The organism is Enterobacter sp. Bisph1 (assembly GCF_000814905.1).
GTDB lineage: Bacteria > Pseudomonadota > Gammaproteobacteria > Enterobacterales > Enterobacteriaceae > Kosakonia.
This window is the reverse complement of sequence record NZ_JXAG01000037.1, coordinates 1-56,831: the sequence shown is the minus strand read 5'-3', so window position 1 is coordinate 56,831 and position 56,831 is coordinate 1. Positions and strand designations below refer to the sequence as shown.

The following is a 56,831-nucleotide window of genomic DNA, read 5'->3' as shown; positions in this document are numbered from 1 at the left end:
AATGGTGGTGTCTTTTTTACCCTCGGTCAGCGTATTCAACGCACTAATCATCGTCTCATCGGTGACCTGATCGTTGCCGATATACATCGAGTTATCCGCTTTTACCGACAGGTAAACCGGTTTTTCCGGGCGCGGCTGCGGCTGGCTGGTCGATGCCGGCAGGTTAACTTTGACATCAACCGTGGCAAGCGGCGCGGCGACCATAAAGATAATCAGCAGCACTAACATAACGTCGATAAAGGGCGTGACGTTGATTTCGTGCATTTCGCCGTTATCGTCGAGGTTTTCATTAAGACGTAAAGCCATAACCCATCAACCTACACGTAATTTTTGCGTGGTGCGAACCGGCTGTGCGTTGCTGGCAGCGAGGTCCAGATCGCGGCTTTGCAGCAGCAGAACCTGCGCGGCGACATCGCCAAGCGTCGCTTTATAGCTGCCAATCATGCGGGCGAAGAGGTTATAAATAACCACCGCCGGGATAGCCGCTACCAGGCCGATTGCCGTTGCCAGCAGCGCTTCCGCGATACCCGGTGCTACTACCGCGAGGTTGGTGGTTTGCGTTTGTGCAATACCGATAAAGCTGTTCATGATGCCCCAAACGGTACCAAACAGACCGATAAAAGGAGAGATGGCACCAATCGTCGCAAGATAACCATTGCCGCGGCCCATATAGCGGCCAGTCGCAGCAACGCGCCGTTCCAGACGAAAACCAGTACGCTCTTTAATACCTTCGTTATCTTCGCTACCTGCGGAGAGTTCCAGCTCGTTCTGGGCTTCGTTGATTAACTGGGTGCTTACGCTGCGCGCCGGGAAAGCGGAGGCAATCTCACTCGCCTGATTAAGGGAACGGGCTTCAGCCAGCAGCTTCTGCTCACGTTTGAGGCGGCGTTTGTGCGAAATCATCTCAACGCTCTTACTAAAGAATAGCGCCCAGGTGACGACAGAAGCCAGAATCAGGCCAATCATTACCACTTTCACCACGATGTCGGCATGGTGATACATGCCCCACACGGAAAGATCCGTCTGCATCAAATTATTACCCACACTGTATCTCCGAGACGCAAATCACAAAATCTGTGCGTCATGATATCAAAAAGTCGTCGAATTGATAGTGGTTCTCATTAGTATTCGCATAGTGCCTGAGTAAAAAGTCATTTTCTTTGCGCTTACGCAGTAAACAAACGCCAATGTCCATTTTCTGGAAAAATTTATCCGCCGCGTTAACTCTGTGAGGCAACCGTCGACAATCATGGTAGTCTGGACATCCAGACGTATAAAAACAGGTTGAGCAATAATGACGGCAAAGCATCTTGATACCGCTCTGGTTAACGCAGGGCGCAGCAAAAAGTATACGCAAGGTTCGGTGAATAGCGTTATTCAGCGCGCCTCTTCGCTGGTTTTCGACACCGTTGAAGCCAAAAAACACGCCACCCGTAACCGGGCAAACGGCGAGCTGTTTTACGGGCGGCGCGGTACGCTCACGCACTTTTCATTGCAGGAGGCGATGTGTGAGCTGGAAGGCGGCGCGGGTTGCGCCCTCTTTCCCTGCGGCGCGGCGGCGGTGGCGAATACCATTCTGGCCTTCGTTGAACAAGGCGATCACGTGTTGATGACCAATACCGCCTATGAACCGAGTCAGGATTTCAGCACGAAAATTCTTGCCAAACTGGGGGTTACTACCAGTTGGTTCGACCCCATGATTGGCGCAAGCATTGTGCGGCTGATTCAGCCTAATACCAAAGTGGTGTTCCTTGAATCTCCCGGCTCGATCACTATGGAAGTTCACGATGTCCCGGCGATTGTGCAGGCGGTGAGAAGCGTCGCCCCGGAGGCGATTATCATGATTGATAATACCTGGGCAGCGGGCATTCTGTTTAAGGCGCTGGAGTTTGATATTGATATCTCGATTCAGGCGGCAACCAAATATCTGATTGGCCACTCCGACGGTATGATCGGTACGGCGGTCGCCAATGCCCGCTGCTGGGAGCAACTGCGTGAAAATGCCTATTTAATGGGGCAGATGGTCGATGCCGATACGGCGTATATGACCAGCCGCGGCTTACGTACGCTGGGTGTACGACTGCGCCAGCATCATGAAAGCAGCCTTAAAATCGCCGAATGGCTGGCGACCCATCCGCAGGTGGCACGCGTCAATCATCCGGCGCTGCCCGGCAGTAAAGGCCATGAGTTCTGGCAGCGGGATTTTACCGGCAGCAGCGGCCTGTTCTCGTTTGTGCTGAATAAGCGGCTAAACAACGACGAGTTGGCAAACTATCTCGATCACTTTTCGCTGTTCAGCATGGCTTACTCGTGGGGCGGCTATGAATCGTTGATCCTGGCTAACCAACCGGAACAGCTGGCGGCGATTCGCCCCGATGGCGAGATTGATTTTGCTGGCACATTAATCCGGCTGCACATTGGTTTAGAGAATGTTGACGATCTGATTGAGGATTTAGTGGCAGGCTTCCAGCGCATCGTCTAAACCAGGTTTACGGGCGTAAGAATTAGGAAAATTCTATGTTTCTTGCGCCCCCGATCAAGGTGTTTCAGGCTAACTGGAGTACAATAGCTTCCTCTACGCTGTTCCACGGGAAAGTCCATGGCTGTTATTCAAGATATTATTGCTGCGCTCTGGCATCACGACTTTGCTGCGCTGGCAAATCCGCATGTTGTCGGTGTTGTTTATTTAGTGATGTTTGCCACACTCTTTTTAGAAAACGGCCTGCTTCCTGCTTCGTTTTTGCCCGGTGACAGCCTGCTGCTGCTGGCCGGTGCGCTGATTGCGCGCGGCTGCATGGATTTTGTCGCGACCTTAGCCATTCTGACTTCCGCCGCCAGCCTCGGCTGCTGGCTGAGCTATCTGCAGGGAAGATGGCTTGGCAATACGCGCGTGGTGAAAAGCTGGTTGTCGCAGCTGCCGGTGAAATACCATGAGCGGGCGACCTGTATGTTCGATCGCCACGGTCTGCTGGCGCTGCTGGCGGGACGTTTTCTCGCTTTTGTGCGCACCTTGTTACCGACAATGGCGGGGATTTCCGGCCTTTCTAACCGCCGCTTTCAGATTTTCAACTGGCTGAGCGCGCTGCTGTGGGTAGGCGCCGTCACTTCCCTGGGTTACGCCATTAGCATGATCCCGTTTGTGAAACGCCATGAAGATCAGGTGATGACCTTCCTGATGGTGCTGCCACTATTCCTGCTGGTGGTCGGCCTGATTGGTGCGGTCACGGTAGTGCTGAAGAAAAAATACAGTAACGCGTAACATTCCCCCTCTTCCTGTGAAGAGGGGACGGTTAGTTCCCCTGAATGGTGCGAATTCTCGCCACATCTTCTCCCGGCGTCAGGCCAAAATAACGCTTAAACTCACGGCTAAACTGCGACGGGCTTTCGTAGCCCACGCGAATGGCCGCCGCGCTGGCTTTCATGCCGTCGTGCACCATTAACATCCGCGCCTTATGCAGCCGGTAGGTTTTCAGGTATTGCAACGGCGAGGTGCTGGTCACCGACTTAAAGTTGTGGTGAAACGCCGAAACGCTCATATTGGCCTCCGCCGCCAGCTGATCGACGCTGAGGTTTTCCGTGTACTGGCTTTCAATGCGTTTGAGCACGCGGCTTATCAGGCTAAAGTGCGTCTGGCGGCTGACCAGTGCCAGCAGCGCGCCGCCGCACGGCCCCGTCAGCACGTGATAGAGCATTTCACGGATAATCTGTTTGCCAAGAATACGCGCATCCAGCGGGCGCTCCATCACATCAAGCAGCCGCTCAGCGGCGCAGAGGATCTCCTCCGAGAGCACCGCCGAGTTGATGCCGCTGGCCGCCACATCGGGACGGAAGTGTTCATCTTCGCCAATGTCCATCAGCAGTTCCTGCAGCTGTAAAATATCGACATTTAGGCGGATCCCTGCCAGCGGCACTTCCGGCGTAGCAAAGGTTTCGCACTCAAAAGGCAGCGGCACGGTGAGCAGCAAATATTCATTGGTGTCATAACGAAAGACTCTTTCATTGATATAACCAATTTTGTGCCCGGAAAAGAGAAACACGATCCCCGGCTGATACATTACCGGCGTGCGGGTTCCCGGCTGCGTGCCGTACAGCAAACGGATATCCGGCAGCAGAGCGCTTAGCTTGTTTTCATTTATTTTCAAATGCTTAATTTTATCCGTCAGCTGCAGACAAATCTTTTCACGCTTCATTTTTCGCCACTCCGGCAAACAATTTTGACCCGCACAGTGTGCAAAGTTTTGCACATTTTCTCCAGTGACATGGAGAAACAGGCAAGACATAGGCAGGAATGTGCATTGAGGGCGCGCGGGCCCGCGCCCACAATAAACCCCATCAGGCAAAACATCGCCACCGCTCTTTAACCTCAATCAGAAGGGAACGCACAATGAACAGTTTTAATTTACATACCCCGACCCGCATCCTGTTTGGCAAAGGCGCTATCGCCAATCTGCGTGAACAAATTCCGGCTAACGCGCGCGTGTTGATCACCTACGGCGGCGGCAGCGTAAAGAAAAACGGCGTGCTCGACCAGGTTTACAGCGCCCTTTCAGGGCTGGACGTGCTTGAATTTGGCGGTATCGAACCGAACCCGACCTATGAAACGCTGATGAAAGCGGTACAGGTGGTGAAAGCGGAAAATATCACCTTCCTGCTGGCGGTGGGCGGCGGCTCGGTGCTGGATGGCACTAAATTTATTGCCGCAGCGGCACACTATGCCGACGGCATCGATCCCTGGCATATCCTGCAGACCCGCGGGAGCGAAATCAAAAGCGCTATCTCGATGGGCTCCGTGCTGACGCTGCCGGCAACGGGTTCTGAATCCAATGCTGGCGCGGTGGTATCGCGTAAAGCGACCGGCGATAAACAGGCTTTCCACTCTGCCTTCGTACAGCCGGTGTTCGCGGTGCTGGATCCGGTTTACACCTTTACCCTGCCGCCGCGCCAGGTGGCGAACGGCGTGGTCGACGCCTTTGTTCATACCGTTGAGCAGTACGTCACTTACCCGGTCGCGGGTAAAATTCAGGATCGCTTTGCAGAAGGCATTCTGCTGACGCTGATCGAAGAGGGCCCGAAAGCGTTGCAGGAACCGGAAAACTACGATGTGCGCGCCAACGTTATGTGGGCGGCGACGCAAGCGTTGAACGGCCTTATCGGCGCGGGCGTGCCGCAGGACTGGGCAACCCATATGCTGGGCCATGAGCTGACCGCAATGCACGGGCTGGATCATGCCCAGACGCTGGCGGTGGTGCTGCCTGCCCTATGGAATGAAAAACGCGATACCAAACGTGAAAAACTGCTGCAGTACGCAGAGCGCGTCTGGAACATCACTGAAGGTTCAGAAAGCGAGCGCATCGATGCGGCTATCGAAGCAACACGCAACTTCTTCGAGCGTATGGGCGTACCAACCCGTCTGTCGGGTTATGGCCTCGACGGCAGCTCCATTCCGGCGCTGCTGGCTAAACTGGAAGAGCATGGGATGACGAAACTTGGCGAACATCAGGATATTACTCTTGAGGTGAGCCGCCGTATTTACGAAGCGGCGCGCTAAGGTCTCACCTCTTCGCCTTCCGTTTTTGGGTTTTTCGACCACAATTAATGCACCCCACCTTACCGGGCTCGTCCCGGTAAGCTTACAAAGGAGAAATGCATGACACATCCAACCGTGATTAAGCTGTCTGACGGCAATGTGATGCCACAACTGGGACTTGGCGTGTGGAAAGCGAGCAACGAGGAAGTGGTAACCGCCATCCATAAGGCGCTGGAAGTCGGGTATCGCTCAATTGATACCGCCGCCGCCTATAAGAACGAAGAGGGTGTTGGCAACGCGTTAGCCAGCGCAGGCGTACCGCGTGATGAACTGTTTATCACTACCAAACTGTGGAATGACGATCAGCAACGCCCCGCCGAAGCGCTGAAAACCAGCCTGCAGAAACTGCAGCTGGATTATGTCGATCTCTACCTGATGCACTGGCCGGTTCCGGCAATCGATCATTACGTTGAGGCCTGGCAGGGCATGATCGAGCTGCAAAAGCAGGGGCTGGTTAAAAGTATCGGCGTATGTAACTTCGAGATTCACCATCTGCAAAAGATCATCGATGAAACCAGCGTGATCCCGGTGGTTAACCAGATTGAGCTGCATCCGCTGATGCAGCAGCGCCAACTGCATGCGTGGAATGCGACGCATAAAATTCAAACGGAATCCTGGAGCCCGCTGGCGCAGGGCGGCGAAGGGGTATTCGATCAGAAAGTTATCCGCGATCTGGCGGATAAGTACGGCAAAACACCTGCCCAGATTGTTATCCGCTGGCATCTCGACAGCGGCCTGGTGGTGATCCCGAAATCCGTTACGCCTGCGCGTATCGCTGAAAACTTCAGCGTCTGGGATTTCCGCCTTGATAAAGATGAACTGAGTGAGATTGCGAAGCTGGATCAGGGGAAACGGCTGGGGCCGGACCCGGATCAGTTTGGTGGCTGAGTGCTGGCGTTAAAGCCCCTGGCGGGCTAACGGCACAGACAATAAAAATCCCGGCGAAAGGCCGGGATTTTTTTGCGCTTAACGTACGCGCGGGGTGCGTTTTTTGGCCGGTGCCGCCGCGTTTTTACCGTTGCTGCGCTGATGAACAATCGGCGTATGCTTGGTTAACGCCGGCTGCGTATGCCGGTTCTGACGGCGCGCTTCGCGTATCTCATCCAGCGTTGGCGCAGGCACCAGGCACTCACGGCGCGAGCCAATCAGGTGCTTTTTACCCATCGCTTCCAGCGCCTGGCGCAGCAGCGGCCAGTTGGCGGGATCGTGATAACGCAGCAGCGCTTTATGCAGGCGGCGCTGTTTATCGCCTTTCGGCACCACCACTTCTTCACTCTTATAGTCGATCTTCGACAGCGGGTTTTTGCCGGTGTAATACATGGTCGTCGAATTGGCCAGCGGCGACGGATAGAAGTTCTGCACCTGATCCAGGCGGAAGCGGTGACGCTTCAGCCACAGCGCAAGGTTGACCATATCTTCATCGCGCGTACCAGGATGCGCAGAGATAAAATAGGGAATTAAATACTGCTCTTTCCCCGCCTCTTTCGAATAGGTATCGAACAGCTGTTTAAAGCGATCGTAGCTGCCCATGCCCGGTTTCATCATCTTCGACAGTGGCCCCTCTTCGGTATGCTCCGGGGCAATTTTCAGATACCCGCCGACGTGGTGCGTCGCCAGCTCTTTGACGTAACGCGGATCTTCCACCGCCAGATCGTAACGCACACCGGAAGCGATAAGGATCTTCTTGATGCCTTTCAGATCGCGGGCGCGGCGATAAAGATTGATCGTGGGCTGATGGTTGGTATCCATGTGCGGGCAGATATCCGGGTAGACGCAGGAGAGACGGCGGCAGGTCTGCTCGGCGCGCGGCGATTTGCAACGCAGCATATACATGTTGGCCGTCGGCCCACCCAGATCGGAGATAACGCCGGTAAAACCCGGTACCGAGTCGCGAATCGCTTCGATCTCATTAATGATCGAATCTTCTGAACGGCTCTGAATAATGCGCCCTTCATGCTCGGTAATGGAGCAGAACGAGCAGCCGCCAAAGCAGCCGCGCATGATGTTGATGGAGAAACGGATCATATCATAAGCCGGGATGCGACTCTTGCCGTAAGCGGGATGCGGCACACGCTGGTACGGCAGAGCAAACACGCTGTCCATCTCTTCGGTGGACAGCGGGATCGCCGGCGGGTTGATCCAGATATAGCGATCGCCATGCTTTTGCAGCAGCGCGCGGGCGCAGCCGGGGTTGGTTTCATGATGCAAAATGCGTGATGCGTGCGCATACAGCACTTTATCGCCCTTCACTTTTTCAAAGGAGGGCAGCAGAACGTAGGTTTTCTCCCACGGTTTTGGCCGCGGCGGCTGCACGGTAACCGTTTTAACTTCTTGCGCTTTCGGCTCGACGGGTTTGTTATCAGCGCAGGGTAAATCTTCGCCGTAAGGATGGGGAATAGGGTCGATTTTACCCGGCGTATCAAGGCGCGTAGAGTCAACGCCGCTCCAGCCCGGCAGCGCTTCTTTGACGATAATCGCGGTATTGCGCACATCGCGGATCTGCGCAATAGGTTCACCCGCCGCCAGACGGTGCGCCACTTCTACCAACGGGCGCTCGCCGTTGCCGAACATCAGCATGTCGGCTTTTGCGTCGATCAGCACCGAGCGGCGCACGGTATCGGACCAGTAATCATAATGAGCGGTACGGCGCAGACTGGCTTCAATACCGCCGAGGATCACCGGTACCTCTTTCCACGCCTCTTTACAGCGCTGGGTATAGACCAACGTGGCGCGATCCGGGCGCTTACCCGCAACGTTATCGGGCGTGTAAGCATCGTCATGACGTAGCTTACGATCGGCGGTGTAGCGGTTGATCATCGAATCCATATTTCCGGCGGTGACGCCAAAAAACAGGTTCGGTTTACCCAGACGCATAAAGTCGTCTTTGCTGTTCCAGTCCGGCTGGGCAATGATGCCGACGCGGAAACCTTGCGCCTCCAGCATGCGTCCGCAAATCGCCATCCCGAAGCTCGGGTGATCAACGTAAGCATCGCCCGTTACCAGAATGATGTCGCAGCTATCCCAGCCAAGTTGATCCATCTCTTCGCGCGTCATCGGCAAAAAAGGTGCCGGGCCAAAGCAGGCCGCCCAATACTGGGGCCATGAGAAAAGGTCGCGATCCGGTTGGATCAGGGATATTGCGCTCATCTTACTTCCAAAAGTGGTAAAAAAATCATCAAAGGGCGGCGATTATACGCCGTAAACTGGCATGAAATGAAGGGCGATTTTGTCAAAGCCTGCGAAGTGCGGCTTGCAGGCCTGGCGCGTTATGGCGCGGGGTTGACCAACAGTTGTCCCACCGAACCGCGATCGGTCATCTCCAGCGTCTGGCTTTGATAGAGGAACGGGAAATGTGGCCATGAAGGCTGACCAAACCACACCAGTAACTCCACCTGCCCGTCTATCCATACCGTATCTTTCCAGCCGCGATCTTCCGGGAACGGCAGCGCGCCGTTGACGTTACGCACCTGGAACATCACCCCTTCAATGTGGAACGACTGCGGCATTTCCGCACGTACCGTCCAGCGCTCCCAGGTGCCCTGCTGTGCGGTGATGTCGATACGCTGCGTATCCCATAGCTGACCGTTAATGCCCGGATCGCTGCCCAGGGTGATATCGCGGCTACGGGTTGGCGTACCGGGCTGAATATCGGACGGCAGCAGGCGCATCGGCAGCGTGTCGGTGACCAGCGGCAACAGGCCGGTCGGGCGCAGCGTCAACACCAGCGTTGAAATAAGAATGCTCGACGGTTCGAAGAAACCGCGTAGCCGGTCCATAATGCTCGCTGCTTCACCGCAGGTGATCGACACTTCATCACCGTTGGTCATATCCACCAGCACTTCCCGGCGCTCGCCTGCGGCCAGCGACAGCTGCTTGACGGAAACCGGCGCGGATAAGAATCCCTGATCGCCCGAAATAACATGCAGCGCGCGGCCATCGCTCATTTGCAGATGATAACGGCGCGAGTTGGAGGCATTCAGCAAACGCAAGCGCACCCAGCCGCGTGACACTTCAACATACGGGCTTTGCGCGCCGTTAACCATCAGCGTATCGCCAACGAAACCGCCGCTGCCCGGCTCGCTGTACTGCGGCGTGCCAAAGTTATCCAGCCGTTTGTCCTGAATAATAATCGGGAAATCATCTACACCGTAGTGGTTGGGAATCGGCAGGGATTTGCTGATCTCATCTTCGACCAGCCACATCCCGGCAAGCCCGCTGTAAACCTGCTGGGCGGTGCGGTTCGGCGTATTGGCGTGATACCAGAGCGTGGCGGCGCTCTGGCGGATGGGCAGCACCGGCGCCCAGTCGTTATTAGCGGTCATCATACGCGGTGCGCCGCCCATAAGGGGGCCTGGCACCTGCAAGCCGCTGACGGTCATCGCCACGTTTTCCGCCAGCCTGTTGCTGTAAATCAGTTTAACGTCATCACCGTTCCAGACGCGGATGGTGGGCCCCAGATAGCGGCCATTGATACCGGCAACCTGCGCCCGCGTTCCGGCCACAAAGGACCAGTGCGCGCGTTGTAGCGTCATAAACAGCGGCTGGCCGCGCCGGGATTCCAGCAGCGGAGGCACAGGTAGCGGCGGCTGCTTTCCGGCAGCATTAGCCCTCAGCGGCACCGCGCCGGCACAAAGCGCAACCCCGGATGCCTGAAGAAAGTGACGCCGACTGAGTGACATATTTGCTCCGTGTAAAACTGACTTAATGCGCCGAAGGCGGAATCGCCTCCGGTGATGCGAAATAGTATTAAACCCTGCCGGTGGCTTCGCGTTCTGCCACTTCTTGATCGAGTTCGGCAATTTTCGCCGCCATCAGTTCGTGGCAGTGGGTCGCCAGCTGGCGCACCTGATCTTTACCAAACTGGGAGATATCGATGGGGGGCAACATCTCAACAATCGCCAGCCCGTTGCGCAGGCGATTCAGTTTGATTTTATTCGAGGTGGTGGAAACGCATACCGGAATGATCGGCACACCGGCGGCAATCGCCGCATGGAACGCCCCGGTTTTAAACGGCAGCAGGCCACGGCCGCGGCTGCGGGTCCCTTCAGGAAACATCCACACGGAAATATTACGTTTCTGGATATGCTTCACCACTTCGGCAATGGTGCCGTGGGCTTTCGCGCGGTTATTGCGATCGATAAGCAAGTTACCGGTCAGCCAGTAAAGCAGGCCAAAAAAAGGCACCCAGAGGAGGCTCTTTTTACCGACGGTGACGGTTGGCGGCTGCACAATGCTGGACGCCGTCACCATATCGTAATTGTTCTGGTGGTTGGCAATATAAATCGCATTGCCAAACTGGGCGGCATTGGGCGGTAAACGGGTTTCCACTTTCAGGCCAAACACCGGTGCCAGGCGGCCAAACAGGTGGCCGAAGGTGGCGACATGTTTAGGATTACGCGGGCTGAACAGACAATAGAGAGATCCGAAGATACACAGCAGAATGGAATAAATAACAACAATAATCATGCGAACAATTAATAGCATAGTAACCTCGAAAGCCCATACCTTTGAGCATTATATACATACCAGGAACATTACGCTGAAGCTGGCTGTACCGCCGTCGACCATTATTGGGCCTGGGCTATTTTAAAGGCCGCCGAAAAGCAGGCGGCCATTAAAAAAACGTAATGTTAAACGCAATATACGAATAAACAACGCCTTTACGGGAAATTTACTGAGAAAAAGCTCCCCACCGGAAAGAGGGGAGCCCGTCGGCGAAGATTACTCTTCGCTGTCGCCCGCGCCCGGGCGGGAAGGCGCGTCAATGTCAACGCGGTCGATTTTTTGCAGGCCGCGCATCAGCGTACCGCGACGCCCGCGTTCGCCCTGCACTTTTTGCAGCTCTTCCGGGCGCAGCTTGATTTTGCGTTTGCCGACATGAATCGTCAGCGTACTCTGCGGCGGCAGCAGGTAAAGATGAGCAAGGTTATCGACGCCGTTCGCCGCATCGGCGGAAGGGATCCCGATAATCTTGTTCCCTTTCCCTTTCGACAACTGCGGCAGATCGCTGACCGGGAACATCAACATGCGGCCCGCGGCGGTGATCGCCAGCAGCATATCGCTGTCGTCCTCAATCTCCAGCGGCGGCATCACTTTGGCGTTATCAGGCAGGCTGATCAGCGTCTTACCGGCGCGGTTACGGGCGATTAAATCGTTGAAGGTACAGACGAAACCATAACCCGCATCGGAAGCCATCAGCAGTTTTTGGTTCTCATTGCTCATCATCATATGCTCAACGGTGGCACCCGGCGGTAACGTCAGTTTACCGGTTAACGGCTCGCCCTGGCCACGGGCGGAAGGCAGCGTAATCGGGTCGATGGCATAGCTACGCCCGGTGGTATCAATAAACACCACCGGCTGGTTGCTCTTCCCTTTCGCCGCCGCTTTAAAGCTGTCGCCCGCTTTGTAGCTCAGGCCTTGCGCGTCGATATCATGGCCTTTGGCGCTGCGCACCCAGCCCATTTGCGACAGCACAATCGTCACCGGTTCGGACGGCTGCATATCGTGCTCGTTCATCGCTTTCGCTTCTTCACGCTCATGCAGCGGCGAACGGCGATCGTCGCCGAATGCATCGGCGTCGGCCTGCAGCTCTTTCTTCAGCAGGGTGTTCATTTTGCGCTCGGAAGCGAGGATCGCCTGCAGCTGATCGCGCTCTTTCGCCAGATCGTCCTGCTCACCGCGGATCTTCATCTCTTCCAGCTTAGCGAGATGGCGCAGTTTTAATTCAAGGATCGCTTCCGCCTGCGTTTCGCTAATGCCAAAGCGCGACATCAGCGCCGGTTTCGGCTCATCTTCCGTACGGATGATTTCGATCACTTCGTCGATATTGAGAAACGCCACCAGCAAACCTTCAAGGATATGCAGGCGCTTGAGCACTTTCTCCAGACGATGATTAAGGCGGCGGCGTACCGTATCGCGACGGAACGTCAGCCATTCGGTAAGGATCTCCAGCAAGTTTTTCACCGCCGGACGACCATCTAAGCCGATCATATTCAGGTTGATACGGTAGCTTTTTTCCAGATCGGTGGTGGCGAACAGGTGGTTCATCACCTGCTCCATATCCACGCGGTTGGAGCGCGGCACGATCACCAGCCGCGTCGGGTTCTCATGATCGGATTCGTCACGCAGATCGTCGACCATCGGCAGCTTTTTATTGCGCATCTGGCTGGCGATTTGCTCCAGCACGCGCGCGCCGGAAACCTGGTGCGGCAGCGCGGTGATCACCACCGCGCCATCCTCTTTTTTCCACACCGCGCGCATGCGTACTGAACCGCGCCCGTTCTGGTAAATTTTACGAATTTCCGCGCGCGGGGTGATGATTTCCGCTTCCGTCGGGTAGTCCGGCCCCTGCACGATATCCAGCAGCTCATCGAGGGTGGTTTTCGGCTGTTCAATCAGCGTAATCGCCGCGTTAGCGACTTCGCGCAGGTTATGGGGCGGAATATCCGTCGCCATGCCCACCGCGATGCCGGTGGTGCCGTTCAGCAGAATATTCGGCAGACGCGCAGGCAGCATTCTTGGCTCCTGCAGCGTACCGTCGAAGTTTGGCAGCCAGTCAACGGTCCCCTGCCCCAGTTCGTTCAGCAGCAGCTCGGCATATTTGGAGAGGCGGGATTCGGTATAACGCATCGCCGCGAAGGACTTCGGATCGTCCGGCGCGCCCCAGTTACCCTGGCCGTCGACCAGCGGATAACGGTAGGAGAACGGCTGCGCCATCAGCACCATGGCTTCGTAACAGGCGCTATCGCCGTGGGGATGGTATTTACCCAGCACGTCACCCACGGTACGGGCGGATTTTTTGAATTTTGCGCTGGCGTTCAGCCCCAGCTCGGACATTGCGTAAACGATGCGACGCTGAACAGGTTTCAGGCCATCACCGATAAACGGCAACGCACGATCCATGATGACGTACATGGAGTAGTTCAGGTATGCGTTTTCCGTGAATTCATGCAGCGCAAGGCGCTCTGCCATATCGCTCATTAATCGTGATTCCTCAACGTATGCGCCCGCCTGTGCGGCGGCAATATTGCCGCAGATACTACCTTATCTGCGGCGAGGAGTCATAGCGATGCGCGATTTTTTCACACGCGTTGAGGGCTTACTGAGCGACTTTGCTGATCTCTTTGACGTCGATTTCCACCGAGTTCCAGTCTTTATCCACTTCGCCGACGATCTCTACCGAATCCTGCGGCCCAACGGTAACGCCATTCCAGCGCTTACTGTTGATATCAATATTGATGGTGCCGGTCGCATCTTTAAACAGATAAGTGTCATCCGAGATGCGCTCGATGATGTTGCCGCGTAGAGTGACCCAGGTATCGTCGCGCAGAGATTTAGCGCTTTGTACGGTGGTGAGGCTCCCGGTGGGTCCGGTAAAGCCGCCGTTTTGCTGATGGGTATTTGGTCCGGTAAAACCGCCGGTATTAGCCGCAAAAACAGATGTGCAACCAAGGGCTAACAGGGCGATGAGTGTAGCTCTCTTTTTCATGTAACTCTCCTTTACTGTGGTTAACGTCCGTTTAACCCGTCATTCCTTATCAACTTCATTAACGGGTAAGCATCTTTCTCCTCGTTACATTATCTGTGGTGCGCCGCTTTATTGCCAGTTTGTGCGGCATAAAGGGCAGCATTATTGCTTCAAGAGCAAAAGTCTTTGCATTTTTTGCCAATTATCCCGCACCGTTGTTCCGGTTAAAATCGCCGCCAACGTTTTTAATCGAGGTTTCCCATGAGCAATATTTTAATCATCAATGGCGCAAAAAAATTCGCCCACTCCAACGGACAGTTGAACGACACCCTGACCGAGGTCGCGGAAGCGTTTCTGCGCGACGCCGGGCATGACGTCAAAACCGTGCGTCCCGACAATGGCTATGACATCAAAACGGAAGTCGAGAATTTCCTGTGGGCCGATACGCTGATCTGGCAGATGCCGGGCTGGTGGATGGGCGCGCCGTGGACGGTGAAAAAGTATATCGATGATGTGTTTACCGAAGGCCATGGTTCGCTGTACGCCAGCGATGGCCGCAGCCGTGCCGATGCGTCGAAAAAATACGGTTCCGGCGGTCTGCTGCAGGGGAAAACCTATATGCTGTCGCTAACCTGGAACGCACCGATGGAGGCTTTTACCGATAAAGAGCAGTTCTTCCACGGCGTGGGCGTTGACGGCGTTTATCTGCCATTCCATAAAGCGAACCAGTTCCTCGGACTGGAAGCCCTGCCGACCTTTATTGCCAACGACGTGATGAAAATGCCGGACGTGCCGCGCTTTAGCGCAGAATATCGCAAGCATCTGGCGGAGATTTTTGCTTAACTGTGAGACAGGACTTAAAGGGAGTAAGTTAATCATGTTGACAGTAATTGCAGAAATCCGTACTCGTCCCGGGCAGCATCATCGCCAGGCGGTACTTGATGAATTCGCGAAAATTGTACCGGTGGTATTGCAGGAAGAGGGCTGCCACGGTTACGCGCCGATGATCGATCACGCAGCCAATGTAAGCTTTCAGGCCACCGCGCCGGATTCCATTATCATGGTAGAACAGTGGGAAAGCGTCGCGCATCTGGAAGCCCATTTGCAGACGCCCCATATGAAAGCGTGGGGCGAAGCCGTCAAAGGTAACGTGCTGGAGACCCATATCCGTATTCTGGAATCGGGTCTCTAAAGGTGGGTCCCTCTCTGTTAACGGAGAGGGACACTATGATTTACCAGTACAGTTTCCAGCTCTGCGAAAAGCGCATCAGCGCTTCCACATAGAAGTAATCCCCCCAGCTACTGCACTCATCAACGCCTTTATTACTCGACAGGTGATACACGGAGTGTTTTAGCAGCCCGTTGGTGGCCTCGTTTTTACCCGCCAGATAGTGCTTATTCAGCGATGACATAATACGCACGGCCCACTGCTGATAGCGTTCACGATCCGGATCGGTGACCGGCAGATGTTTAACCAGTTCCAGCAGACCACACACCGCAATCGCCGCCGATGATGAATCACGCAGCGCATCGGTACCGACCAGCGCCAGATCCCAGTGGCACACCGCATCTTCCGGTAGACGATTCAGGAAGTAGTTCGCCAGCCGTTTCGACAGCGCAACCATCTGCGTATCGCCGGTGTAGATAAAGCTCAGCAGAAAACCGTAAATTCCCCACGCCTGTCCGCGCGACCAGCAGGAGTCATCGGCATAGCCCTGCTGCGTGTTGCCGTAACGCGGCGCGCCGGTTGCAATATCCATATAGTAAGTGTGAAACGTTGATGCATCTTCACGAATCAGGTATTTCGCCGCCTGGCCCACATGAGACTGCGCCGCTTCAGCAAAGCGCCGATCGCCGGTCTGCTCAGACGCCCAGTAGAGCAGCGGCAGATTCATATTGCAGTCGATGATCATTCGTCCGGCCTGTTCCGGATCCTTGAGATCGCCCCACGCCTGAATGATCTGCGCTTTTTGATGAAAGCGCTCCAGCAACGCTTCCGCCGCCTGCAGGGCGAAGCCGCGGGCATCGCGGTTACCCGTCAGACGCCAACTCGCCACGCAGGAGAGCGTATATAAAAAACCGAGATCGTGGGTGTTGGTGTCGTTGCGCCCGGCGATGCGCAAGCCGAACGAGCGTACATGGCGTTCCGCCAGTGCGCGGAACTGCTCGTCACCACTCATCTCCCACGCCAGCCACAGCTGCCCGGTCCAGAAGCTGGTGGTCCACTCAACGTTATCCGTAAGCGGATAGTAGCCTTTGACGCAGGTTTCGGCAGGAAAGCGTTCACCGAATTCCGTTAAATGACGACGAATCAGTTCAAGGGTCTGGCTACGCGCGGCGTCGAGTTCATCTTTAAACTGCTGCGCATCAAGGGGCGCGCCGGGGTAATCGCGTAACTGTTCCTCAACGATTTTACTTAACATATTTCGGTTCCTTCTTTGTACAGTATTTAAATAGCCTTCAACGCGTTAGTTATTTTGCGCAACGCCCAGCGCGTCTTTCTGACGCCATTTGCTTTGGCAGGCCGATAAGGTGAATAGCGAAATCAGGGTGAACGTCAGTGCGATACAGCCCATAATGATGTAGGTCTTTTCAAAGCCGATGCGGTCATACAAAATACCGGCCGGTGAAGAAATAACGACGTTGCCGACATACAGCATGGCCTGGTAGCCTAATAAATACATGGTTGCGTTAACGCGTTTATCGAAGTGTTCAGCAATATATTTAAAGACCGACACCAGCAGCAGACAAATTTCAAGACCGTAGAGCGGTTTCAGCACTGAAATAAGCAGGTGGGAATCGCACAGCCCGGAAATAATCAACCGTGCGCCAACGATAAGGCCAACAATTAATAGCCCGCGTTTCGCACCGATAAAGTTAACGAACAGTGGAATGACCATATACATGACAAATTCCATGCCGGACTGCACCGTTCCCAGGTAGCCAAACACCGCATTGCCCTGATGGGTATCTTCAAAGAAGGTGACAAAGTAGCGGGAGAATTGCTGCTCGGCGATAAACATCATCCACGCCACGCCGGCGACATACAGGCAGAAAGCCCAGAATTTACGGTTACGCAGCAGCGCATACACATCCGACGGCGCGATTTTCTCTTTGGTGAGGACATCGCTGGCATTGGCGGCATGAACGTTGACTTTCAGACTCAGCAGTACCGCCAGCATGATAAGCGATGCCACCGATCCCATAATAAAGTTATAGGCCGGAGAGAGGTTAAACAGCAGGCCGGAGAATGAAGAGGCAACCGCCCAACCCAGCGATCCCCACATCCTGATTTGACCAAATTCCATGCCGTTTAAGCGGCTGTAGCGATCGGTGTAGGATTCGCAGGCCGCAACGCCCGCATACCAGGCGAAGCTTAAATAGATGGCACCAACAATAATCCCCATTAAGGTATTGGAAATTAACAGCGGTTGGTAAATGTAGATAAAAAAGGGCGCCATTAATGCCGACATCAGCACCACGAAATAGAGCAAATATTTGCTCATGCCGATTTTATCCAGAATATAGCCGTAGATCGGTTTTAAGATAACGGAAAAGATGCCGTTAATGGCAAACACCGTGCCTATAACCGTACCGCTAAGGTTAGCTTTTTGCCCTAACCAGATTGCCAGCAAGCCAATACTTGCCGACCAGGTAAAAAAGTAGAGAAAGATAAAGGTACTTATTTTGTAATATTCGGATTTATTATTTATAGCGATCTTTTCCATACTATCCTCGACGAAAGCATGTAGGTTTCAGAGATAAGTACCCGGCTGCGGCCGGGAATTAAATAGCAATAACAATATCGTTTTGCAGCCCTGGTTTTTTAATCACCAGCGCCTGGGCTTCTATCTGCAATTGCGGTAAAACAAAATCAAATGCCTCTTCCGTGATGGCCGCCTGCACGGCACACGCCAGCCACTGCGTGCCGGGCGCAATCTCGCCGCGCAGTACCGGAATGGATGCGCAGGGGGAGAACATAATGCTGCTGTTAGGCGGCGTGACAACGCTGTCAACCTCGCGCGGCGCGTGGGGCAATAATTCAAAAATGCCGCTGAGGCCATTTTCCGCTCTCACCAGGCTGCCGCCCTGCTCACGGCTATGTGGCGCTTTACGCACCGCAAAACCTCCTTCGACACTTTGCAAATGCCGTGCTGAATCAATGCGATGCACGCGAATGTGCCAGTCGCCGCAGGGAATCAGCCAGCTGGCGATATGAACATCTGACCAGGGCGACCAGCGGCTAAATATCGCCTCTTCACTCACCACCACCTCTGCACACTCGCGGCGGCCACGAAAGTAGTTATCCCCGTCGCTGAGCAGCAGCATCGAATCGCAGGCCGCGTGTTTAATGCCGTAGCGCCCACGCTCAATGGTGAAACCAAAGCGGCTGGAGTAGGCAAATTTGGTGTATTTCGCCTCGGTATTAACGTAGTTATTCAGTTCCAACTGCCCGGCGGTAAGCAACCATGCATGCTTTGAATTATCGCTGTGGACAATGATCTGACCGGCGGGCGCAATGGTACGCTGCGCGTTGAGGGCCGGAAGCGGCAGTTCTTCCGCCTGCCAGAAGGGGTGTGATGACGGCAGCGCCAGCATCAGGAAAACTTTTAATGCCCAGTAGGGCGAGCCAGGTGAGTTGTAGTCTTCACACATGGCCAGGTTCGGGTAGGCGAAACCGAGGGTTAAGATGCCGTCGCGATCGAAAATTGGCTGCTCGAGCCACCAGCGTAAATGGCGCAGGATAATCCCTTTCACCACGCCCGCAGAGAAGACTTCCAGACCGGAGAAAGCCACCGCGCTCCAGAAAGCGACCATGGCGAAACGGTAAGTCAGGCTGCGGCCGAAGGGAATAGACTCGCCTTCTGCGGCGGACATATAGATAAAGTCCGCAGCGAAAAGCGTGGCCCGCTCGCGGATGGTCGCCGCGCGCACCGCGTCATCATCGCCATTGAGCGTGGCATAAATCAGGCCGTAAAAATGGAACGCCATCGAAATATAGTAATCTTTTGGTCGACCGGGGCCGTCGGAATACCAGCCGTCGCCCAGATAGTAGGCGTCCATCATGGTAAAACGTTGTTCAATGGCGGCGGCATCCCAGGGTAAACCGGCGCGTTTAAAACCGAGCTGCACCATGATGGCGAAAAAGTTCCAGTTGCTGTCGGGCATCTGCGCATCGGTAATTTGATTGAGCCACTGATGCAGATTATCGATATCCTGTTGGCTAAATGTCGCCGTCAGTTTCTCGCCTAATAGCGAAAGCCCCAGCCCGTAAGCCGCCATCTCTACCAGCCGCTGATCGTAGGGCTCCGTGACGCCCCAGTAGCCCGCGCTTTGCGGATCGATGCCGCGCTTAATGGCCGTCAAATATTTGCCGCTGAAAGGCTCCGCATCGCCGCCCGCCATGAGCGGAAACAGCCCCCATAACGCACGGGACAGCCCTTCCATTTCAGCTATCTCGTCACTGTAATGGGCGCTGGTGGCCCCCAGCGAGAAACGCGATTCTCCCTGTGGAAACTGTTTATCCAGCGCGCCCAGCATCTGCATTAACGCGCTGACAACATCGTCGCGGGATGACAATGGATTTGAGGTTTTCACTTTCGCGGAACACATAGCCTTTTCTCCTTCATGGTGTGGCTGAAGGATAGTGAATCCAGCCCCGCCGGAAATGTTAGCTTGGTCACATCGGTCAAATTTGCCTGAACTTACTGTTGAGAAAATTTAAAACTGTGGTTTATAAATGTTTCTGGCGGGCTGAAAATTGAGATTGGTTGCACTATGACATTGCCGTTGCAGCATGAGCGTCTGGAATTAATTACCCTCAACGATACGGTAGTGTCGTTTAGCCGGCTTTTTGCCAATACCGTGCGCTATCACCACTGGCATCAGTGCCTGGAAGTGCTGTACGTGGAAGAGGGTTTTGGCGTGGTGATGGTGGATAACCGCCAGTACACGATGCGCCCCGGTCGGCTGTTTTTCTTTCCCCCGTTCACCATCCATAAAGTGATGGTAGATGAGCAGGCGCAGGCTATTTATCGCCGCACCATTATTCATCTCGATCATCACGCTGTTCTGCATTATCTGCGCGATTTCCCGCATAATCACCACCGTTTGCAACATCTTTCTTTACGCGGCGGCGCGGCGGTGGTGATGGATGTGGCCGCTATTCACCCGCATATCGATCATCTGTTTAGCTGCTATGCGAGGCTGGCCGAAAGCCATAATTTGAGCGGCGAACAGGTCGCCTGCCTGCTACTCAATCTGTTAAGTATGCTGCCGGAAGATAAGCAGAAATTACCGGATGAACGCAACGGCATTGCCACGCCGGTGATGTTCTGGCTGGAAGAGAACTACCGGCAGAAGTTCAGCCTGCAGCGGCTGGCGCAGGAGTTGGGTAAATCGCGCAGCTATGTGTCGCGCCGTTTCCATCTTGAAACCGGCGAACCCATTCATCAATATCTCAATACTCTGCGGTTACGCAAAGCCTGTGATCTGCTGCTGCATAGCGCGCTGGCGATTCATGATATCGCTAATGAGGTGGGATTTTCGGATGTGACGTACTTTATCAGCGCCTTTAAAAAGGGCATTGGGGAAACGCCGCTGCAGTACCGGAAAAGCCGGATCGATCGTCGGGCTGCAGAGCGAGTTTAAGACAATGCGATAACCCGGCTAGAGCGCAGGCCGGGTAACGTAAGCGGGATCAGGCTTCGATATCGGCCCTGTCGCCTTTTTCCTGCAGCCAGTTGCGGCGATCTTCAGAACGCTTCTTCGCCAGCAGCATATCCATTGTTGCATCAGTTTGCTGCTCGTCTTCGTCACTGATAATCAGCTGTACCAGACGGCGCGTATTCGGATCGAGGGTGGTTTCGCGCAGCTGCATCGGGTTCATCTCGCCCAGCCCTTTAAAGCGCTGTACGTTGGGTTTGCCCTTCTTACGTTTAAGCTGCTCGAGCACGCCGGTTTTCTCTTCTTCCGTCAGCGCGTAGTAAACCTCTTTCCCGAGATCGATACGGTACAGCGGCGGCAGCGCCACATGAACGTGACCGTTTTTGACCAGCGTGCGGAAATGCTTCACAAACAGTGCGCACAGCAGCGTAGCGATATGCAGGCCATCGGAATCCGCATCCGCAAGGATACAGATCTTACCGTAGCGCAGCTGGCTGAGATCGTCGCTGTCCGGATCGATACCGATCGCCACCGAAATGTCGTGCACTTCCTGCGAGGCCAGCACTTCATCGGAGGAGACTTCCCAGGTATTCAGGATCTTACCTTTTAGCGGCATGATCGCCTGATATTCACGATCGCGCGCCTGTTTTGCCGATCCGCCCGCCGAATCCCCTTCCACCAGGAAGAGTTCGGTACGGCTCAGATCTTGCGCGGTGCAGTCCGCCAGTTTACCCGGCAGCGCCGGGCCGCTGGTGAGCTTTTTACGCACCACTTTCTTGGCGGCGCGCATACGGCGCTGGGCGCTGGAGATAGCCATCTCCGCCAGCAGCTCCGCCGTCTGGATATTCTGGTTCAGCCACAGGCTAAACGCGTCTTTCACCACGCCGGAAACAAAGGCGGCGCACTGTCGCGAGGATAAACGCTCTTTGGTCTGCCCGGCGAACTGAGGATCCTGCATTTTCACCGACAGCACATAAGCGCAGCGATCCCAGATATCTTCCGCTGACAGCTTGACGCCGCGCGGTAAGATATTGCGGTATTCACAGAATTCGCGCATCGCGTCCAGCAATCCCTGACGAAGGCCGTTAACGTGGGTGCCGCCCTGCATGGTCGGGATCAGGTTAACGTAACTTTCGGTGAGTAATTCACCGCCTTCCGGCAGCCACAGCAGCGCCCAATCCACCGCCTCGGTTTCGGCCGAGAAAGTGCCGATAAAGGGTTTTTCCGGCAGCGTCGGCAGCCCGTTTACAGCTTCACAAAGATAGTCGTTCAGACCATCCTGGTAACACCAGCGCTGCTCGGCGTTATTCACCTCATCTTTAAAGGTGATCTCCACGCCCGGACACAGCACCGCTTTGGCTTTCAGCAGATGGGTCAAACGGGAAACGGAGAAACGCGGGCTATCAAAGAAGGATTCGTCCGGCCAGAAATGCACGCTGGTGCCGGTATTACGTTTACCGCATGTGCCGATCACCTGCAGATCCTGCACCTTTTCGCCATTTTCAAACGCAATGCTATAAATTTGGCCGTCACGTTTTACCGTCACTTCCACTCTGCGCGACAGGGCGTTAACCACAGAGATGCCGACGCCGTGCAGACCACCGGAAAACTGATAGTTTTTATTGGAGAATTTACCGCCCGCATGCAGGCGGCAGAGGATTAGCTCAACGGCCGGAACGCCCTCTTCTGGGTGGATATCCACCGGCATCCCGCGCCCGTCATCGATAACTTCCAGCGACTGATCGGCGTGCAGAATAACGTCCACGCGCTTAGCGTGGCCCGCCAGCGCTTCATCGACGCTGTTATCAATAACTTCCTGGCCCATATGGTTTGGGCGCGTGGTATCGGTATACATCCCCGGACGGCGGCGAACCGGCTCAAGCCCGGTGAGTACCTCTATGGCATCAGCGTTATAGGATTGCGTCATGGTTTGTTCGTAGATAGTGACCGCATCGTTTCCCTGTTGGCTCAATTCAGCCCAAGGAACTCGATAATCTGTGTGAAATGATCCTCAAAGCCCACAAAAGCATGGTTACCGCCCTCTTCCACAGTCTGGCGGCAGGCATCGTAATATGCCACCGCCTGGCGGTAATCCAGCACTTCATCCCCGGTTTGTTGTAGCAGCCAGAGTAAATCCGGCGCTTCGAGCGGGTCAACTTGCATCACTTTGAGCTCGTAAATATGGCGAGACTCTAGCACATATTGCTGCCCAGTGTAGGGGTTCTCATTGTTACCCAAAAAATCTGTCAGCAATTCAAACGGCCGCACCGCGGGATTCACCACCACCGCGGGCAACATAAAACATTGCGAAAGCCAGGTGGCGTAATAGCCGCCGAGGGAAGAGCCCACGATACCGAGCTGTTTTCCACCCTGCGCCAGCACCAGCGACTCCAGCAATTCCGCCGCCTCGGCAGGATAAGGCGGCAGCTGCGGCACAATCACATTGATGTGTGGATGATTCTGCGCCAGCCAGCTCGCCAGCTGCGTTGCCTTGGCGGAACGCGGCGAGCTGTTAAAGCCGTGCAGATAAAGGAGCGTGGACATCAGTATCCTTCTGAATTGGTGTCCGGCGTGAACTCACAGCCTTCCAGACGGTAAACTTCGGTGTGCACCGTTCCATCCGGGTAGAGATCCAGCCAGCGCCAGCCGGGCGCGATGTTATCCAGCGTAAAATTGGCGCAGTGCGGTTTAAACTGTATGCACGTCGACGGCGTCGCCAGCAAACGGCGGCCGTTCCAGTCAAGATCCAGCTCCTGATGAATGTGGCCGCACAGCAGATAGCGGACCTGCGGAAAACGCTGCAGTACATTATCCAGTTCACCGGCGTTTCGCAGGCTATGCTGATCGAGCCAGCCGCATCCGGAGGGAAGCGGGTGATGATGGAGCAGCAATAAGGTATGGCGTTCGGCACTGTCGGTAAGCTTTTTCTCCAGCCAGTCGAGCTGGAACTCGCTCAGTTCGCCATGAGGTACGCCAAATACCTGGCTGTCGAGCAGCAAGATTTGCCATTTATCGCCGACGAAGACGCGTTTTGCCGACGAGATCCCCGCGTCCTGCAGCGCACTGTACATGGCGGGCTGAAAATCATGATTACCGGGCAGCCAGACACAAGGCGCATCAAAGCTTGCGATGCCTTCAGCGAAAAGCTGATAGGCCGCAGCGGTATGATCCTGTGCCAGGTCGCCCGTGGCGACAATAAGATCGCATTCACGCTGCTGAGCGCGGATAGCTTCCAGCACCGCCTGATAGCTTTCCCAGGTATTCACCCCTAACAACGTTTCATGCTTTTCGGCAAACAGGTGAGAATCAGTTATTTGTAATACCCTCACTCTGGGCTCACCAGCCAGAGTGAGATTTAACAGGCTTTCCAAATGGTGTCCTTAGGTTTCACGACGCTAACAAACCGGAATCGCCATTGCTCCATGTGCTAAACAGTAACGTAGCCAGTCGGCCAGAAACTGATTAATTTGATGCTTTTCGTCGCGTTGATGCAACTTTTTATTAGGATAATCATAACGTGCTTTAAAACGAAAGATCTGCTGACTCGAACACACTTCAGCCACCATCGCATCGTGATAAAGGCGCACGGTCATTGACGGCAGGCTCCAGTAACTGATGGAGGGCGCGGTCTGTTCTATTTCCACAAGCGTAGTGTAGCGGGTGGACTCAACAATCGTTAACCGGTACTGCGCGTTGGTCACCTGATAGCTCACCGTTTCGCCCGCGGCATCGTTGCGCGGCAGCAGGCGGCGCAGCTGGGCGAAATTGGTTTCGCACAGGCGCATCATTTCAGGGAAGTCAGGTGTATAACGCTTCATTTTTTCCACTCGTTTCGTAATCTCTCATGATGCAGCTGCAGCCATTGCAAGGCGATGACAGACGCTGCGTTGTCGATTTTCCCCTCTTCAACCCACTGATAAGCCTGCTCCCGGCTTACCACATGAACACGAATATCTTCGTTTTCATCCACCAGACCATGAATACCCGAGGCCTGAGTGGCATCCACTTCACCCACAAAAACGGCGGAACGCTCGCTGGTGCCGCCGGGGCTTGCCAAATAACTCAACATTCTTTTTACGCGCCCGACCTGCAGACCGGCTTCTTCGATGGCTTCGCGACGTACGACCTCTTCCTCGCTTTCGCCCTCTTCAATCATGCCGGCCACCATTTCGAGTAACCATGGGGTTTCGCTGGTATCAAACGCCGCAATACGAATCTGCTCAATCAGCACCACTTCGTCGCGCACTGGGTCAAAGGGTAGCAACACTGCAGCATGACCGCGTTCAAAAATTTCACGGCGCACTTCTCCACTCATTTCACCATTAAATAAACGATGGCGGAAACGGTAAAGATCGAGCGAAAAAAAACCGCTATACAGCGTTTCCCGTGCAATAATTTCTACATCTTTTTTGGTGAAAGTTTCTGCGCTTGTTTTTGGCTTACTCATTGGCGGCATCCCTTGTGAAATGATGATAAAACAGTTGATTTCAAGTCTGTATAGCTATCGTTTCAAGCACTATGTGATAGATTGATTCAAATTTATGCCGATGGCACGTTACGCCAAGCTTAAGCGGTAGCACTCTCTGGTAGAATCGGTGATTATTTTTTCTAATTTAGACCAGCGCTAATACTGCTTCACAACAAGGAATGCAAATGAAGAAATTGCTCCCCCTCCTTATCGGCCTGAGCCTGTCCGGCTTCAGTGCTATGAGCCAGGCAGAAAACCTGTTACAGGTTTATCAGCAGGCGCGTTTGAGCAACCCGGAACTGCGTAAATCCGCTGCCGATCGCGATGCCGCTTTTGAAAAGATTAATGAAGCGCGCAGCCCGTTACTGCCTCAGCTCGGTTTGGGTGCAGATTACGCTTACACAAATGGCTATCGTGACACCAAAGGCGTCAATTCGGACGTCACCAGCGCGTCCCTGCAGTTAACGCAAACCATTTTTGATATGTCAAAATGGCGCGCCCTGACGCTGCAGGAAAAAGCCGCTGGCATTCAGGATGTCGTCTGGCAGACCGATCAACAAACGTTGATTTTGAATACGGCCACCGCCTATTTTAACGTGCTGAGCGCCATTGACACGCTTTCCTACACCGAAGCGCAAAAACAGTCGATCTATCGTCAGTTGGATCAAACCACCCAGCGCTTTAACGTGGGTCTGGTTGCTATCACCGACGTACAGAACGCTCGCTCACAGTATGACACTGTGCTGGCGAACGAAGTCACCGCGCGCAATAACCTCGACAACATGGTCGAAACGCTGCGTCAGGTAACCGGTAACTACTACCCGGAGCTGGCTTCGCTCAACGTCGACAGCTTTAAAACAGACAAGCCGCAGGCCGTTAATGCCCTGCTGAAGGAAGCGGAAAACCGTAACCTGACGCTGTTGCAGGCGCGGCTGAATCAGGACCTGGCGCGTGAGCAAATTCGTCAGGCGCAGGATGGCCACTTGCCAACGCTGGATTTAACCGCCTCGACGGGCGTCTCCAATACCCGTTACAACGGTTCGAAAAGCGCGCAAAATCCGGACATGGACGCAGGTCAGAACAAAGTGGGTCTGAGCTTCTCCCTGCCGTTGTATCAGGGTGGACAGGTTAACTCGAAGGTGAAACAGGCGCAGTACAACTTTGTTGGCGCGAGCGAGCAGCTGGAAAGCTCACATCGCAGCGTGGTGCAAACCGTGCGCTCCTCCTTCAATAACGTCAACGCCTCGATCAGCAGTATCAACGCTTATAAACAAGCCGTGGTGTCCGCGCAAAGCTCGCTGGATGCAATGGAAGCGGGTTACTCCGTCGGTACGCGTACCATCGTCGATGTACTGGACGCGACAACCACGCTGTATAACGCCAAACAGCAGCTCTCAAGCGCACGTTACAACTATCTGATCAACCAGTTGAACATCAAATCCGCGCTGGGTTCGTTAAACGAGCAGGATCTGCTGGCCTTGAACAGTGCGCTGGGTAAACCTGTCTCTACCGCGCCGGAAAATGTCGCGCCAGAAGATAAGCAGCAGGCAGAAAACGTTAATAACTTTAACGGCAATGCACAACCAGCTGCCGCACGCACCAGCGTGAAACGCTAAACGGTATTTTAATGCAACGGGGGCATCATGCCCCCGTTTTTACGTAAGGCAACGTAAAGGCCTCCGCTCCTCGCTTTAACTTCCCTGTCGCATCCTCTATCCTGACCGTTTACTTATGCCTTTGGGGTCCAGGAAAAATAGAATGAAACGGACAAAAAACATACAACATGCAACGTTCCGCAAAAGCTGGAGCGCGCGCCATCTGACGCCTGTCGCGCTGGCGGTGACCGCCGTTTTTATGCTGGCGGGCTGTGAGCAAAGCGACGAAACGGTTTCCATGTACCAAAACGCGGATGATTGCTCATCGGCGAACCCCGGGAAAAGCGCGGAATGTACCACCGCTTATAACAATGCCCTGAAAGAAGCCGAGCGCACCGCGCCGAAATACGCCACCCGTGAAGAGTGCGTTGCCGAATTCGGCGAAGGTCAATGCCAGGCCGCGCCGGTTAAGGCCGGCGTCGCGCCGGAAAATCAGGCGCAGGCGCAATCTGGCGGCAGCTTCTGGATGCCGCTGATGGCCGGTTATATGATGGGACGCCTGATGGGCGGCGGCGCGGGCTTCGCGCAGCAGCCGCTGTTCAGTTCGCGTAACCCGGCAAGCCCGGCGTATGGGCAATATACCGATGCCTCCGGTAAAGGTTATGGTGCAGCGCAGCCGGGCCGTACGATGACGGTACCGAAAACCGCAATGGCGCCGAAACCGGCCACCACCACCACGGTTACGCGCGGCGGCTTTGGTGAATCGGTTGCCAAACAGAACACGATGCAGCGCAGCGCCAGCGGAACAACCACCCGCTCAATGGGCGGCTAACCGTCATGGAAAGAATCGCGGTTACCGAGCGCCCGGACTGGCGCGAAAAAGCGACAGAGTACGGCTTTAATTTTCACACCATGTACGGCGAACCCTACTGGTGTGAAGATGCCTATTACAAGCTAACCCTTGCGCAGGTTGAGAAGCTGGAAGATGTCACCGCCGAACTGCACCAGATGTGCCTGAAGGTGGTCGAAAAAGTCATTGCCAGCGATGAGCTGATGGCGAAATTCCGTATTCCGAAACACACCTGGGGCTTTGTGCGCCAGTCGTGGGCCACACAGCAACCTTCGCTATATTCCCGTCTCGATCTCGCATGGGACGGCATTGGCGAGCCTAAACTTCTGGAAAACAACGCCGATACGCCGACCTCGCTGTATGAAGCGGCTTTTTTCCAGTGGATCTGGCTGGAAGATCAGCTTAACGCGGGCAACCTGCCAGCGGGTAGCGATCAGTTCAACAGCCTGCAGGAGAAGCTGATTGAGCGCTTTGCCGAGCTGCGTGAACAGCATGGTTTCCAGCTGCTGCACTTCACCTGCTATCGCGATACGGTTGAAGATCGCGGCACGGTGCAATATCTGCAGGACTGCGCCGCAGAAGCGGAGCTGGCCTCTGAATTTCTCTATATCGACGATATTGGTCTGGGGGAAAAAGGTCAGTTCACGGATCTGCAGGATCAGGTGATTGGTAATCTGTTCAAGCTGTACCCGTGGGAATTTATGCTGCGTGAAATGTTCTCCACCAAGCTGGAAGACGCTGGCGTGCGCTGGCTGGAGCCCGCCTGGAAAAGCATTATCTCCAACAAAGCGCTGTTGCCGCTGCTGTGGGAGATGTTCCCGGATCATCCGAACCTGCTGCCCGCCTGGTTTGCCGAAGACGATCATCCGCCGATGGAGAAATACGTCGTGAAGCCGATTTTCTCTCGCGAAGGGGCAAACGTCTCGATTATCGAGAACGGTAAAACCCTGGAAGCGGTGGAAGGCCCGTACGGCGAAGAAGGTATGATCGTCCAGCAGTTTTATCAGCTACCGAAATTTGGCGATAGCTACACATTGATTGGCAGCTGGCTTATTAACGATCAACCCGCCGGTATCGGCATTCGTGAAGATCGCGCACTGATAACCCAGGATCTCTCCCGTTTCTATCCGCATATCTTTGTGGAATAAATCGGTGGAAGAACTCAAAAACCCGGCGGCAGGTTTACTGCGCCGGGTTTTTTATTGTCTACATCACGCCAAATAGCTTCGGCAGGAACAGCGAGATTGCCGGAATATAGGTCACCAGTAGCAGCACGATGAACAGAACAACATAGAACGGCAGCATCGCTTTGACCACCTGCTCAATCTTCTGCTTACTCACCGCGCTGGCGACAAACAGCACCGATCCCACCGGCGGCGTGATCAAGCCAATTCCCAGATTGACCAGCATGATCATGCCAAAATGCACCGGATCGATCCCCAGCGAGTTAGTCACCGGCAGCAACACCGGCGTCAGAATCAAAATCAGCGGTGCCATATCCATCAATGTGCCCAGCACCAATAGCATGATGTTAATGCACATCAGAATGACATATTTGTTATCAGAAATTTGCGTAAAGGCTTCCGTAATGCGCCCCGGCAGCTGCATATAGGTCATGACGGCACCAAATGCGGCGGCAAAACCGATCAGGATCATCACGATGGTCACGGTTTTTACCGTGCGGTACATCAGCTTCGGCAGCTCGGACCATTTGTAATCGCGGTAAATAAACATGGTGACGAAAAAGGCCCACAGGCAGGCGATGGCCGCAGATTCCGTGGCGGTGAAAATACCGGACAGAATGCCGCCCATAATGATCACTACCGTCATCAGCCCCCAAAGCGTATCGAGGAAAATCCTGAACGCCTGGCGAAACGGTACACGTTCCCCTTTCGGATACCCGCGTTTGTGGGCAAACGCCACGCACATTACCATCAGCGTGAAACTGAGTAACAGCCCAGGCAGGATGCCGGCAATAAACAGCGCGGCAATCGAAACCGTACCGCCCGTCGCCAGCGAATAGATCACCGAGTTGTGGCTTGGTGGGGTTAAGATCGCCTGTACCGATCCGCTGGCGGTTACCGCAGCAGCAAAATCACGCGGATAGCCCTTTTTATCCATCTCCGGGATCATCACCGAGCCGATTGAAGCGGTATCCGCGACGGAAGAACCGGAGATTGCGCCAAAAAACGTTGAGGCGACAATATTGACCAGCGACAGGCCGCCGCGAATAAAGCCGACAAAAATATAGGCGAAATTGACCAGCCGTCGGGCTATTCCCCCTTCTGCCATGATCGCACCGGCAAGGATAAAAAACGGGATTGCCAACAGCGAAAACTTATTCACGCCGTTGGTAAGCTGAATCATCACCGCTTCCAGGGGAATATCGATATACCATGCGCCCAACACCGCGCTAATGCCCACGGCGTAAGCCACCGGCACACCCACCGCCAGCATAATGGCCAGCGTAAAGACCAGAATAAACGCATCCATAAATTTTCCTTAAAGGATGTTGCCAGCGGTTAGCCTGACGAACCAACGATTACCACCGGGCGGTGATACTGCGCGCCGAAAAGCATTTTTTCGAAAATGAAAAGTAGCGTGACGGCGGAACCTATAGGCAGCGGTAAATAGGTTTGACCCGCAGTAAATAACGGGAATTCGGCGACAGGTTGTTCCCAAAGCTCCGCGCACAGGGTCGCGCTATACCAAAGAATAAAGAGGCTGATTGCCAGCATCATCAGATCCGCGATCACCGCGCAGATCTTTTGTAACGGTTCGCTTAAGCGGTCGATAAGCATACTGACAGCAATATGCGAACCGGCGCGGTAGCTTACGGCGGCGCCAATAAAGGTAAAAGTCACCATACAAATAATGGCGACGGGTTCCGGCCAGGATAAGGCGCTGTTCATGACATAGCGGGCGAAAATGCCCACCGGAATAATCGCCACCATAATTAACAGCGCCAGACCAGCAATCCACATCGATATTCGGTACAGAATATCCATCAACAACGAATAGCGTTCAGCCATAGTAGTTTCCCGGTGAAGGTGGCTAACGGGCAGCAAACATGCTGCTGCCCGACACGGTTATTTCACTTCCTGAATACGGGTGATCAGTTCCTGATGGTCTTTGCCATATTTATCGCGAACCGGCTGCGTTGCTTCATAAAAGGGTTTGGTATCTATTTCATGGAATTGCACCCCACCCGCTTTCATCGCCTCGAGGGATTTATCGTTATACGCTTTCCACAGTTCACGCTGCTCCGCCTGGGCTTCTTTCGCCAGTTTAAGGATTAAATCCTGATCCTCTTTTTTCAACTTGTCCCATTTGGGTTTAGAGAATAAGAACAGCTCAGGAATAATAAAATGTTTACTCCAGGTGTAATTCTTTACCACCGGTAAATAGTTATGCGCGACAAATGTCGGCGGATTATTTTCCGTGCCATCAATAACCCCGGTTTGCATACCGCTGAACACTTCGCTCACGCCCATCGCCACCGAGTTCGCGCCCATCGCTTTCAGGGTATCCAGAGCAATCGGGCTGCCCTGTACGCGGATTTTCATGCCTTCAAGATCTTCCATTTTTGTCACCGGCGCTTTGGTGATTAAGTTGCGCGTGCCGGCGTCCATCCAGCCGAGGAAGATCAGGCGCGATTTGCTGCTTTGGGTTAAGCGATTACCGATCTCCTGACCAATCATGCCATCCAGCACTTTATGCATATGGTCTTCATCGCGGAAAATATAGGGCAAGGTAAAGACATTGATCTCCGGTAATATTGCCGCCACCGGGGTCATGGAAACACGGATAATATCAATGGCACCAATTTGCGCCTGCTCAATCACTTGTTTTTCATCACCTAATACGCCGCCGGGAAACGTCTTAATATCGAGGCGACCATCGGTGGCTTTACTGAGTTTTTCACCCATATGTTTTACCGCTACCACATTTGGATAGTCGGCGGGATGCACATCCGCTGCGCGAAAGGTTTGGGCAAAAGAGGCGTGGGTGATAAACAACAGAGCGGAACTAATACAGACTTTTAGTAAGGTTTTCGCTGACTTCATTTACCGTGTCTCCAGAGGGTTTATTTTTCAGGAATAAAAGACCGACCACCAACAGAATGTTCGTGGCATAACACCGGATTATTTTTATGGGTATGTCTGAAAAGTCGACACTCTGAAGCGTAGTCACTTGGGGGGATTATTGCGATGATGATGTTCACAAAAAGAGCTGATTTTCAGCACGGTGTTTCATTTTTGCAGAGAAGCTCTTTTATTTTTCAAAAAAACAGCAGTTCAGAGAGTATTTTTTGGGATCTTCCTCTAACTTCACCGCTTTTCAGGTAAAAATGGCGCATTGCGCGCCATTTCTTTTATCCCACCTGCACCGATAGCATACTGATCGAGCCCATCTCAATGCCGTCTGTCGGTATCGACACCGGCTCTTTTCCGTCCCATGTTCCGAGCACATACAATAACGGCAGGAAGTGTTCCGGCGACGGGTTGGCGAGCGCGCCCCCTTGATGGTCAAGATAATTGATTAACGGATGCTGCTCGATCGGCCCCTGCCAGTTCAGGTTCTCTTTCACATATTCATTGAAAGCGGTTGCCCAGGGATAGGGCGTTTGATCGCCCTGCCAGCGCACCTGGCGCAGGTTATGTACGACGTTTCCGCTGGCTACCAGCATGATCCCTTCATCGCGCAGCGCCGCTAATCTGCGCCCCATTTCAAAGTGCCATGCCACAGGTTTAGTGCTGTCGATACTGAGCTGCACCATCGGGATATCCGCATGCGGGTACATTTTGATCAGCACGCCCCATGAACCGTGGTCAAAACCCCAGGCTTCTTTATCCAGGGTTACCGGAACCGGCGCGAGCAGCTCTACCAGCCGTTGTGCCAGCGCAGGCGAGCCGGGTGCCGGATAATGGGTATCAAATAACGCCTGCGGAAAGCCGCCGAAATCATGGATCGTTTGTGGCGCGTCCATCGCGGTAACGCCCGTCCCGCGGGTATACCAGTGGGCAGAGACCACCACCAGCGCTTTTGGGCGCGCCAGCGTCTCGCCAAGATGGCCCCAGGCGCGGGTATAGATGTTATCTTCCAGCGCATTCATTGGGCTGCCGTGGCCTAAAAACAGTGCGGGCATGCGAGGTGCTGACATGGTGATATCCTTACTGAGTGTGTCTGTTTGATAAAGCCAGATTACGCCTTTTCATTTACTGAAGAACCCGGATAACCATGAAGAAGATCATCAGTAATTTTGAATGTAAGGAATGCGTAAAGATGACCGGCCCGTCTCGCTTTTGCGCTGACAAATCCTTAGATTAATGAGAATGATTATCATACAGGAGTCACCTATGTCAGTACCTTTGATTCTGACCCTCCTCGCAGGCGCGGCGACGTTTATTGGCGCTCTCCTTGGTGTTATTGGACAGAAGCCCTCAAACCGCGTACTGGCGTTTTCCCTCGGCTTTGCCGCCGGGATCATGTTGCTTATCTCACTGATGGAGATGCTGCCCGCTGCGCTGGCGACAAAAAATATGCCGCCGATGCTCGGCTACGGCATGTTTGTGGTCGGTTTGTTGGGCTATTTCGCCCTCGATCGCCTGCTTCCGCACGCCCATCCGCAGGATCTGATGCGAGGGGCGCAGCAAAGCTCTGCGTACGGTATTCGCCGTACCGCTATTTTGCTGACCCTCGGTATTAGCCTGCATAATTTCCCGGAAGGGATCGCCACGTATGTCACCGCCAGTAACGACCTGGAGCTGGGCTTTGGGATTGCCTTCGCGGTTGCGTTACACAATATTCCCGAAGGGCTTGCCGTTGCCGGGCCAGTTTATGCGGCAACGGGCTCTAAACGCAGCGCGGTGTTCTGGGCGGGGATCTCCGGGATGGCGGAAATACTCGGCGGCGTGCTCGCGTGGCTGATTTTGGGAAGTCTGGTGTCGCCGGTAGTGATGGCGGCAATTATGGCCGCCGTGGCCGGCATTATGGTGGCGCTGTCGGTAGATGAACTGATGCCGCTGGCAAAAGAGATCGATCCCCATAACAACCCCAGCTACGGCGTGCTGTGCGGCATGTCGGTGATGGGGTTGAGCCTGGTAGCGTTACAGGCGATGGGATTTGGCGGCTAGCCTGGCTGGCGCGATAACGGGCAGCGGTAGGTTAATCACCCTGCTCAACGCGCCGCACTTTTTTTAGCTCATCCCGCAGGCGAAGATACCCTTTATAAATGGCTTCACGATCGTGACGGCAAGCTTTGTGATTACGTTTCAGCACGTGGATATAGCCAAAGGCAACGATAACAATCGCCACCATCCAATACCATGAGATAAACACAGCGCCCCCGTAAACTCTTCCGTTAAGAACTTATTAGCAAAACGATTCAATTTGATACGTTACTAAAGCTGCTACTGCCGTTACTAAAGCGGCAGTGCGTACCACTTTATAAGTAGAAAGGTGGATTTTCAACGTGAGAGCGTCAGAAGCACGCCAAACATTGATGCAGGACAGGCAAAAAAAAAATCCGCAGCCAGTGGCCGCGGATTTTTAGCATTCAGTCGAAGGATTAGCTGGCTTTACGCGCATGCTCCTGACGGTAAGCCACCAGGTCTTCGATGGTCACCACCGCCATATTGTGCTGTTTGGCAAACGCGATGCACTCCGGCGCACGCGCCATAGTGCCATCGTCATTGGTTAATTCACACAGCACACCCGCCGGTTTGAAACCCGCCAGAGTCACTAAATCGATGGTCGCTTCCGTGTGGCCGACGCGGGTCAACACACCGCCCGGCTGGGCACGCAGCGGGAAAACGTGACCAGGACGGTTCAGGTCGGACGGTTTAGCGTCGTCGGCAATCGCCGCGCGCACCGTGGTCACACGGTCGGCAGCGGAAACGCCGGTGGTCACACCGCGCGCCGCTTCAATGGTGACGGTAAAACCGGTACCAAACGCGCTGGTGTTGTTCTCAACCATCATCGGCAGATCGAGCTGTTTACGGCGTTCATCCGTCAGGCACAGGCAAACAATACCGCTACCGTGGCGAATGGTCAGCGCCATCTGTTCAACGGTCATGGTTTCAGCGGCGAAGATCATATCGCCTTCGTTTTCACGATCCTCGTCATCGAGCACCATCACACCACGGCCTTCACGCAGCGCGGCGAGAGCGAGTTCAATACGTTGGAAAGGCGTGCCAAACGAAGAAAGCAGCGTCTGATTCATGGTAAAAGACCTCAATAAAGTTATGGTTACCAGAATCAGGGCAGTCTTAGGAGTGTCGCAATGCGGCATAAAAAATAACGCGAGCGGGCGTCATTGCCCAGCAGAACCGTTACTCTCTCCCATCCGGACTTTAACCGTCGGCCCCGGAATCACACCGGATCTGCTGTCCTTCAGGCATTACCTGAAGCGCTCGCGGGCTTTCAGCGTTCGCTGATTTACCGCCGGTGGGGAATTTCGCCCCGCCCTGAGAATAAGCGGGATAACTATAACGCCGTTGATATCCTTCGGCAATGCATAAGCTTCAAACATTTCTGGTTTATCACCTGGGGTTATCACACTACAATAAGCTGATGCACCTTAGCCAAACAGGGACCCCAAAATGATTGATCCGAAGAAAATTGAACAGATTGCGCGACAGGTTCACGAATCCATGCCCAAAGGGATCCGTGAGTTTGGGGAAGACGTTGAGAAGAAGATCCGCCAGACGCTGCAGGGACAACTTACCCGCCTCGATCTGGTGAGCCGCGAAGAGTTTGACGTACAAACCCAGGTTCTGCTGCGCACCCGCGAAAAACTGGCGCTGCTGGAACAGCGCTTAAGCGAACTGGAAGGCCGCAGCAGCGCCGATGTCACCGAAGTGAAACCGGCTCCGGCCATTCCCCCGGTTGACCAGCAGTAATAAAAAAGCCCTCGTCAATGAGGGCTTTTTTTGATCCTTTTCCAACAACGCTTAGGTTACTGGTTGTCTTTCTGGATCTTTTTGATGATGTTGGTGGTTGAGCAACCATCTTCAAAGTTGAGCACCAGCACTTCACCGCCGTTCGCCCACACCTCTTCGCTACCGGCAATTTGTTCCGGCTTATAATCGCCGCCTTTGACCAGCAGATCCGGCAGGATCCCGGCAATCAGGCGCTGCGGCGTATCTTCTTCAAAAGAGACCACCCAATCCACCGCTTCCAGCGCGCTAAGCACAATCATGCGCTGCTCAAGGGGGTTAACCGGACGGGTTTCCCCTTTCAGACGTTTGGTAGAAGCGTCACTGTTGACGGCAACAATCAGGCGATCGCCCAGCTTACGCGCATTGGCCAGATAAGAGACATGACCGGCATGGAGAATATCGAACACGCCGTTGGTCATCACCACTTTCTCGCCGCGCTTACGCGCCGCTGCGACAGCCACTTTCAGTTCCTCTTCCGTCATCACGCCAAAGCCGGTTTCCGCGCGACCGCGCACCGCGTTTTCCAGCTCGATAGGCGAGACGGTTGAGGTACCGAGTTTACCGACCACCACACCTGCGGCGGCGTTAGCGAAATAGCACGCTTCTTCGAGGGAATTCCCTGCCGCCAGCGTAGCCGCCAGCACGCCAATCACCGTATCGCCTGCGCCGGTAACGTCATACACTTCCTGCGCCTGGGTGGGCATATGCAGCGGAGCTTTACCCGGCTGCAATAACGTCATTCCCTGCTCGGAGCGCGTGACCAAAAGCGCGGAAAGTTCGTAATCGGCAATCACTTTCATGCCGCGCTCGACGATATCGTCTTCGCTGGCGCATTTCCCGGCCACCGCTTCGAATTCCGACAGGTTCGGTGTCAGCAGCGTCGCGCCGCGATAGCGCTCGAAATCAGTGCCTTTCGGATCGATCAGTACCGGCACGCCCGCGTTACGCGCGAGCGTAATCATCTGCCGTACGCTTTCCAGCGCGCCTTTGGCGTAATCCGACAGCACCAGCGCGCCAATGCTGCTTAATGCCTGGCTGATTCGCTCATGCATCGGCTGCGGATCAATCCCGGCAAAGCCCTCTTCAAAGTCCAGGCGAATCAGCTGCTGGTTACGTGATAACACGCGCAATTTAGTGATGGTGGGATGCGTGGGGACCGAAACGAAATCACACTGGACATTCACGTCCGCCAGCGCTTTGCTGAGCGCACGCGCCGCATCATCAATACCCGTCAGGCCGACCAGCCGCGCCGACGCGCCAAGCGAAGCAATGTTCATCGCCACGTTCGCCGCGCCGCCCGGACGCTCTTCAATGGTATCGACTTTCACCACCGGCACCGGCGCTTCCGGCGAAATGCGGCTGGTTGGGCCGTACCAGTAACGATCCAGCATCACATCACCCACCACCATTACACCGGCTTGCTTAAACTCTGGCAGCGTCACTTTCATTCCCGTCTCCTGAGAGATACAAAATTTGCGCGCGATAATACCACACTTACGCGGGGGCGCACGGTTCCACCAGCCACTTGTGCCAGCTGCTTTTAATCAGCGCCCGCTCGGCAGCAAAACAGGAGAGCGCCACATGTCCGGGCAGCTCCTGTAACGCCAAATGGTGCAGTTCATCGCGCAGCGTCGTATAGGCGAGCGTCAATGCCTGCGCTTCTTGCTCATCCATAATGCCGTTTTGCGCCAGCCCCTCGAGGATGCGCACGTTATCCGACCAGCGCGTCAGCTTCGGTTTGTCATGGGCAAAGCGTAGCACCAGATACTGCGCGATAAATTCAATATCGGTAATGCCACCTTCATCGGTTTTCAGGTCAAAACGATCTTTATGCTTGTTGCCAAGATGAGCGCGCATCTTCTCACGCATTTCACGCACTTCCGTTTGCAAGGTTGTACCGTCGCGCGCGGTCATCAGGATATCGCGACGGATCGCATCGAATTCAGCGGTCAGTTTAGGATCGCCGTACACCACGCGCGCGCGCGCCAGCGCCTGATGTTCCCAGGTCCAGGCTTCGTTACGCTGATAATCGGCGAAGGACTCCGTGGTGGTGACCAACATGCCCGCCGCGCCGGAAGGGCGCAGCCGCGCGTCCACTTCATACAGAATGCCGGAGGAGGTACGCGTGCTAAACAGATGCATCACGCGCTGTGCCAGCCGCAGATAAAACTGGCGACCGTCGATTTCGCGCTCGCCATCCGTCATCACATCCATCGGACAGTCGTGGAGAAAAACCAGGTCCAGATCGGAACTGTAGCCCAGCTCCCAGCCGCCCAGCTTGCCGTAACCGACCACCGCGAACCCACGCCCGTCACGATCGTGCAGATGCGTCGGCTGACCATAACGCGCCACCATCTGCCCCCAGGCTTGTTGAACCACCGCGTCGATAATCGCTTCCGCCAGCCAGGTTAAGTGATCGCTCACTTTCATCACCGGCAGCGTACCGGCAATATCCGCAGCCGCCACGCGCAGCAGCTGCGCCTGTTTAAACTGGCGCACGGCTTCAAGCTGCTGCTCTTCATCCTCTTCAGGAACCCGCAACAAATACTGCCGCAGCTCATCGCGATACGCGTTCATGGCTGTCGGTTGATAAAGGGTGTTCGGGTCGAGCAGCTCATCGAGCAGAATCGGGTAGCGCGCCAGCTGGCTGGCGACCATGGGTGAAGCGGCGCACAGCGAAATCAGATGCTTTAACGCGCCGGGAAATTCACTCAGCAGTTCTAAATAGGTAGTGCGGGTAATAATGCCGGTGAGTAACGGCGTCAGGCGCGACAGCGGAACGGGGGCGTCATCACGGGAACAAACGTCACTGAGCAGATGCGGCATTAAGTGATCGAGCACCTGCCGCCCGCGTGGACCAATAGTGCGTTTATCCAGCTCTTTACGGAAATCGGCAATCAGCGCCACCACCCGCCGACGATCCTCGTCACGCAAGTGCGCCAGCACCGGCGTGGAATCCTCTTCCTGTAACGCATCCTGCCACAGCTCGCGCCAGCCCTCGGACAGGGCATCTTCTGGCGAATCCGTTTCATCATCGCCAATCAATTCGTTAAAGATGCGGCGCACCGCGGCCATCTGCGCCTCCAGCGTTGCGCTCAGCGCTTCCCAGCTTGCCTGGCCCATTCCCCAGGCCAGACGCGCGCGGTTGAGTTCATCGCCCGGCAGTGTCTGCGTCTGTTCATCATTGATGCTTTGCAGCAGATTTTCCAGCCGCCTTAGCCATAGATAGGCCTCGCGCAGAAGGGTTGCATCGCCCTGCGGTAACAAATGCAGCCGCTCAATGGCGGCCAGCGTCGGCAGCAGCGAACGGGATTGCAGCGCCGGTTCGCGCCCGCCGCGGATCAACTGGAAAACCTGCACGATAAATTCAATTTCGCGAATGCCGCCGGCACCAAGCTTAATATTGTCCTTCAGGCCACGGCGGCGCACTTCACGGGCGATCATGCCTTTCATATTGCGCAGGGATTGGATCACGCTGAAATCGATATAACGACGGAAGACAAACGGACGCAGCATCGCGCGTAATTCGCGGGCATGCTCGCCGTCGTCATCGCCCATAATGCGCGCTTTCACCATCGCATAGCGTTCCCAGTCGCGTCCCTGCTCCTGGTAATAATCTTCGAGGGCGGCAAAACTCAGCACCAGCGGGCCGCTGTCGCCAAACGGACGCAGGCGCATATCTACCCGGTAGACAAAGCCGTCCTGGGTGGGCTGATCGAGGACTTTAATCAGCCGTTGCCCAAGGCGAGTAAAAAATTGCGCATTGTCTAATTCACGACGACCGCCGCGGGTTACGCCGTTTTCTGGCCAGGCGAAAATCAAATCAATATCCGAAGAGAAATTAAGCTCGCCGCCGCCAAGCTTGCCCATGCCGAGCATCAGCATCGGCTGCGCCACGCCTTGTAGGTTACAGGGCGTGCCCCACTCGCGGCAGCAGGCGTCATAGAGCCAGTCCCGCGCGGCAACGATAAGGGTTTCCGCCAGCGCGCTCAGCTGTTGCAGAATCTCTTCATCGCTGACCAGCCGCAGCGCCTGGCTCCAGGCGATGCGGACCATGATGCGGCGGCGAAACAGCCGCAGCGTGTGCATCAATGCGGCTTCATCGGTGACCGTTGCTAATGCGCTTTGCAGCCATTGCGCGTAGTGATGCCACTCATCAGCCGGCGGCGGTGCGCCATCAAGCTCCGCCAGCCACTCAGGATGGGCGCTGATGCTTTCCCGAACAAAATCACTAAAAGTGAGCACTGACTGCGCCTGCTCGCTTAGGGGTTGCGCGGTGAGCGCCTCCGGTAAGCGCGAAAGTACCGTTTGCCAGTGCTGGGTTAATCCTGAGTGGTGCAGCATGGGAATATCCTTTCGTTAACGTTTTCCGCTATGCAACCAGAACGGCTCCTGGGATATGGCGGTATTGCGGAAATGTTCGATCTCGACTCTCTGGCGCGTTTCAATGGCATGGTGTAACCCCTGCCAGTTCTCCAGCCAGGCTTCGGCAAGGGCGCGATCGTAGCGCCCGCCCAGCAGTAATACGTTATCGATATTACGAACCAGACGCGGTAATTGGTCGCGATAGCTGTCGCCCAGCGGCTGGGCAAAGGCTTTTTTCAGCTCGGCGGCGCTGCGGGAGAGATGAATATCGGCAAAGCGTTTGAAAGAGTCGGCGAATTTGGCCTGCGCTTTTTCATCAAGGAAGACGCGCCAGCCCTGCGTCACCAGCCACTCGGTCAGTAACAGCTTCGCCATCGCCGATTCCGTACCCCACACCGCAGTGTTCGCGGAAACCGCCGAGGTGATAGTCGCGTCCGACTGGGTCAGCAGATCGCGTAAGTGAGTGCTCGCTTTACGCGGCACAATGCCGCCAAACAGCGTCAGCGCGTGGCGCAGCAGCGCAATCGCGTTAAGGATTTCAGCTTTCGCTTTTTCATCGCCGCGTACCCACAGCTCTTCATGGTATTGCCACTGCGACAAAGCCAGTTCCAGCGCGGCGGCAAAGCCTTGCTCAACGCTCGCCTTCGCAGGGGTTTGTAAAAACGACGTTGGACGGCGCTCGCGCGTCGCATTGCCCTGCGCCAGATGGTAGCCGCGCGCCGCTTTGCTCAGGCTCCCCTGACGCAGGCCGGAAAAATTCACCAACTGGCGCGCCAGCTTGAGAACATCCGTCGCCGAACCGCTCAGCAGCTCCAGCTCCAGCTCGCAAATCGGCTCGGCCAACTCGCCCGCTTTCACCTCGCCCAAATCAAGGCCAATCTCGATGCGGCTGTCGCCGACGTTGACCAGCCATTTTTCACGGGCAAAATTTGTGCTGAACAGCGGCTGCGCCTGCGCCTGTAAGTCATCGGGCAACACGCCCTCAGGCCAAACTTCCGCCGGGAAGCGGCTCAGATCGAGCTCGGGGCCGGTAAGGGGAATGTTATATTCAGGACGCTGATGTAAACCACCGATCACACGACCGGCGATTTTCATGGTCATCTCATACTGGTCGTCAAAACCGCGAATGCGCAGCCCCATATCGTGGCCGCGGAGCCAGTTGTCCGGCGTTTCGTAATAGATGTTGAGCAGCTGGCTGGGTGCGATATGTTCCTGCGTCAGCCCATGCAGATGTTGACGAAGCGTTTCCACGCTGTCCTGATTAACGATAAACTTTAATTCGATTTCCTGAGCCATGGCTTTGCACTTATGGTTATGTCACATCAATGAAAATTCCGGCGAACTAACGCGCCTGAGATTTGTCAGTAGATAGTATTTTGCGTCAAATTGCCATGCAATGCGCAATCTGACGGGTGCAAAAGTTCGCGTAAGTGCGCAGTTTGACCTGGAAGATTCCGATTGATGCCCGCAGCCAGGTATCGTCAGACTGTTGCCACTGTTTATCACTCACGTTTAATGAAAATAATGACTGCCTGATGCCAAAATTACGCCTGATTGGATTGACCCTTTTTGCGCTTAGCGTGTCTGTTGGCACCCACGCCGAAGAAAAACGTTATGTTTCCGATGAACTGAACACTTGGGTGCGCAGCGGCCCCGGCGATCATTACCGCCTTGTCGGCACGGTGAACGCCGGCGAGCAGGTGACTCTATTGCAAGAAAACAGCGATTACGGCCAGGTGCGCGACAGCACCGGTCGCACCGCGTGGATCCCCTTAAAACAGCTTAACAGCCAGCCCAGCCTGCGCACCCGCATGCCGGAACTGGAAAACCAGGTAAAAACGCTGACCGATAAACTGAACAATATCGACAATACCTGGAACCAGCGTACCGCCGAGATGCAGCAGAAAGTCGCCCAGAGCGACAGCGTCATCAACGGCCTAAAAGATGAAAATCAGAAGCTCAAGAATGAGTTAATTGTGGCGCAGAAAAAGGTCAACGCCGCCAACCTGCAGCTGGATGACAAACAGCGCACCATTATTATGCAGTGGTTTATGTATGGCGGCGGCGTGCTCGGCGCGGGTTTGCTCCTCGGCCTACTGCTGCCGCATATGATCCCCACCCGCAAACGCAAAGATCGCTGGATGAACTAAGCAGATTCGCCATCTTCTCTACACTTACGTATTATCTGTTAGCGAATGTGTAGAGGAGAGTGGCGGCGTGAAGAGTTATCTGGTCGGTGGTGCTGTACGTGATACGTTGTTGGGTCTGCCGGTCAAAGACAAAGATTGGGTTGTTGTCGGCGCTACGCCACAAGAGATGCTTGACGCGGGATACCAGCAGGTAGGCCGCGATTTTCCTGTGTTTCTCCATCCACAAAGCCACGAAGAGTATGCGCTGGCGCGTACCGAGCGTAAATCCGGCTCGGGCTACACCGGTTTTACCTGCTATGCCGCACCGGACGTCACGCTGGAGCAGGATCTGCTGCGCCGGGATCTCACCGTCAATGCGCTGGCGCAGGATAGCCAGGGTGACATCATCGATCCCTACGGCGGGCAGCAAGACCTGCGCAACCGCATCCTGCGCCATGTTTCCCCCGCTTTCGGCGAAGATCCGCTACGCGTGCTGCGCGTTGCCCGCTTCGCCGCCCGTTACGCCCATCTTAGCTTCCGTATTGCCGATGAAACGATGGCGCTGATGCGAGCGATGACCGAGGCGGGCGAGCTAACGCACCTGACAACCGAACGGGTATGGAAGGAGACGGAAAACGCCCTGCAAACCCGAAATCCCCAGGTTTACTTCCAGGTGCTGCGCGATTGCGGCGCGCTGAAAGTGCTGTTCCCGGAAATCGACGCCCTGTTTGGCGTACCGGCCCCGGCGAAATGGCACCCGGAGATCGACACCGGCGTGCATACGCTGATGACGTTATCGATGGCGGCGATGCTCAGCCCGCATGTCGATGTGCGCTTTGCGACGCTGTGCCATGATTTGGGCAAAGGTTTAACGCCGAAAGAGCTCTGGCCCCGTCACCACGGACACGGCCCGGCGGGCGTGAAACTGGTGCATGGGCTTTGCCAGCGCTTGCGCGTACCCAATGAGATCCGCGATTTGGCAAAACTTGTCGCAGAGTTTCACGATCTGATCCACACCTTTCCGATTTTACAGCCGAAAACCATCGTCAAACTGTTTGATTCCATCGATGCGTGGCGCAAACCGCAGCGCGTTGAGCAGATTGCCCTGACCAGCGAAGCTGACGTACGGGGACGTACCGGCTTTGAAGCCTGTGATTATTCGCAAGGACGTTTACTGCGTGAAGCGTGGGACGTGGCGCGCGCCGTACCGACCAAAGCGGTGATTGATGCAGGGTTCAAAGGTGCACAAGTGCGTGAAGAGCTGACCCGACGCCGGATAGCGGCGCTGGCGACCTGGAAGGAACAGCGTTGCCCTCAGCCGCAAGACTGAGGGCGCAACGTTTATTAGAAGAAGACTACATAAACCGCCGCCGCGACCACGAAACGGTAAATCGCGAATGGGATAAAGGAGATGTGTTTAATCAGCTCCAGGAAGGTTTTAATGGCAATCAGCGCCACAATAAAGGCCGTGATAAAACCCACGGCGAACATCGGGATATCGCCCGTGGTCAAAAAGCCGATGCTTTTATAGAGATCCAGCGCCGTTGCGCCCATCATCATTGGCACCGCCAGCAGGAAAGAGAACTCCGACGCGGCATAGCGGCTCACGCCCATTAACATGCCGCCGGAAATCGTTGCCCCCGAGCGGGAAAAGCCCGGCCACAGCGCCAGACACTGGAAGCAGCCAATCATAAACGCCTGACGATAGGTCATATCATCAACGCCCTGCGCGCGCGGCACTTTCGGCTTCAGTAGTTCGGCAGCAATCAGCAGGAAACCGCCAACCACCAACGCATAGGCTACGTTGCGTGGGTTAAACAGCGACTTGATAGCGTCGTGGAACACCAGACCCAGCACCACCGCCGGGATCATACCTAACAGGATATGAATCAGCGTCAGGCGCCCGGTACCCGTGCCTTCGTGGCGTGGTTTGCCAAAATGAATGCCAATCAGGCCAAACAGACGACGCCAGAACATCACCACCACGGCGAGGATCGAACCTAACTGGATCACCACTTCGAACGTTTTTGCCGTGTCGCCTTCAAAGCCCAATATATGGCCTACGATTATCATGTGACCGGTGCTGGATACGGGCAGAAATTCTGTAAGACCTTCAACAACGCCCAGAATGGCTGCTATCAGCAATGAATGCATATCGCCCATCAATAAACCCCTAAAAAGATATAAAAAAACGGCTTTTCCCGCAGAGAAGCCGTGAAAGACCGCTATCTATGACCTGAATACTAGCGCTTGGTTTAACGATTATGAATTTAAATACTGCCTTTCGGATTTAGGCCACGTTCGATAATGACGCCGACATTCAGCGCGCGGGCGACGGCTCCGGGCTTGCTCAGTTTGATGCGAACCCACGGCGAGTTAAAACGTGCCAGCAACAGATCGGCCACCTCTTCGGCGACGCGTTCAACCAGTGCAAAGCGACCGCCTTCAACGTGGCCGACAATCACGTCGGCGATATCCGCATAGCTAAGACAGTCATTAACATCATCGCTCTTTGCCGCCCGGCGATTATCCCAGGCCATTTCGATATCGAACACCAGCTTCTGCTCAATGGTCTGTTCCCAGTCGTAAACGCCAATGGTCGTGATGACCGAGAGCTGCTCTATAAATACAATGTCCATTCCACCCCGCCTGCTGTTTGCTCCGGCGCTGCCGCTGTCAGACCGCATCTTTCCTGCAACCTGTCAGATTTTGCGCAAAACCTGGATACCACTTTTCGTTAATTATGCGTATTATCCACGGATGCAGAGTATAAAACGACATTTTCACAACGGAACAGCGTTATGAGTGCAATCGCGCCTGGAATGATTCTCCTTGCGTACCTTTGCGGCTCAATTTGCAGCGCCATTCTGGTCTGCCGCATCACCGGTCTGCCCGATCCGCGCGTTAGCGGTTCTGGCAATCCGGGGGCGACCAACGTATTACGAATTGGCGGCAAGGGAGCAGCCGTAACGGTACTGGCTTTCGACGTTTTAAAAGGCATGCTACCGGTGTGGGGCGCGTACGCCCTTGGCATTACGCCGTTCTGGCTGGGGCTTATCGCCATCGCCGCCTGTCTTGGCCATATCTGGCCGATTTTCTTCAAATTCCAGGGTGGTAAAGGGGTGGCGACGGCGTTTGGCGCTATCGCACCTATCGGCTGGGATTTAACCGGCGTTATGGCGGGGACCTGGCTGTTAACGGTGCTGTTAAGCGGGTATTCATCGCTGGGCGCGATTGTCAGCGCCCTGATAGCGCCCTTTTATGTCTGGTGGTTTAAACCGCAGTTTACCTTTCCGGTGGCGATGCTCTCGTGCCTGATCCTGCTGCGCCATCACGATAATATTCAGCGTCTTTGGCGACATCAGGAAAGCAAAATCTGGTCGAAGCTGAAGAAGAAAAAAGCGCAGAAAGACGAGAGCGAAAAAGCGTCATAAGCGTGCCCGGCGCATTCTGTGCAACCGGGCAACTGCTTTTTAAGCAGCGGGCAGCTCCGCCAGAGGCCAGCGCGGACGCACCGTTACCCCAAGTCCGGCATCATGTCCGGCTTTCAAACGTACCATTCCTGCATACGCAATCATCGCGCCGTTATCAGTGCAAAACTCCGGGCGCGCATAGAACACTTCGCCACGGCGCTTGTGCATCATCTCGGCCAGCTTTGCACGCAGCGTACGGTTCGCGCTGACGCCGCCCGCCATAACCAAACGGGTAAAGCCCGTCTGCTCCAGCGCGCGCTTGCATTTGATCATCAGCGTATCAACCACCGCATCTTCAAACGCGCGAGCAATATCGGCGCGGGTTTGTTCATCATTACCATTATTGCGAATGGTATTCGCCGCGAAGGTTTTTAACCCGGAGAAACTAAAATCGAGCCCCGGGCGATCGGTCATCGGACGCGGAAAGACAAAACGCCCTTCCGTGCCCTGCGACGCCAGTTTCGACAACATCGGCCCGCCGGGATAATCAAGCCCCAGCAGTTTGGCGGTTTTATCAAAGGCTTCACCAGCGGCATCGTCAATCGACTCACCGAGCAGTTGATAATGACCAATCCCGGTTACGCTAATAAGTTGCGTATGACCGCCGGAAACCAGCAGCGCCACAAAAGGAAACGCCGGAGGATTCTCTTCCAGCATCGGTGCCAGCAGATGACCTTCCATATGGTGAACCGGAATCGCCGGTACATCCCAGGCAAAGGCGAGGGAACGGCCTACCGTTGCGCCCACCAGCAGCGCACCCACCAGCCCCGGGCCTGCGGTATAGGCCACCGCATCAATATCTTTCGCCCTCAGTCCGGCCTCTTTAAGCGCGGCCTGAATCAGCGGCACGGTTTTACGCACGTGATCGCGCGAAGCCAGTTCCGGCACAACGCCGCCGTAATCAGCGTGAAGTTTCACCTGACTATACAATTGGTTGGCTAAAAGCCCCTGTTGATCGTCATAAATTGCGATGCCGGTTTCATCGCAGGATGTTTCAATGCCCAGTATGCGCATGACTCTGTTTACCTCTTTGCAATAGCGCGCAGTGTAGGGCGAATGCCGGGCGATGTAAAACTTTGCTCACTCCTGCAGCGCAGTTCGTGTATACTCCTCACCCTTACAAAAGTCCCCTTATAAAACGGGCGGCGGTGCTTTACAAAGCAGCGGCAGTTGCAGTAAAATTCCGCACCATTTTGAAATAAGCTGGCGTGAACGCCAGCGGCAAACCGATTTAATCAAAGGTGAGAGGCACATGCCGGTAATTAAAGTACGTGAAAACGAGCCGTTCGACGTAGCTCTGCGTCGCTTCAAACGTTCCTGCGAAAAAGCAGGTGTTCTGGCGGAAGTTCGTCGTCGTGAGTTCTATGAAAAACCGACTACCGAACGTAAACGCGCCAAAGCATCCGCAGTGAAACGTCACGCGAAGAAACTGGCTCGCGAAAACGCACGCCGTACTCGTCTGTACTAATTCGTCTGGGCGAGCGCCCTTTCGTTTAGACCGAGTTGTAGTTGTAAGGCCGTGCTTCCGAAAGGAATGCGCGGCTTATTTTCGTTTATAACCTGATATATCCTGCGGTTTTCGGTCACCTTTCATCGGCCCGGAAAGCAATGGCTATAAAAGCTCAAAACGGGGCCTATGGCTGGACGAATCCCACGTGTCTTTATCAATGACCTGCTGGCGCGCACCGACATCGTCGATCTCATCGACGCGCGTGTAAAGCTGAAAAAGCAGGGCAAGAACTATCACGCGTGCTGTCCATTCCATAACGAAAAAACCCCCTCTTTCACCGTGAACGGTGAAAAACAGTTTTACCATTGCTTTGGCTGCGGCGCGCACGGCAACGCTCTCGACTTCCTGATGAACTACGACAAGCTCGAGTTCGTCGAAAGCGTCGAAGAACTTGCCGCGATGCACAATCTTGAAGTGCCGTTTGAAGCAGGCAGTGGGCCCAGCCTGATTGAGCGCCATCAACGGCAAACGCTCTATCAATTAATGGATGGGCTGAACGCGTTCTATCAGCAATCTTTAACACAAGCTGCCGCAGAGCCTGCTCGCCAGTATCTGTCCAGGCGCGGTTTGACCAGCGAAATCATTACGCGTTTCGCCATTGGTTACGCGCCGCCCGGCTGGGACAATGTGTTGAAACGTTTCGGCGACAATAGCGAAAACCGCAAGTCGCTGATTGATGCTGGAATGCTGGTCACCAACGACCAGGGACGCAGTTACGATCGTTTTCGCGAACGGGTAATGTTTCCGATTCGTGATAAACGGGGACGGGTGATTGGTTTTGGTGGTCGCGTTCTGGGTAACGATACGCCAAAATACCTTAACTCGCCGGAGACGGATATTTTCCATAAGGGCCGCCAGCTGTATGGCCTTTATGAAGCGCAGCAGGATAAAGATGAACCCCAGCGGCTGTTAGTCGTCGAAGGTTATATGGATGTCGTTGCGCTGGCGCAGTACGGCATTAACTACGCGGTGGCTTCGCTGGGTACATCAACTACAGCGGATCATATTCAGTTACTGTTTCGCGTAACGAAAAACGTCATCTGCTGTTACGACGGCGATCGCGCAGGACGCGATGCCGCATGGCGAGCGCTGGAGACCGCGCTGCCCTATATGAGCGATGGCCGACAGCTGCGTTTTATGTTTCTGCCGGACGGTGAAGATCCGGATACGCTGGTGCGTAAAGAGGGTAAAGAGGCGTTCGAAGCGCGGATGGAGCAGGCTCAGCCGCTCTCCACGTTTCTGTTTAACAGCCTGTTGCCGCAGGCGGATTTAACCACGCCAGACGGAACAACCCAGCTTGCCGCGCTGGCACTGCCGTTGATAAACCAGGTGCCAGGCGAAACGCTACGCATCCAGTTGCGACAGCTGTTGGGGAATAAAATTGGTATTTTCGATGATGCTCAGCTTGATCGATTAATGCCAAAACAGGTGGAAAGCGCAGCGGCGCGCCCCGCTCCCCAGCTAAAACGCACAACCATGCGTATACTGATAGGACTGTTGATCCAGAACCCGGAACTGGCGCCAAAAGTACCGCCGTTAGAAGGTTTGGATCCATCAAGGCTCGCCGGGCTTGGCTTATTTTCAGAACTGGTCAACACTTGTTTGTCACAGCCGGGTCTGAATACCGGGCAGTTGCTGGAACACTATCGCGGCACAAAAGAGGCCGCAACACTTGAAAAGTTGTCAATGTGGGACGATATAGCAGATAAAGACATCGCTGAAAAAACGTTCACAGACGCGCTCAATCATATGTTTGATTCGATGCTTGAACGGCGGCAAGAAGAGTTGATAGCTCGCGACCGCACACATGGTTTAAGCAGCGAAGAACGCCGGGAGCTATGGCAGTTAAACCAGGAACTGGCAAAAAAGTAAATTCAACGGCTTAAGTGCCGATAATCGATCGGGAAGATCCCGACAGCCGCGTTGAGGGCCAGCGGCAAAGATATAAATACACCCTCGCGTTAAATGTTGGCGGTTTTTTTCGCCGACCGACACCAACCCTCGTGAATTAAGTGTGGATACCGTCTTATGGAGCAAAACCCGCAGTCACAGCTTAAGCTTCTTGTCACCCGTGGTAAGGAGCAAGGCTATCTGACCTATGCCGAGGTCAATGACCATCTGCCGGAAGATATCGTCGACTCCGATCAGATCGAAGACATCATCCAAATGATCAACGACATGGGCATCCAGGTGATGGAAGAAGCACCGGACGCCGATGATCTGTTGCTGGCTGAAAACTCCAACAACACTGACGAAGACGCGGAAGAAGCCGCCGCACAAGTGCTTTCCAGCGTTGAATCTGAAATCGGGCGCACCACTGACCCGGTACGCATGTATATGCGTGAAATGGGCACCGTTGAACTGTTGACCCGCGAAGGCGAAATTGACATCGCTAAACGCATCGAAGACGGGATCAACCAGGTTCAGTGCTCCGTCGCCGAATACCCGGAAGCGATCACCTATCTGCTGGAGCAGTACGATCGCGTGGAAGCGGAACAGGCTCGCCTGTCCGATTTGATCACCGGCTTTGTCGATCCAAACGCTGAAGAAGAGATGGCGCCAACCGCCACCCATGTGGGATCTGAACTCTCCAGCGAAGAGATGGATGACGACGAAGACGACGAAGATGAAGACGACGACGACAACAGCGACGATGACAACAGCATCGATCCTGAGCTGGCGCGTGAGAAATTCGCCGAGCTGCGTACCCAGTACGAACTGACCCGCGACACCATCAAAGCTAAAGGCCGCAGCCACGCCGCGGCGCAGGAAGAGATCCTGAAGCTTTCTGAAGTGTTCAAACAGTTCCGTCTGGTGCCGAAACAGTTCGATTACCTGGTTAACAGCATGCGTATCATGATGGATCGCGTGCGTACCCAGGAACGTATCATCATGAAGCTGTGCGTTGAACAGTGCAAAATGCCGAAGAAAAACTTCATTACGCTGTTCACCGGCAACGAAACGAACGAGACCTGGTTTAACGCCGCGCTGGCGATGAACAAACCGTGGTCTGAGAAGCTGCATGAAGTGGCGGAAGAAGTTCAGCGTGGCCTGATGAAGCTGCAGCAGATTGAAGAAGAGACCGGCCTGACCATCGAGCAGGTTAAAGATATCAACCGTCGTATGTCTATCGGCGAAGCGAAAGCGCGTCGTGCGAAGAAAGAGATGGTTGAAGCGAACCTGCGTCTGGTTATCTCTATCGCTAAAAAATACACCAACCGTGGTTTGCAGTTCCTCGATCTGATTCAGGAAGGCAACATTGGTTTGATGAAGGCGGTAGATAAGTTCGAATATCGCCGTGGCTATAAATTCTCCACCTACGCAACCTGGTGGATCCGTCAGGCGATCACCCGTTCCATCGCGGATCAGGCACGCACCATTCGTATTCCGGTACATATGATTGAGACTATCAACAAGCTCAACCGTATTTCCCGCCAGATGCTGCAAGAGATGGGGCGTGAACCGACGCCGGAAGAGCTGGCTGAGCGTATGCTGATGCCGGAAGATAAGATTCGTAAAGTGCTGAAAATCGCCAAAGAGCCAATCTCCATGGAAACACCGATTGGTGATGATGAAGATTCGCATCTGGGTGATTTTATCGAGGATACCACCCTCGAGCTGCCGCTGGACTCTGCCACCACCGAGAGCCTGCGCGCCGCCACGCACGACGTTCTGGCGGGCCTGACCGCCCGTGAAGCGAAGGTCCTGCGTATGCGTTTCGGTATCGATATGAACACCGACCATACGCTGGAAGAAGTGGGTAAACAGTTCGACGTAACCCGCGAACGTATCCGTCAGATCGAAGCGAAGGCGTTGCGCAAACTGCGTCACCCGAGCCGCTCTGAAGTGCTGCGTAGCTTCCTCGACGATTAATTCGTAACGCTTAATCAAGCTCCCGCCCGGGAGCTTTTTTTTTGCCCTGGATTTATCGTTACAGACCGCGCGTCACCAGCGCCTCGTCCAGTTCGCGGTAGGCTTCAACCAGTTTATCCAGCGTGGCGCGGTTCAGACCGCTGGGATTGGGCAGCACCCAGACCTGCGTCACGCCGATGGTGATATTTTGTTTGCCCCAGTTCGCGCCCCGCACGCTAAACGCTTGTTCAAAGGCTTGCTTGCCCAAAATCGCCAGCGCGGCAGGCTGGTAATCCTCTATTTTCTTAACCAGCGCCCTGCCCCCGCTGCGCAGCTCCTGCAGTTCAACTTCCGTGGCCTGTACAGTTGGGCGCTCAACCAGCATGGTGATACCGCAGCGGGTATCGAGCAGGCGATGTTCCTCTTCCGGACGCAGCTGTTGGTCGGTAAACCCGGCCTGATGAATCACTTTCCAGAAGCGGTTGCCCGGATGGGCAAAATGAAAACCGGTATGAGCCGAGGATTTACCCGGATTGATGCCGCAAAAGACCACCCGCAGGCCCGGCGCCAAAATATCGTGGATCATGCTTAACTCCATAACAAAACGATAATCTTAGTATAAGAGATTGAATTCGCATTGTTTATAAAAGCATCAGCCAGGTGATTCCTGCTGGATTGCAGGGGTAAGTTACTTTATAATTCCCCGCCACGGCCCCTTAGCTCAGTGGTTAGAGCAGGCGACTCATAATCGCTTGGTCGTTGGTTCAAACCCAACAGGGGCCACCAAATAAAACAAGGAGTTAGATGAGAAATCGTCTAACTCCTTTTTCTTTGGATGCGATTTGGGTCAGGTAATGGGTCAGGTAAGAAATTACTACCTTCCCCCTCTTCATCTCGCTGCAAGCATCCCCGGATAGTGATAAAAGCCAGAAGTACTGCCCGTAAAATTCACGATACAGCGTTATTACGGCTCCGTCGAAACAAGCCAGTTGCTTGTCGTGCTCGCAGGATATCTACCGCTCGAAGATAAGGGGATTGCTCCTGCCAGTTAAATCCCCTGCGATCGATACGAACCAGTTCGTACTTATCCACCAGGAAGTTGACTGCATCGGCCAGGGTAATCCCGGCATCAATATGTTCCTTAATAACAGTTTTATCACTGAACGGCGTGTCGTTCAGTGTCAGGCCATAGTGCTGTTCCAGTAGGCGTGTCAGTAGCATTTGCCAGACTGCAACGGGCGACAGACAGGGCTTTACCGCCCGCGAAGTTGTTGCAGGTTGAGGTTTCATGTTTACTCTCGTGAAAGTAATTAACGCTGAGCGGGGTAAATGGCGATGTATACGTAGCCGCAGCTGCCAAGGGTATCGGCTTCACAGGTGAAACCGTTGTGGTACAGGGTGACGCAGTGGGCATGGCTAGGGTTCATTTCACCAGTGGTAAGCATTGACTCCATCTGGCTGATAAAATTCGGAAATACCTCATCCAGCTTAAGACATTCTGCTTCGCTGAATTTACCGGTAATACTGGCTCGGTCAGCCAGATAGTGCAGCCGGTTGCCCTCCTGAACCAGACGTGCTCCCAGGCGCGGCGTGATATCCCGCTGCAGGCCCCATGTGGTGTTGCTCATTTATAACCTCTTTATTTTCAGTTCAGGATGATACTCATCAGACAGGCATACGGTCCGTTGCGGTCCTGGCGGCGTTCGGCGTATACCGCCAGCACGCCGGGAATGTCAGGAACGACCTGGCCGATGTAATGACAGACACTGCCGTGCCACTGGTATCTGCTGGTGCAGTATCGAAAAATGCAGGAGGCCGGATGCTGACGGTAAATCGCCATCGCCCGGCGTTTACTGACAATTCTCATGTCATACCTCAAAGCAGACCGTGTTCAGCGAACGACAATATCTGCGTACCACCTACGATAAGGTGGTCAGGCACACGGATATCAACGAGCTGAAGCGCCTGCACCAGACGCTGCGTGATGGTCTTATCTGCCTGGCTGGGCGTGGTGTCGCCGGAGGGATGGTTATGCGCCAGTATCACTGCGGCTGCATTGAAATACAGGGCGCGTTTGACCACCTCACGGGGATGTACCTCGGTGCTGCTGATGGAACCGGCAAATAGAGTTTCGTGGGCAATCAATTGATTCTGTTGATTCAGATACATCACCATAAACTCTTCACGCTCCAGCCCCGCCATTTTCAGTTTCAGCCAGTCACGAGCTGCTTGGGTAGAGGTAAATGCCACGCCTGTTTCGCGCAGATGTCGGTCAAGCAGGTTAAGAGCTCGTTTTACTGTCCTCAGCGTGTTCAGGGGCAGCGAGCCATACTGCGGATGAAAAGATGTACCCATTTTCTGTTTTCCGTTAAGTAAGGAATATTGATGAGGGAAGTATTACTTCAAAAGGCCCGCTCTCTTACCATACAGTTTCAGGGCCACACTAAAGGTTGGGTCGATGGCTTCGAACCATGCCCAGACAGTCGTGATGCCTGTTCCCGCCGGAAAATGTAAGAAAGGCTCGCTTATAACCACTTCGTCATCCTCCTCTGTTACCGGAGCGTGTTTTAGCAACTCCCACAGGGCATCAGACCGGGACAGTTCTTCACTGTTCATTACGATCGCTCAGTCAGTAATGCGAATAATTGCGTTGGATTCAGGGTGCTGCAGGGCATAATCCCGCAGGCGGTAATAGTGCTCAGTCATGGCATCGCATTCGGTGCGACAGGCGTGATGGCTGTATTCAATCAGGCAGACAGCGATGCCTGCGGCTTCCACGCTCATTTCCGCACTATTGCCGTTCATACTGTTGAACAGAGGCCATTTATCGTCACTGTCAGCATCAGGGGCAATAAACGCTCCGCCATTACTGAGCGTGTAAAAGGACCAGATACCACCGCTGTATTCATCACAGAAGCGGTCCATCCAGGCGAAAATGCGTGGTTCCAGCGTTATCCACTGCGGGATAGCGCCAAAGTGCAGCGGCCAGAAATCGAGACGCTGTTCGTCAGGTACTGGTGTTGCAGTGAGGTCAGATTGAGATTCATTAGCGGACATGAATTCGCATTGCGTTTGTGTCGTCATGGGTATTCTCCGTCAATAAAAACGCCAGCGACGATGGCTGGCGTATGGGAAATAAAGGACATACAGGGATGATGAATGGGTGTGGTCAGGGGGAGGATACTCTGAGGATGTCATACTGCCGGATATAGCGGTTTAGTCCCTCACCGGCATCCGATTGCAAAGTTCCACGCCCGCCAGACCATTCGGCCTTCAGAGTCACGAACCACCAGGCGGAAGTAACTGCGCTGGTCATCTTCAATGGCGATGTTTTGATACCGGCTGGTAATAGTGTCGGCCTGCTGCCGGGTGAAAGATCCCGGTGGTAACCATTGAGGTTCAGACATGCGGTGTACCTTAAAAGCAAAATCCCCTGTCGCAAAAGCGACAGGGGACTGAAAGAGTGGAAGGGAAAATAGGATATTTTTCGTGTCGTAACGATAACACTACTGCTTAGCTGCCTGTTTTGCTTTTTCCCATGATGGTCGGTTTCGGCCAGTGAACTCTTTCACATCTGACCAGTACCCAATCGGATATTGTATTACCGTTTCGTTGCCAACGCCGATGTCAACAGACAGATATTGACCACCTTTAATGGACCCTTTACGCACCCAGGCATTTGGACTGCAGGTTCCGGTATCACGCTGTTGCCAGGATCGGTCATCTCTGTCGATGATGTAAAAATCACCTAATGCACATCCACTGGCAGACTTGTGATTTAACACTGCGACCACGTGCTTGGTATTACCGACAATCACACAACTATTCTGTTTTCCTCCACATGTGCTCCACAAAGTGTCACCATTACCACCAGTAAATTCCCAGATGGTATTTGGTGGTGGGGTATCGTTGGATATTGCAGTAGAGGCTGGAGTTTGTTCTGGAACCACAGTCCCATTTACCAATGCACGTAATACTTTCAATTCACTATCGCTAGGGGTATTAACCCATTGTCCATCTTTACCATTATTGTAGAAGCCTACAAAGTTCTGAAGGTCAGGTTGGTATAAGAACGTAAGATTGTGGTTACCGCAATTCCCCTCCTCGCACATAAAACCTTTCAAGTAGACCTTACCATCAATTTTTAGTGGTTCCATCGGACCCGCAGGACCATTCATCTGTTCGAGCATAGTCGGTAAACCATTTAGTTTCATGGTCTCATCAAACGACTTTTTATACGCAGGATCTGTCTTGTACAGGTTGAAAGGATAAGGGCAGGTATTGTTTTCTGATTGACAGTTCTTGGCTTCTACCGCCGTTTCGATTGATGCCTGGACTGCAGTCGGGGCCATCAGTGCTACAGATAGAGCCAACCAACTCCATTTAACCCTTGGAGAATAAGGTTTTCTTTTCATAGTGAAACTCCTGATAAAGCCCCATGACGCTTCAGGGGCTGGGGGCTTATGCTGGTGTATAGCGCTCTGGAATTGTACCGGAGCTAGTGGAGTGGCAAAGACCGGTTGCCGCTCCGTTATTGCATATCTCCACACCTGAATTGCAGCAATCAGTTTACTGTGAACAATCGGGCTGGTGATTTGGTCTTCGGTTGAGTTATCGTGATGTACTCCATTTTTTCATAACGCCATGTTATTGTTTTTACTTGCTAGAAAAGGTCATCAAACCGAAGCTCATCCTGACTCCCCCTTATCGGCAACCTGAGACAAAACTTCACGGATATAGCCAAAGTGCGGAAGAGCCCGGATAAAGCCCGCCTGTGGGGTTAACTGGCTGAGACGTTTTCGCGGGGTAAAAGTGGTGTGCAGGACTGTTACCGCATGGATGGTCACCAGAGGATGCACGGTGATATGCCCGTTAAGTTCACCGGTGAGGTACCAGCAGCCGTCGAGTGATATCAGGCGGTACGGGGCCAGTCCGTCACAACGTTCACCGTCGGCCAGCAGCAGTATCCGCTGGCAGGCGGTAATGGCAGTGACGAGACGGTAAAACACCAGTGAGCTGGCCGGGGACACAGACTGTGGCGGCTGCCATACCAGACACGGCATCCCTCCTGCAGTGAGCAGCATGCCCGCCAGACGCCGGTCCAGCCCAGGAAAGATATCGGCCAGTCCGGCCCGGTGAGCAAAGGTCAGCGCATCCAGCTCGCCCTGCACGCCCCCACCGGTACTGCGCAGTCGGCATTGCCCCCGTCGATACTCCAGGTCGAGGTACATCAGCCGTTCGCGAAAATCCCGTCGCAGGGTACGGACTGACACACCAAACTCTGCAGCCAGCCGCGCCATGTTCAGCGTTTCACCGGCAACCAGGCGGCTGATTATCAGTGACAGTCTGACAGCCAGCCGGTCATGACGGCGCTCTGCCTGTGTCATCTTGAATCTCCGTAATAGTTAACTGACTGAATATGAAATGATTCTAAAGAGGGGGGCGGACAGGGTATGGACATGGAATGAACTATTTTTTATCTGCCTCCGGAAGCAGGCCCAACACGGCACACCGTGAAATGCGGTGATAAAACACTCAATCCAATGAGGGGGAAACGGACAGGGAGTGTCCTTTGTTAACATGGCGATAACACTCTCAGGACTGAAACCCACTCAGCATAGCTTCCGCCATCACCCAGAGAGCCCTGTTGAGCTTCACATCTCCGTCGATACCACGCACGGCGCGGGTATGTGTTCGCCCGCCTTTTGCACTCCGACCACAGAGCCCGCCCTTAATCAGGTTCTCCTGAATACGCTGGTATGTGGTCCACAGATCATTGCTCTCATCCTGCCAGCGGCGTAGGGAGAGTATCTGAGCTGCTGTCACCGGCTGGTGGTCCTCACCAAAACGGTACGTCAGTGCAGCCTTTGCCAGAGCCTGTTGTGCAGGTGGCGGCAGCATCAGCGACTGCATGGCATCCCGCTTC

At 54.4% G+C, this 56,831-nt stretch carries 56 protein-coding genes, 1 tRNA gene, 1 pseudogene and 1 riboswitch (1 of these 59 running past the window's edge); of the genes and pseudogenes, 19 read left to right on the top strand and 39 right to left on the bottom strand.

Features of this window, described 5'->3' with window-relative positions:
- A protein-coding gene (gene exbD, locus RW65_RS11940; protein WP_039056968.1) for a TonB system transport protein ExbD crosses the window boundary here: on the bottom strand, nt 1-306 show its 5' portion. The gene continues 120 nt to the left of window position 1, outside the view; 306 of the gene's 426 nt are visible here — the first part of the coding sequence; it begins with the start codon at nt 304-306; its stop codon lies off the left edge, out of view.
- Nucleotides 307-312: 6 nt separating this feature from the next.
- Nucleotides 313-1,044, bottom strand: coding sequence for a tol-pal system-associated acyl-CoA thioesterase (exbB, locus tag RW65_RS11935; protein ID WP_039056967.1), 732 nt, complete (start codon nt 1,042-1,044; stop codon nt 313-315).
- A 250-nt stretch (nt 1,045-1,294) separates the two neighbouring features.
- Here exbB and metC point away from each other — a divergent pair, with 250 nt between their 5' ends.
- Together metC and RW65_RS11925 are read left to right on the top strand one after the other, a co-directional pair.
- Complete coding sequence (metC, locus tag RW65_RS11930) at nt 1,295-2,482, top strand: cystathionine beta-lyase (protein WP_039056966.1); 1,188 nt, start codon at nt 1,295-1,297, stop codon at nt 2,480-2,482.
- A 117-nt stretch (nt 2,483-2,599) separates the two neighbouring features.
- Nucleotides 2,600-3,259 carry a DedA family protein gene (locus RW65_RS11925; RefSeq protein ID WP_039056965.1) on the top strand — a complete coding sequence of 220 codons (660 nt, stop codon included), beginning with the start codon at nt 2,600-2,602 and terminating at the stop codon, nt 3,257-3,259.
- A gap of 31 nt (nt 3,260-3,290) precedes the next feature.
- Here the strand turns inward: RW65_RS11925 and RW65_RS11920 are convergent, their stop codons facing one another.
- Entirely contained in the window at nt 3,291-4,190 is a 900-nt protein-coding gene (locus tag RW65_RS11920; RefSeq protein WP_039056964.1) for an AraC family transcriptional regulator, read from the bottom strand.
- 194 nt (nt 4,191-4,384) lie between these two features.
- On the opposite strand from RW65_RS11920, the gene yqhD reads away from it, so the two are divergent.
- Both yqhD and dkgA read left to right on the top strand, forming a co-directional pair.
- Nucleotides 4,385-5,548: an alcohol dehydrogenase gene (gene yqhD / locus RW65_RS11915; protein WP_039056963.1), complete on the top strand. Its 1,164-nt coding sequence runs from the start codon at nt 4,385-4,387 to the stop codon at nt 5,546-5,548.
- 99 nt (nt 5,549-5,647) lie between these two features.
- Nucleotides 5,648-6,475: a 2,5-didehydrogluconate reductase DkgA gene (gene dkgA / locus RW65_RS11910; RefSeq protein WP_039056962.1), complete on the top strand. Its 828-nt coding sequence runs from the start codon at nt 5,648-5,650 to the stop codon at nt 6,473-6,475.
- Between the two features lie 78 nt (nt 6,476-6,553).
- On the opposite strand, the gene RW65_RS11905 is transcribed toward dkgA, so the two are convergent.
- The 5 genes from RW65_RS11905 to RW65_RS11885 all read right to left on the bottom strand — a co-directional run bounded on the left by RW65_RS11905 (nt 6,554) and on the right by RW65_RS11885 (nt 14,075).
- The gene (locus RW65_RS11905) at nt 6,554-8,734 is read right to left on the bottom strand and encodes a YgiQ family radical SAM protein (protein ID WP_039056960.1); all 2,181 of its coding nucleotides are present in this window, start codon (nt 8,732-8,734) and stop codon (nt 6,554-6,556) included.
- 119 nt (nt 8,735-8,853) lie between these two features.
- A complete protein-coding gene (gene ftsP, locus RW65_RS11900; RefSeq protein ID WP_039056959.1) occupies nt 8,854-10,266 on the bottom strand; it encodes a cell division protein FtsP in 1,413 nt (470 codons plus the stop codon).
- Between the two features lie 67 nt (nt 10,267-10,333).
- Nucleotides 10,334-11,071: a 1-acylglycerol-3-phosphate O-acyltransferase gene (locus RW65_RS11895; RefSeq protein ID WP_039056958.1), complete on the bottom strand. Its 738-nt coding sequence runs from the start codon at nt 11,069-11,071 to the stop codon at nt 10,334-10,336.
- Nucleotides 11,072-11,308: 237 nt separating this feature from the next.
- On the bottom strand, nt 11,309-13,567 hold the full coding sequence (gene parC / locus RW65_RS11890) for a DNA topoisomerase IV subunit A (protein WP_039056957.1): 2,259 nt from the start codon (nt 13,565-13,567) through the stop codon (nt 11,309-11,311).
- Nucleotides 13,568-13,685: 118 nt separating this feature from the next.
- Nucleotides 13,686-14,075, bottom strand: coding sequence for a YgiW/YdeI family stress tolerance OB fold protein (locus RW65_RS11885; RefSeq protein ID WP_039056956.1), 390 nt, complete (start codon nt 14,073-14,075; stop codon nt 13,686-13,688).
- 240 nt (nt 14,076-14,315) lie between these two features.
- Here RW65_RS11885 and RW65_RS11880 point away from each other — a divergent pair, with 240 nt between their 5' ends.
- Complete coding sequence (locus RW65_RS11880) at nt 14,316-14,897, top strand: NAD(P)H-dependent oxidoreductase (protein WP_039056955.1); 582 nt, start codon at nt 14,316-14,318, stop codon at nt 14,895-14,897.
- Between the two features lie 34 nt (nt 14,898-14,931).
- Nucleotides 14,932-15,246, top strand: a complete 315-nt coding sequence (locus tag RW65_RS11875) for a putative quinol monooxygenase (protein WP_039056954.1) — start codon at nt 14,932-14,934, stop codon at nt 15,244-15,246.
- 40 nt (nt 15,247-15,286) lie between these two features.
- Here the strand turns inward: RW65_RS11875 and RW65_RS11870 are convergent, their stop codons facing one another.
- From RW65_RS11870 to RW65_RS11860, 3 genes are read right to left on the bottom strand one after another with little or no spacing between them, the layout of a single operon-like run.
- On the bottom strand, nt 15,287-16,477 hold the full coding sequence (locus RW65_RS11870; protein ID WP_039056953.1) for a glycoside hydrolase family 88 protein: 1,191 nt from the start codon (nt 16,475-16,477) through the stop codon (nt 15,287-15,289).
- A gap of 45 nt (nt 16,478-16,522) precedes the next feature.
- Nucleotides 16,523-17,782 carry an oligosaccharide MFS transporter gene (locus RW65_RS11865; RefSeq protein ID WP_039056952.1) on the bottom strand — a complete coding sequence of 420 codons (1,260 nt, stop codon included), beginning with the start codon at nt 17,780-17,782 and terminating at the stop codon, nt 16,523-16,525.
- Between the two features lie 58 nt (nt 17,783-17,840).
- A complete protein-coding gene (locus RW65_RS11860; RefSeq protein WP_039056951.1) occupies nt 17,841-19,667 on the bottom strand; it encodes a DUF2264 domain-containing protein in 1,827 nt (608 codons plus the stop codon).
- A gap of 165 nt (nt 19,668-19,832) precedes the next feature.
- Between RW65_RS11860 and RW65_RS11855 the strand changes: the two genes are divergently transcribed.
- Complete coding sequence (locus RW65_RS11855; protein ID WP_039056950.1) at nt 19,833-20,705, top strand: helix-turn-helix transcriptional regulator; 873 nt, start codon at nt 19,833-19,835, stop codon at nt 20,703-20,705.
- A gap of 49 nt (nt 20,706-20,754) precedes the next feature.
- Here RW65_RS11855 and parE read toward each other — a convergent pair whose 3' ends face one another.
- Genes parE through nudF form a run of 5 tightly spaced genes read right to left on the bottom strand, consistent with a single transcriptional unit; the run spans nt 20,755 to nt 25,167 of the window.
- On the bottom strand, nt 20,755-22,647 hold the full coding sequence (gene parE, locus RW65_RS11850; RefSeq protein ID WP_039056949.1) for a DNA topoisomerase IV subunit B: 1,893 nt from the start codon (nt 22,645-22,647) through the stop codon (nt 20,755-20,757).
- Nucleotides 22,648-22,688: 41 nt separating this feature from the next.
- Complete coding sequence (yqiA, locus tag RW65_RS11845; RefSeq protein ID WP_039056948.1) at nt 22,689-23,264, bottom strand: esterase YqiA; 576 nt, start codon at nt 23,262-23,264, stop codon at nt 22,689-22,691.
- The gene (cpdA, locus tag RW65_RS11840; protein ID WP_039056947.1) at nt 23,264-24,091 is read right to left on the bottom strand and encodes a 3',5'-cyclic-AMP phosphodiesterase; all 828 of its coding nucleotides are present in this window, start codon (nt 24,089-24,091) and stop codon (nt 23,264-23,266) included. The genes yqiA and cpdA overlap by 1 nt, the downstream gene beginning before the upstream one ends.
- Before the next feature lie 24 nt (nt 24,092-24,115).
- Nucleotides 24,116-24,538, bottom strand: a complete 423-nt coding sequence (locus RW65_RS11835) for a DUF1249 family protein (protein WP_020455285.1) — start codon at nt 24,536-24,538, stop codon at nt 24,116-24,118.
- Entirely contained in the window at nt 24,535-25,167 is a 633-nt protein-coding gene (nudF, locus tag RW65_RS11830) for an ADP-ribose diphosphatase (RefSeq protein ID WP_039056946.1), read from the bottom strand. Before nudF ends, RW65_RS11835 begins: the two co-directional genes overlap by 4 nt.
- Nucleotides 25,168-25,373: 206 nt before the next feature.
- On the opposite strand from nudF, the gene tolC reads away from it, so the two are divergent.
- From tolC to RW65_RS11815, 3 genes are all read left to right on the top strand, one after another.
- Nucleotides 25,374-26,804, top strand: a complete 1,431-nt coding sequence (gene tolC, locus RW65_RS11825; RefSeq protein ID WP_039056945.1) for an outer membrane channel protein TolC — start codon at nt 25,374-25,376, stop codon at nt 26,802-26,804.
- Nucleotides 26,805-26,946: 142 nt separating this feature from the next.
- Nucleotides 26,947-27,615 carry a DUF1190 family protein gene (locus tag RW65_RS11820; RefSeq protein ID WP_039056944.1) on the top strand — a complete coding sequence of 223 codons (669 nt, stop codon included), beginning with the start codon at nt 26,947-26,949 and terminating at the stop codon, nt 27,613-27,615.
- A gap of 5 nt (nt 27,616-27,620) precedes the next feature.
- Nucleotides 27,621-28,781, top strand: coding sequence for a glutathionylspermidine synthase family protein (locus RW65_RS11815; protein WP_039056943.1), 1,161 nt, complete (start codon nt 27,621-27,623; stop codon nt 28,779-28,781).
- A gap of 58 nt (nt 28,782-28,839) precedes the next feature.
- Here RW65_RS11815 and RW65_RS11810 read toward each other — a convergent pair whose 3' ends face one another.
- From RW65_RS11810 to ygiD, 4 genes are all read right to left on the bottom strand, one after another.
- Nucleotides 28,840-30,126 carry a TRAP transporter large permease gene (locus RW65_RS11810; protein WP_039056942.1) on the bottom strand — a complete coding sequence of 429 codons (1,287 nt, stop codon included), beginning with the start codon at nt 30,124-30,126 and terminating at the stop codon, nt 28,840-28,842.
- A 29-nt stretch (nt 30,127-30,155) separates the two neighbouring features.
- Nucleotides 30,156-30,665, bottom strand: a complete 510-nt coding sequence (locus RW65_RS11805) for a TRAP transporter small permease (RefSeq protein WP_039056941.1) — start codon at nt 30,663-30,665, stop codon at nt 30,156-30,158.
- Nucleotides 30,666-30,722: 57 nt separating this feature from the next.
- Nucleotides 30,723-31,700: a TRAP transporter substrate-binding protein gene (locus RW65_RS11800; protein WP_039056940.1), complete on the bottom strand. Its 978-nt coding sequence runs from the start codon at nt 31,698-31,700 to the stop codon at nt 30,723-30,725.
- Nucleotides 31,701-32,008: 308 nt separating this feature from the next.
- Nucleotides 32,009-32,797 (bottom strand): 4,5-DOPA-extradiol-dioxygenase, encoded by a 789-nt coding sequence (ygiD, locus tag RW65_RS11795; RefSeq protein ID WP_039056939.1) that lies wholly within the window; start codon nt 32,795-32,797, stop codon nt 32,009-32,011.
- Between the two features lie 196 nt (nt 32,798-32,993).
- Here ygiD and zupT point away from each other — a divergent pair, with 196 nt between their 5' ends.
- Entirely contained in the window at nt 32,994-33,770 is a 777-nt protein-coding gene (zupT, locus tag RW65_RS11790; protein ID WP_039056938.1) for a zinc transporter ZupT, read from the top strand.
- A 31-nt stretch (nt 33,771-33,801) separates the two neighbouring features.
- On the opposite strand, the gene RW65_RS11785 is transcribed toward zupT, so the two are convergent.
- Entirely contained in the window at nt 33,802-33,975 is a 174-nt protein-coding gene (locus tag RW65_RS11785; RefSeq protein ID WP_039056937.1) for a hypothetical protein, read from the bottom strand.
- 229 nt (nt 33,976-34,204) lie between these two features.
- Nucleotides 34,205-34,858, bottom strand: a complete 654-nt coding sequence (ribB, locus tag RW65_RS11780; RefSeq protein WP_039056936.1) for a 3,4-dihydroxy-2-butanone-4-phosphate synthase — start codon at nt 34,856-34,858, stop codon at nt 34,205-34,207.
- A 107-nt stretch (nt 34,859-34,965) separates the two neighbouring features.
- Nucleotides 34,966-35,114: riboswitch (FMN riboswitch) on the bottom strand.
- A 123-nt stretch (nt 35,115-35,237) separates the two neighbouring features.
- Here ribB and ubiK point away from each other — a divergent pair.
- Nucleotides 35,238-35,537, top strand: coding sequence for a ubiquinone biosynthesis accessory factor UbiK (gene ubiK / locus RW65_RS11775; RefSeq protein WP_039056935.1), 300 nt, complete (start codon nt 35,238-35,240; stop codon nt 35,535-35,537).
- Nucleotides 35,538-35,593: 56 nt separating this feature from the next.
- On the opposite strand, the gene hldE is transcribed toward ubiK, so the two are convergent.
- The 3 genes from hldE to RW65_RS11760 are packed head-to-tail and all read right to left on the bottom strand — an operon-like array spanning nt 35,594 to nt 41,237.
- Complete coding sequence (gene hldE / locus RW65_RS11770; RefSeq protein WP_039056934.1) at nt 35,594-37,024, bottom strand: bifunctional D-glycero-beta-D-manno-heptose-7-phosphate kinase/D-glycero-beta-D-manno-heptose 1-phosphate adenylyltransferase HldE; 1,431 nt, start codon at nt 37,022-37,024, stop codon at nt 35,594-35,596.
- A 46-nt stretch (nt 37,025-37,070) separates the two neighbouring features.
- Nucleotides 37,071-39,920, bottom strand: coding sequence for a bifunctional [glutamate--ammonia ligase]-adenylyl-L-tyrosine phosphorylase/[glutamate--ammonia-ligase] adenylyltransferase (gene glnE / locus RW65_RS11765; protein WP_039056933.1), 2,850 nt, complete (start codon nt 39,918-39,920; stop codon nt 37,071-37,073).
- Between the two features lie 15 nt (nt 39,921-39,935).
- Nucleotides 39,936-41,237, bottom strand: a complete 1,302-nt coding sequence (locus RW65_RS11760) for a CYTH domain-containing protein (protein WP_039056932.1) — start codon at nt 41,235-41,237, stop codon at nt 39,936-39,938.
- 239 nt (nt 41,238-41,476) lie between these two features.
- Between RW65_RS11760 and RW65_RS11755 the strand changes: the two genes are divergently transcribed.
- Together RW65_RS11755 and RW65_RS11750 are read left to right on the top strand one after the other, a co-directional pair.
- Nucleotides 41,477-42,091, top strand: coding sequence for a TIGR04211 family SH3 domain-containing protein (locus tag RW65_RS11755; RefSeq protein ID WP_039056931.1), 615 nt, complete (start codon nt 41,477-41,479; stop codon nt 42,089-42,091).
- 67 nt (nt 42,092-42,158) lie between these two features.
- A complete protein-coding gene (locus tag RW65_RS11750) occupies nt 42,159-43,400 on the top strand; it encodes a multifunctional CCA addition/repair protein (protein ID WP_039056930.1) in 1,242 nt (413 codons plus the stop codon).
- A 14-nt stretch (nt 43,401-43,414) separates the two neighbouring features.
- Here RW65_RS11750 and bacA read toward each other — a convergent pair whose 3' ends face one another.
- Together bacA and folB are read right to left on the bottom strand one after the other, a co-directional pair.
- Nucleotides 43,415-44,233 carry an undecaprenyl-diphosphate phosphatase gene (gene bacA, locus RW65_RS11745; protein ID WP_039056929.1) on the bottom strand — a complete coding sequence of 273 codons (819 nt, stop codon included), beginning with the start codon at nt 44,231-44,233 and terminating at the stop codon, nt 43,415-43,417.
- Between the two features lie 107 nt (nt 44,234-44,340).
- Nucleotides 44,341-44,709 (bottom strand): bifunctional dihydroneopterin aldolase/7,8-dihydroneopterin epimerase, encoded by a 369-nt coding sequence (folB, locus tag RW65_RS11740; RefSeq protein ID WP_039056928.1) that lies wholly within the window; start codon nt 44,707-44,709, stop codon nt 44,341-44,343.
- A 162-nt stretch (nt 44,710-44,871) separates the two neighbouring features.
- Between folB and plsY the strand changes: the two genes are divergently transcribed.
- The gene (plsY, locus tag RW65_RS11735; RefSeq protein WP_039056927.1) at nt 44,872-45,504 is read left to right on the top strand and encodes a glycerol-3-phosphate 1-O-acyltransferase PlsY; all 633 of its coding nucleotides are present in this window, start codon (nt 44,872-44,874) and stop codon (nt 45,502-45,504) included.
- 39 nt (nt 45,505-45,543) lie between these two features.
- On the opposite strand, the gene tsaD is transcribed toward plsY, so the two are convergent.
- Nucleotides 45,544-46,557: a tRNA (adenosine(37)-N6)-threonylcarbamoyltransferase complex transferase subunit TsaD gene (gene tsaD / locus RW65_RS11730; protein WP_039056926.1), complete on the bottom strand. Its 1,014-nt coding sequence runs from the start codon at nt 46,555-46,557 to the stop codon at nt 45,544-45,546.
- A gap of 238 nt (nt 46,558-46,795) precedes the next feature.
- Here tsaD and rpsU point away from each other — a divergent pair, with 238 nt between their 5' ends.
- From rpsU to rpoD, 3 genes are all read left to right on the top strand, one after another.
- Nucleotides 46,796-47,011, top strand: a complete 216-nt coding sequence (rpsU, locus tag RW65_RS11725) for a 30S ribosomal protein S21 (protein WP_001144069.1) — start codon at nt 46,796-46,798, stop codon at nt 47,009-47,011.
- 168 nt (nt 47,012-47,179) lie between these two features.
- Nucleotides 47,180-48,925 carry a DNA primase gene (dnaG, locus tag RW65_RS11720; RefSeq protein WP_039056925.1) on the top strand — a complete coding sequence of 582 codons (1,746 nt, stop codon included), beginning with the start codon at nt 47,180-47,182 and terminating at the stop codon, nt 48,923-48,925.
- Nucleotides 48,926-49,081: 156 nt separating this feature from the next.
- A complete protein-coding gene (rpoD, locus tag RW65_RS11715; RefSeq protein ID WP_039056924.1) occupies nt 49,082-50,926 on the top strand; it encodes an RNA polymerase sigma factor RpoD in 1,845 nt (614 codons plus the stop codon).
- 58 nt (nt 50,927-50,984) lie between these two features.
- On the opposite strand, the gene mug is transcribed toward rpoD, so the two are convergent.
- Nucleotides 50,985-51,491, bottom strand: coding sequence for a G/U mismatch-specific DNA glycosylase (mug, locus tag RW65_RS11710; protein WP_039056923.1), 507 nt, complete (start codon nt 51,489-51,491; stop codon nt 50,985-50,987).
- 124 nt (nt 51,492-51,615) lie between these two features.
- On the opposite strand from mug, the gene RW65_RS11705 reads away from it, so the two are divergent.
- A tRNA-Ile gene (locus RW65_RS11705) sits at nt 51,616-51,691 on the top strand.
- A 162-nt stretch (nt 51,692-51,853) separates the two neighbouring features.
- On the opposite strand, the gene RW65_RS11700 is transcribed toward RW65_RS11705, so the two are convergent.
- The 10 genes and pseudogenes from RW65_RS11700 to RW65_RS11660 all read right to left on the bottom strand — a co-directional run.
- Nucleotides 51,854-52,195 (bottom strand): TA system toxin CbtA family protein, encoded by a 342-nt coding sequence (locus RW65_RS11700; RefSeq protein ID WP_039056922.1) that lies wholly within the window; start codon nt 52,193-52,195, stop codon nt 51,854-51,856.
- Between the two features lie 20 nt (nt 52,196-52,215).
- On the bottom strand, nt 52,216-52,533 hold the full coding sequence (locus RW65_RS11695) for a type IV toxin-antitoxin system YeeU family antitoxin (RefSeq protein WP_039056921.1): 318 nt from the start codon (nt 52,531-52,533) through the stop codon (nt 52,216-52,218).
- Between the two features lie 17 nt (nt 52,534-52,550).
- Nucleotides 52,551-52,772 (bottom strand): DUF987 domain-containing protein, encoded by a 222-nt coding sequence (locus tag RW65_RS11690; protein ID WP_039056920.1) that lies wholly within the window; start codon nt 52,770-52,772, stop codon nt 52,551-52,553.
- An 8-nt stretch (nt 52,773-52,780) separates the two neighbouring features.
- Entirely contained in the window at nt 52,781-53,260 is a 480-nt protein-coding gene (locus RW65_RS11685) for a JAB domain-containing protein (RefSeq protein ID WP_039056919.1), read from the bottom strand.
- Between the two features lie 42 nt (nt 53,261-53,302).
- On the bottom strand, nt 53,303-53,521 hold the full coding sequence (locus tag RW65_RS11680) for a hypothetical protein (protein WP_020456350.1): 219 nt from the start codon (nt 53,519-53,521) through the stop codon (nt 53,303-53,305).
- Between the two features lie 9 nt (nt 53,522-53,530).
- A complete protein-coding gene (locus RW65_RS11675; protein WP_039056918.1) occupies nt 53,531-53,989 on the bottom strand; it encodes an antirestriction protein in 459 nt (152 codons plus the stop codon).
- 85 nt (nt 53,990-54,074) lie between these two features.
- A pseudogene (locus RW65_RS21935) lies at nt 54,075-54,312 on the bottom strand (DUF905 domain-containing protein).
- Nucleotides 54,313-54,411: 99 nt separating this feature from the next.
- Complete coding sequence (locus tag RW65_RS21930; RefSeq protein ID WP_072037751.1) at nt 54,412-55,320, bottom strand: Ivy family c-type lysozyme inhibitor; 909 nt, start codon at nt 55,318-55,320, stop codon at nt 54,412-54,414.
- 273 nt (nt 55,321-55,593) lie between these two features.
- Nucleotides 55,594-56,292, bottom strand: coding sequence for a DeoR family transcriptional regulator (locus RW65_RS11665; protein WP_039056916.1), 699 nt, complete (start codon nt 56,290-56,292; stop codon nt 55,594-55,596).
- Nucleotides 56,293-56,500: 208 nt separating this feature from the next.
- Nucleotides 56,501-56,831: DUF932 domain-containing protein (locus RW65_RS11660; RefSeq protein ID WP_039056915.1), on the bottom strand; the 331-nt coding region annotated here is incomplete at its 5' end.

Coding starts and splice junctions, on each gene's coding strand:
- zupT (WP_039056938.1), top strand. CDS start 32,994: ATGTCAGTACCTTTGATTCTGACCCTCCTCGCAGGCGCGGCGACGTTT.
- RW65_RS11870 (WP_039056953.1), bottom strand. CDS start 16,477: ATGTTAAGTAAAATCGTTGAGGAACAGTTACGCGATTACCCCGGCGCG.
- RW65_RS11690 (WP_039056920.1), bottom strand. CDS start 52,772: ATGAGAATTGTCAGTAAACGCCGGGCGATGGCGATTTACCGTCAGCAT.
- RW65_RS11835 (WP_020455285.1), bottom strand. CDS start 24,538: ATGAAGCGTTATACACCTGACTTCCCTGAAATGATGCGCCTGTGCGAA.
- yqiA (WP_039056948.1), bottom strand. CDS start 23,264: ATGTCCACGCTCCTTTATCTGCACGGCTTTAACAGCTCGCCGCGTTCC.
- RW65_RS11855 (WP_039056950.1), top strand. CDS start 19,833: ATGACATTGCCGTTGCAGCATGAGCGTCTGGAATTAATTACCCTCAAC.
- hldE (WP_039056934.1), bottom strand. CDS start 37,024: ATGAAAGTGACGCTGCCAGAGTTTAAGCAAGCCGGTGTAATGGTGGTG.
- metC (WP_039056966.1), top strand. CDS start 1,295: ATGACGGCAAAGCATCTTGATACCGCTCTGGTTAACGCAGGGCGCAGC.
- RW65_RS11695 (WP_039056921.1), bottom strand. CDS start 52,533: ATGAGCAACACCACATGGGGCCTGCAGCGGGATATCACGCCGCGCCTG.
- RW65_RS11805 (WP_039056941.1), bottom strand. CDS start 30,665: ATGGCTGAACGCTATTCGTTGTTGATGGATATTCTGTACCGAATATCG.
- parE (WP_039056949.1), bottom strand. CDS start 22,647: ATGACGCAATCCTATAACGCTGATGCCATAGAGGTACTCACCGGGCTT.
- tsaD (WP_039056926.1), bottom strand. CDS start 46,557: ATGCGCATACTGGGCATTGAAACATCCTGCGATGAAACCGGCATCGCA.
- dkgA (WP_039056962.1), top strand. CDS start 5,648: ATGACACATCCAACCGTGATTAAGCTGTCTGACGGCAATGTGATGCCA.
- RW65_RS11680 (WP_020456350.1), bottom strand. CDS start 53,521: ATGAACAGTGAAGAACTGTCCCGGTCTGATGCCCTGTGGGAGTTGCTA.
- ribB (WP_039056936.1), bottom strand. CDS start 34,858: ATGAATCAGACGCTGCTTTCTTCGTTTGGCACGCCTTTCCAACGTATT.
- RW65_RS11875 (WP_039056954.1), top strand. CDS start 14,932: ATGTTGACAGTAATTGCAGAAATCCGTACTCGTCCCGGGCAGCATCAT.
- RW65_RS11755 (WP_039056931.1), top strand. CDS start 41,477: ATGCCAAAATTACGCCTGATTGGATTGACCCTTTTTGCGCTTAGCGTG.
- RW65_RS11665 (WP_039056916.1), bottom strand. CDS start 56,292: ATGACACAGGCAGAGCGCCGTCATGACCGGCTGGCTGTCAGACTGTCA.
- rpsU (WP_001144069.1), top strand. CDS start 46,796: ATGCCGGTAATTAAAGTACGTGAAAACGAGCCGTTCGACGTAGCTCTG.
- folB (WP_039056928.1), bottom strand. CDS start 44,709: ATGGACATTGTATTTATAGAGCAGCTCTCGGTCATCACGACCATTGGC.
- ygiD (WP_039056939.1), bottom strand. CDS start 32,797: ATGTCAGCACCTCGCATGCCCGCACTGTTTTTAGGCCACGGCAGCCCA.
- dnaG (WP_039056925.1), top strand. CDS start 47,180: ATGGCTGGACGAATCCCACGTGTCTTTATCAATGACCTGCTGGCGCGC.
- parC (WP_039056957.1), bottom strand. CDS start 13,567: ATGAGCGATATGGCAGAGCGCCTTGCGCTGCATGAATTCACGGAAAAC.
- yqhD (WP_039056963.1), top strand. CDS start 4,385: ATGAACAGTTTTAATTTACATACCCCGACCCGCATCCTGTTTGGCAAA.
- RW65_RS11800 (WP_039056940.1), bottom strand. CDS start 31,700: ATGAAGTCAGCGAAAACCTTACTAAAAGTCTGTATTAGTTCCGCTCTG.
- bacA (WP_039056929.1), bottom strand. CDS start 44,233: ATGGGCGATATGCATTCATTGCTGATAGCAGCCATTCTGGGCGTTGTT.
- tolC (WP_039056945.1), top strand. CDS start 25,374: ATGAAGAAATTGCTCCCCCTCCTTATCGGCCTGAGCCTGTCCGGCTTC.
- nudF (WP_039056946.1), bottom strand. CDS start 25,167: ATGAGTAAGCCAAAAACAAGCGCAGAAACTTTCACCAAAAAAGATGTA.
- RW65_RS11895 (WP_039056958.1), bottom strand. CDS start 11,071: ATGCTATTAATTGTTCGCATGATTATTGTTGTTATTTATTCCATTCTG.
- plsY (WP_039056927.1), top strand. CDS start 44,872: ATGAGTGCAATCGCGCCTGGAATGATTCTCCTTGCGTACCTTTGCGGC.
- RW65_RS11920 (WP_039056964.1), bottom strand. CDS start 4,190: ATGAAGCGTGAAAAGATTTGTCTGCAGCTGACGGATAAAATTAAGCAT.
- RW65_RS11700 (WP_039056922.1), bottom strand. CDS start 52,195: ATGAAACCTCAACCTGCAACAACTTCGCGGGCGGTAAAGCCCTGTCTG.
- RW65_RS11675 (WP_039056918.1), bottom strand. CDS start 53,989: ATGACGACACAAACGCAATGCGAATTCATGTCCGCTAATGAATCTCAA.
- RW65_RS11810 (WP_039056942.1), bottom strand. CDS start 30,126: ATGGATGCGTTTATTCTGGTCTTTACGCTGGCCATTATGCTGGCGGTG.
- ftsP (WP_039056959.1), bottom strand. CDS start 10,266: ATGTCACTCAGTCGGCGTCACTTTCTTCAGGCATCCGGGGTTGCGCTT.
- RW65_RS11880 (WP_039056955.1), top strand. CDS start 14,316: ATGAGCAATATTTTAATCATCAATGGCGCAAAAAAATTCGCCCACTCC.
- RW65_RS11925 (WP_039056965.1), top strand. CDS start 2,600: ATGGCTGTTATTCAAGATATTATTGCTGCGCTCTGGCATCACGACTTT.
- RW65_RS11885 (WP_039056956.1), bottom strand. CDS start 14,075: ATGAAAAAGAGAGCTACACTCATCGCCCTGTTAGCCCTTGGTTGCACA.
- rpoD (WP_039056924.1), top strand. CDS start 49,082: ATGGAGCAAAACCCGCAGTCACAGCTTAAGCTTCTTGTCACCCGTGGT.
- RW65_RS11905 (WP_039056960.1), bottom strand. CDS start 8,734: ATGAGCGCAATATCCCTGATCCAACCGGATCGCGACCTTTTCTCATGG.
- glnE (WP_039056933.1), bottom strand. CDS start 39,920: ATGCTGCACCACTCAGGATTAACCCAGCACTGGCAAACGGTACTTTCG.
- RW65_RS11815 (WP_039056943.1), top strand. CDS start 27,621: ATGGAAAGAATCGCGGTTACCGAGCGCCCGGACTGGCGCGAAAAAGCG.
- RW65_RS21930 (WP_072037751.1), bottom strand. CDS start 55,320: ATGAAAAGAAAACCTTATTCTCCAAGGGTTAAATGGAGTTGGTTGGCT.
- RW65_RS11685 (WP_039056919.1), bottom strand. CDS start 53,260: ATGGGTACATCTTTTCATCCGCAGTATGGCTCGCTGCCCCTGAACACG.
- RW65_RS11865 (WP_039056952.1), bottom strand. CDS start 17,782: ATGGAAAAGATCGCTATAAATAATAAATCCGAATATTACAAAATAAGT.
- mug (WP_039056923.1), bottom strand. CDS start 51,491: ATGATCCACGATATTTTGGCGCCGGGCCTGCGGGTGGTCTTTTGCGGC.
- RW65_RS11860 (WP_039056951.1), bottom strand. CDS start 19,667: ATGTGTTCCGCGAAAGTGAAAACCTCAAATCCATTGTCATCCCGCGAC.
- RW65_RS11760 (WP_039056932.1), bottom strand. CDS start 41,237: ATGGCTCAGGAAATCGAATTAAAGTTTATCGTTAATCAGGACAGCGTG.
- RW65_RS11820 (WP_039056944.1), top strand. CDS start 26,947: ATGAAACGGACAAAAAACATACAACATGCAACGTTCCGCAAAAGCTGG.
- ubiK (WP_039056935.1), top strand. CDS start 35,238: ATGATTGATCCGAAGAAAATTGAACAGATTGCGCGACAGGTTCACGAA.